Origin of the sequence: Bradyrhizobium sp. SYSU BS000235 (assembly GCF_049747295.1) — a bacterium.
Taxonomy (GTDB): domain Bacteria; phylum Pseudomonadota; class Alphaproteobacteria; order Rhizobiales; family Xanthobacteraceae; genus Afipia.
The window spans coordinates 3,407,004-3,464,405 of the sequence record NZ_JBMHJM010000001.1; the positions used below are offsets into that span (position 1 = coordinate 3,407,004).

Annotated in this window: 50 protein-coding genes, 1 tRNA gene and 4 pseudogenes (1 of these 55 cut by a window edge); 32 read left to right on the forward strand and 23 right to left on the reverse strand. The window is 55.9% G+C overall.

Features of this window, described 5'->3' with window-relative positions:
- The first annotated feature begins 64 nt into the window (after window positions 1–64).
- Window positions 65–1,012, forward strand: coding sequence for a ring-cleaving dioxygenase (locus ACP0KA_RS15845; protein WP_424629703.1), 948 nt, complete (start codon window positions 65–67; stop codon window positions 1,010–1,012).
- 147 nt (window positions 1,013–1,159) lie between these two features.
- Window positions 1,160–1,453: a hypothetical protein gene (locus tag ACP0KA_RS15850; protein ID WP_424629704.1), complete on the forward strand. Its 294-nt coding sequence runs from the start codon at window positions 1,160–1,162 to the stop codon at window positions 1,451–1,453.
- A 72-nt stretch (window positions 1,454–1,525) separates the two neighbouring features.
- On the opposite strand, the gene ACP0KA_RS15855 is transcribed toward ACP0KA_RS15850, so the two are convergent.
- On the reverse strand, window positions 1,526–3,310 hold the full coding sequence (locus tag ACP0KA_RS15855; protein WP_424629705.1) for an acyl-CoA dehydrogenase: 1,785 nt from the start codon (window positions 3,308–3,310) through the stop codon (window positions 1,526–1,528).
- Window positions 3,311–3,580: 270 nt separating this feature from the next.
- Here ACP0KA_RS15855 and ACP0KA_RS15860 point away from each other — a divergent pair.
- Window positions 3,581–3,655, forward strand: a tRNA-Gln gene (locus ACP0KA_RS15860).
- Between the two features lie 480 nt (window positions 3,656–4,135).
- Here ACP0KA_RS15860 and ACP0KA_RS15865 read toward each other — a convergent pair.
- Window positions 4,136–4,594 (reverse strand): carboxymuconolactone decarboxylase family protein, encoded by a 459-nt coding sequence (locus ACP0KA_RS15865; RefSeq protein WP_424629706.1) that lies wholly within the window; start codon window positions 4,592–4,594, stop codon window positions 4,136–4,138.
- Window positions 4,595–4,813: 219 nt separating this feature from the next.
- Here ACP0KA_RS15865 and ACP0KA_RS15870 point away from each other — a divergent pair, with 219 nt between their 5' ends.
- Window positions 4,814–5,701 (forward strand): sigma-70 family RNA polymerase sigma factor, encoded by an 888-nt coding sequence (locus tag ACP0KA_RS15870; protein WP_424631621.1) that lies wholly within the window; start codon window positions 4,814–4,816, stop codon window positions 5,699–5,701.
- Window positions 5,702–5,883: 182 nt separating this feature from the next.
- Here ACP0KA_RS15870 and ACP0KA_RS15875 read toward each other — a convergent pair whose 3' ends face one another.
- Complete coding sequence (locus tag ACP0KA_RS15875) at window positions 5,884–6,039, reverse strand: hypothetical protein (protein WP_424629707.1); 156 nt, start codon at window positions 6,037–6,039, stop codon at window positions 5,884–5,886.
- 586 nt (window positions 6,040–6,625) lie between these two features.
- On the opposite strand from ACP0KA_RS15875, the gene ACP0KA_RS15880 reads away from it, so the two are divergent.
- The gene (locus ACP0KA_RS15880) at window positions 6,626–9,529 is read left to right on the forward strand and encodes a DNA methyltransferase (RefSeq protein ID WP_424629708.1); all 2,904 of its coding nucleotides are present in this window, start codon (window positions 6,626–6,628) and stop codon (window positions 9,527–9,529) included.
- A gap of 684 nt (window positions 9,530–10,213) precedes the next feature.
- Here ACP0KA_RS15880 and ACP0KA_RS15885 read toward each other — a convergent pair.
- Window positions 10,214–11,488, reverse strand: a complete 1,275-nt coding sequence (locus ACP0KA_RS15885; protein ID WP_424629709.1) for a DUF2130 domain-containing protein — start codon at window positions 11,486–11,488, stop codon at window positions 10,214–10,216.
- 236 nt (window positions 11,489–11,724) lie between these two features.
- On the opposite strand from ACP0KA_RS15885, the gene ACP0KA_RS15890 reads away from it, so the two are divergent.
- From ACP0KA_RS15890 to ACP0KA_RS15900, 3 genes are all read left to right on the forward strand, one after another.
- Window positions 11,725–12,774: an SIR2 family protein gene (locus tag ACP0KA_RS15890; RefSeq protein WP_424629710.1), complete on the forward strand. Its 1,050-nt coding sequence runs from the start codon at window positions 11,725–11,727 to the stop codon at window positions 12,772–12,774.
- Window positions 12,771–14,513, forward strand: a complete 1,743-nt coding sequence (locus ACP0KA_RS15895; RefSeq protein WP_424629711.1) for an ATP-binding protein — start codon at window positions 12,771–12,773, stop codon at window positions 14,511–14,513. The genes ACP0KA_RS15890 and ACP0KA_RS15895 overlap by 4 nt, the downstream gene beginning before the upstream one ends.
- An 87-nt stretch (window positions 14,514–14,600) precedes the next feature.
- On the forward strand, window positions 14,601–15,965 hold the full coding sequence (locus tag ACP0KA_RS15900; protein ID WP_424629712.1) for a GmrSD restriction endonuclease domain-containing protein: 1,365 nt from the start codon (window positions 14,601–14,603) through the stop codon (window positions 15,963–15,965).
- A 246-nt stretch (window positions 15,966–16,211) separates the two neighbouring features.
- Here the strand turns inward: ACP0KA_RS15900 and ACP0KA_RS15905 are convergent, their stop codons facing one another.
- The 5 genes from ACP0KA_RS15905 to ACP0KA_RS15925 form a co-directional block, all read right to left on the reverse strand.
- Window positions 16,212–17,747 carry a recombinase family protein gene (locus tag ACP0KA_RS15905; RefSeq protein WP_424629713.1) on the reverse strand — a complete coding sequence of 512 codons (1,536 nt, stop codon included), beginning with the start codon at window positions 17,745–17,747 and terminating at the stop codon, window positions 16,212–16,214.
- Entirely contained in the window at window positions 17,737–18,225 is a 489-nt protein-coding gene (locus tag ACP0KA_RS15910) for a DUF2924 domain-containing protein (protein ID WP_424629714.1), read from the reverse strand. The genes ACP0KA_RS15905 and ACP0KA_RS15910 overlap by 11 nt, the downstream gene beginning before the upstream one ends.
- A 16-nt stretch (window positions 18,226–18,241) precedes the next feature.
- On the reverse strand, window positions 18,242–18,430 hold the full coding sequence (locus ACP0KA_RS15915; RefSeq protein WP_424629715.1) for a DUF3489 domain-containing protein: 189 nt from the start codon (window positions 18,428–18,430) through the stop codon (window positions 18,242–18,244).
- A gap of 236 nt (window positions 18,431–18,666) precedes the next feature.
- Window positions 18,667–18,888, reverse strand: coding sequence for a hypothetical protein (locus ACP0KA_RS15920; protein ID WP_424629716.1), 222 nt, complete (start codon window positions 18,886–18,888; stop codon window positions 18,667–18,669).
- Between the two features lie 139 nt (window positions 18,889–19,027).
- Entirely contained in the window at window positions 19,028–19,300 is a 273-nt protein-coding gene (locus ACP0KA_RS15925; RefSeq protein WP_424629717.1) for a helix-turn-helix domain-containing protein, read from the reverse strand.
- A 188-nt stretch (window positions 19,301–19,488) separates the two neighbouring features.
- Between ACP0KA_RS15925 and ACP0KA_RS15930 the strand changes: the two genes are divergently transcribed.
- Window positions 19,489–20,076, forward strand: a complete 588-nt coding sequence (locus tag ACP0KA_RS15930) for a hypothetical protein (protein WP_424629718.1) — start codon at window positions 19,489–19,491, stop codon at window positions 20,074–20,076.
- Here ACP0KA_RS15930 and terL read toward each other — a convergent pair.
- From terL to ACP0KA_RS15950, 4 genes are read right to left on the reverse strand one after another with little or no spacing between them, the layout of a single operon-like run.
- On the reverse strand, window positions 20,073–21,467 hold the full coding sequence (gene terL / locus ACP0KA_RS15935; protein WP_424629719.1) for a phage terminase large subunit: 1,395 nt from the start codon (window positions 21,465–21,467) through the stop codon (window positions 20,073–20,075). The genes ACP0KA_RS15930 and terL overlap by 4 nt on opposite strands.
- Before the next feature lie 2 nt (window positions 21,468–21,469).
- Window positions 21,470–21,898: a DUF5681 domain-containing protein gene (locus ACP0KA_RS15940; protein WP_424629720.1), complete on the reverse strand. Its 429-nt coding sequence runs from the start codon at window positions 21,896–21,898 to the stop codon at window positions 21,470–21,472.
- Window positions 21,898–23,220, reverse strand: a complete 1,323-nt coding sequence (locus tag ACP0KA_RS15945) for a site-specific DNA-methyltransferase (protein ID WP_424629721.1) — start codon at window positions 23,218–23,220, stop codon at window positions 21,898–21,900. The genes ACP0KA_RS15940 and ACP0KA_RS15945 overlap by 1 nt, the downstream gene beginning before the upstream one ends.
- Before the next feature lie 60 nt (window positions 23,221–23,280).
- On the reverse strand, window positions 23,281–24,006 hold the full coding sequence (locus tag ACP0KA_RS15950) for a hypothetical protein (protein ID WP_424629722.1): 726 nt from the start codon (window positions 24,004–24,006) through the stop codon (window positions 23,281–23,283).
- Window positions 24,007–24,763: 757 nt separating this feature from the next.
- On the opposite strand from ACP0KA_RS15950, the gene ACP0KA_RS15955 reads away from it, so the two are divergent.
- Window positions 24,764–25,087 (forward strand): XRE family transcriptional regulator, encoded by a 324-nt coding sequence (locus ACP0KA_RS15955; RefSeq protein WP_424629723.1) that lies wholly within the window; start codon window positions 24,764–24,766, stop codon window positions 25,085–25,087.
- Between the two features lie 358 nt (window positions 25,088–25,445).
- Window positions 25,446–26,306, forward strand: coding sequence for a universal stress protein (locus tag ACP0KA_RS15960; protein ID WP_424629724.1), 861 nt, complete (start codon window positions 25,446–25,448; stop codon window positions 26,304–26,306).
- Between the two features lie 14 nt (window positions 26,307–26,320).
- Here ACP0KA_RS15960 and mnhG read toward each other — a convergent pair whose 3' ends face one another.
- The 6 genes from mnhG to ACP0KA_RS15990 are packed head-to-tail and all read right to left on the reverse strand — an operon-like array spanning window position 26,321 to window position 32,303.
- Complete coding sequence (gene mnhG, locus ACP0KA_RS15965; protein ID WP_424629725.1) at window positions 26,321–26,665, reverse strand: monovalent cation/H(+) antiporter subunit G; 345 nt, start codon at window positions 26,663–26,665, stop codon at window positions 26,321–26,323.
- Window positions 26,662–26,943, reverse strand: a complete 282-nt coding sequence (locus ACP0KA_RS15970) for a K+/H+ antiporter subunit F (protein ID WP_424629726.1) — start codon at window positions 26,941–26,943, stop codon at window positions 26,662–26,664. Before ACP0KA_RS15970 ends, mnhG begins: the two co-directional genes overlap by 4 nt.
- The gene (locus ACP0KA_RS15975) at window positions 26,940–27,428 is read right to left on the reverse strand and encodes a Na+/H+ antiporter subunit E (RefSeq protein ID WP_424629727.1); all 489 of its coding nucleotides are present in this window, start codon (window positions 27,426–27,428) and stop codon (window positions 26,940–26,942) included. Before ACP0KA_RS15975 ends, ACP0KA_RS15970 begins: the two co-directional genes overlap by 4 nt.
- Window positions 27,425–29,047, reverse strand: coding sequence for a monovalent cation/H+ antiporter subunit D (locus ACP0KA_RS15980; protein ID WP_424629728.1), 1,623 nt, complete (start codon window positions 29,045–29,047; stop codon window positions 27,425–27,427). Before ACP0KA_RS15980 ends, ACP0KA_RS15975 begins: the two co-directional genes overlap by 4 nt.
- A complete protein-coding gene (locus ACP0KA_RS15985; RefSeq protein WP_424631622.1) occupies window positions 29,044–29,385 on the reverse strand; it encodes a Na+/H+ antiporter subunit C in 342 nt (113 codons plus the stop codon). Before ACP0KA_RS15985 ends, ACP0KA_RS15980 begins: the two co-directional genes overlap by 4 nt.
- The gene (locus ACP0KA_RS15990; protein ID WP_424629729.1) at window positions 29,385–32,303 is read right to left on the reverse strand and encodes a monovalent cation/H+ antiporter subunit A; all 2,919 of its coding nucleotides are present in this window, start codon (window positions 32,301–32,303) and stop codon (window positions 29,385–29,387) included. Before ACP0KA_RS15990 ends, ACP0KA_RS15985 begins: the two co-directional genes overlap by 1 nt.
- Window positions 32,304–32,981: 678 nt before the next feature.
- On the opposite strand from ACP0KA_RS15990, the gene ACP0KA_RS15995 reads away from it, so the two are divergent.
- From ACP0KA_RS15995 to ACP0KA_RS16005, 3 genes and pseudogenes are all read left to right on the forward strand, one after another.
- Window positions 32,982–33,449: a GreA/GreB family elongation factor gene (locus ACP0KA_RS15995; protein WP_424629730.1), complete on the forward strand. Its 468-nt coding sequence runs from the start codon at window positions 32,982–32,984 to the stop codon at window positions 33,447–33,449.
- An 11-nt stretch (window positions 33,450–33,460) separates the two neighbouring features.
- Window positions 33,461–33,874: a nucleoside diphosphate kinase regulator gene (gene rnk, locus ACP0KA_RS16000; RefSeq protein WP_424629731.1), complete on the forward strand. Its 414-nt coding sequence runs from the start codon at window positions 33,461–33,463 to the stop codon at window positions 33,872–33,874.
- A 1,152-nt stretch (window positions 33,875–35,026) separates the two neighbouring features.
- Window positions 35,027–36,705: pseudogene (locus ACP0KA_RS16005) on the forward strand (methyl-accepting chemotaxis protein).
- 189 nt (window positions 36,706–36,894) lie between these two features.
- Here the strand turns inward: ACP0KA_RS16005 and ACP0KA_RS16010 are convergent.
- Window positions 36,895–37,103: pseudogene (locus ACP0KA_RS16010) on the reverse strand (tyrosine-type recombinase/integrase); the annotation flags it as partial.
- Window positions 37,104–37,191: 88 nt separating this feature from the next.
- Here ACP0KA_RS16010 and ACP0KA_RS16015 point away from each other — a divergent pair.
- From ACP0KA_RS16015 to ACP0KA_RS16035, 5 genes are all read left to right on the forward strand, one after another.
- A complete protein-coding gene (locus ACP0KA_RS16015; RefSeq protein WP_424629732.1) occupies window positions 37,192–37,524 on the forward strand; it encodes an aminoglycoside adenylyltransferase domain-containing protein in 333 nt (110 codons plus the stop codon).
- A 478-nt stretch (window positions 37,525–38,002) separates the two neighbouring features.
- A complete protein-coding gene (locus tag ACP0KA_RS16020; RefSeq protein WP_424629733.1) occupies window positions 38,003–38,770 on the forward strand; it encodes an HpcH/HpaI aldolase family protein in 768 nt (255 codons plus the stop codon).
- Window positions 38,760–40,151: an FAD-binding oxidoreductase gene (locus ACP0KA_RS16025; protein WP_424629734.1), complete on the forward strand. Its 1,392-nt coding sequence runs from the start codon at window positions 38,760–38,762 to the stop codon at window positions 40,149–40,151. The genes ACP0KA_RS16020 and ACP0KA_RS16025 overlap by 11 nt, the downstream gene beginning before the upstream one ends.
- A 16-nt stretch (window positions 40,152–40,167) precedes the next feature.
- The gene (locus tag ACP0KA_RS16030; RefSeq protein ID WP_424629735.1) at window positions 40,168–41,547 is read left to right on the forward strand and encodes an MFS transporter; all 1,380 of its coding nucleotides are present in this window, start codon (window positions 40,168–40,170) and stop codon (window positions 41,545–41,547) included.
- 83 nt (window positions 41,548–41,630) lie between these two features.
- Window positions 41,631–43,073, forward strand: coding sequence for a coniferyl aldehyde dehydrogenase (locus tag ACP0KA_RS16035; protein ID WP_424629736.1), 1,443 nt, complete (start codon window positions 41,631–41,633; stop codon window positions 43,071–43,073).
- 150 nt (window positions 43,074–43,223) lie between these two features.
- Here ACP0KA_RS16035 and ACP0KA_RS16040 read toward each other — a convergent pair whose 3' ends face one another.
- The gene (locus ACP0KA_RS16040) at window positions 43,224–43,496 is read right to left on the reverse strand and encodes a hypothetical protein (RefSeq protein ID WP_424629737.1); all 273 of its coding nucleotides are present in this window, start codon (window positions 43,494–43,496) and stop codon (window positions 43,224–43,226) included.
- Between ACP0KA_RS16040 and ACP0KA_RS16045 the strand changes: the two are divergent.
- The 3 genes and pseudogenes from ACP0KA_RS16045 to ACP0KA_RS16055 all read left to right on the forward strand — a co-directional run.
- Window positions 43,485–43,718, forward strand: a pseudogene (locus ACP0KA_RS16045) (alpha-hydroxy-acid oxidizing protein); the annotation flags it as partial. The gene ACP0KA_RS16040 and the pseudogene ACP0KA_RS16045 overlap by 12 nt on opposite strands.
- A complete protein-coding gene (locus tag ACP0KA_RS16050) occupies window positions 43,642–44,334 on the forward strand; it encodes an alpha-hydroxy acid oxidase (protein WP_424631623.1) in 693 nt (230 codons plus the stop codon). The pseudogene ACP0KA_RS16045 and the gene ACP0KA_RS16050, both read left to right, overlap by 77 nt.
- A 293-nt stretch (window positions 44,335–44,627) precedes the next feature.
- Window positions 44,628–45,269 carry a Crp/Fnr family transcriptional regulator gene (locus ACP0KA_RS16055; protein ID WP_424631624.1) on the forward strand — a complete coding sequence of 214 codons (642 nt, stop codon included), beginning with the start codon at window positions 44,628–44,630 and terminating at the stop codon, window positions 45,267–45,269.
- A gap of 492 nt (window positions 45,270–45,761) precedes the next feature.
- On the opposite strand, the gene ACP0KA_RS16060 is transcribed toward ACP0KA_RS16055, so the two are convergent.
- Together ACP0KA_RS16060 and ACP0KA_RS16065 are read right to left on the reverse strand one after the other, a co-directional pair.
- On the reverse strand, window positions 45,762–46,112 hold the full coding sequence (locus ACP0KA_RS16060) for a phasin family protein (RefSeq protein ID WP_424629738.1): 351 nt from the start codon (window positions 46,110–46,112) through the stop codon (window positions 45,762–45,764).
- 379 nt (window positions 46,113–46,491) lie between these two features.
- Window positions 46,492–46,704 (reverse strand): hypothetical protein, encoded by a 213-nt coding sequence (locus ACP0KA_RS16065; protein WP_424629739.1) that lies wholly within the window; start codon window positions 46,702–46,704, stop codon window positions 46,492–46,494.
- A 246-nt stretch (window positions 46,705–46,950) separates the two neighbouring features.
- On the opposite strand from ACP0KA_RS16065, the pseudogene ACP0KA_RS16070 reads away from it, so the two are divergent.
- The 10 genes and pseudogenes from ACP0KA_RS16070 to ACP0KA_RS16115 all read left to right on the forward strand — a co-directional run.
- Window positions 46,951–47,193 (forward strand): annotated as a pseudogene (locus ACP0KA_RS16070) (integrase core domain-containing protein); the annotation flags it as partial.
- Between the two features lie 162 nt (window positions 47,194–47,355).
- On the forward strand, window positions 47,356–48,015 hold the full coding sequence (locus ACP0KA_RS16075) for a TetR/AcrR family transcriptional regulator (protein WP_424629740.1): 660 nt from the start codon (window positions 47,356–47,358) through the stop codon (window positions 48,013–48,015).
- A gap of 76 nt (window positions 48,016–48,091) precedes the next feature.
- Window positions 48,092–49,306, forward strand: coding sequence for an ABC transporter substrate-binding protein (locus ACP0KA_RS16080; RefSeq protein ID WP_424629741.1), 1,215 nt, complete (start codon window positions 48,092–48,094; stop codon window positions 49,304–49,306).
- Window positions 49,307–49,454: 148 nt separating this feature from the next.
- The gene (locus ACP0KA_RS16085; RefSeq protein ID WP_424629742.1) at window positions 49,455–50,471 is read left to right on the forward strand and encodes an NADP-dependent oxidoreductase; all 1,017 of its coding nucleotides are present in this window, start codon (window positions 49,455–49,457) and stop codon (window positions 50,469–50,471) included.
- A gap of 652 nt (window positions 50,472–51,123) precedes the next feature.
- A complete protein-coding gene (locus tag ACP0KA_RS16090; RefSeq protein ID WP_424629743.1) occupies window positions 51,124–51,924 on the forward strand; it encodes an enoyl-CoA hydratase-related protein in 801 nt (266 codons plus the stop codon).
- Between the two features lie 15 nt (window positions 51,925–51,939).
- Window positions 51,940–52,839, forward strand: coding sequence for an MBL fold metallo-hydrolase (locus ACP0KA_RS16095; protein WP_424629744.1), 900 nt, complete (start codon window positions 51,940–51,942; stop codon window positions 52,837–52,839).
- Window positions 52,840–52,853: 14 nt separating this feature from the next.
- Window positions 52,854–54,359, forward strand: coding sequence for a class I adenylate-forming enzyme family protein (locus ACP0KA_RS16100; protein ID WP_424629745.1), 1,506 nt, complete (start codon window positions 52,854–52,856; stop codon window positions 54,357–54,359).
- A complete protein-coding gene (locus tag ACP0KA_RS16105) occupies window positions 54,353–55,489 on the forward strand; it encodes an acyl-CoA dehydrogenase family protein (protein WP_424629746.1) in 1,137 nt (378 codons plus the stop codon). Before ACP0KA_RS16100 ends, ACP0KA_RS16105 begins: the two co-directional genes overlap by 7 nt.
- Before the next feature lie 13 nt (window positions 55,490–55,502).
- Entirely contained in the window at window positions 55,503–56,291 is a 789-nt protein-coding gene (locus ACP0KA_RS16110) for an SDR family NAD(P)-dependent oxidoreductase (protein WP_424631625.1), read from the forward strand.
- 87 nt (window positions 56,292–56,378) lie between these two features.
- Window positions 56,379–57,402, forward strand: partial view of a CaiB/BaiF CoA transferase family protein gene (locus ACP0KA_RS16115; protein ID WP_424631626.1) — the 5' portion only. The gene runs 83 nt beyond the window's last position; 1,024 of the gene's 1,107 nt are visible here — the first part of the coding sequence; it begins with the start codon at window positions 56,379–56,381; the stop codon falls past the right edge of the window.

A 57,402-nucleotide genomic window follows, 5' to 3' on the forward strand; every position in this document is an offset into this window, starting at 1 on the left:
CATCTGCTAGAATGACCACGTTGGCCAATTGATTTCCGGTTTCCGTCCACAAAGGGAGAGTCCGATGCAACTCACCGGCATTCACCATCTCACCGCGATCTCCGCCCACGCCAAGGGCAATCTCGCATTTTATACCGGCGTTCTTGGTATGCGGCTGGTGAAGAAAACCGTCAATCAGGACGATGTGAGCGCATATCACCTATTCTACGCGGATGGAAAAGCCTCGCCCGGTACCGACTTGACCTTCTTCGACTGGCCGACGGCGCGGGAGCATCGTGGCACGCACAGCGTGGCGCGCACCGGGCTGCGGGTCAACGGCGAAAAGGCACTCGGTTTCTGGCAGGATCGTTTGCTTAAGCTCGGCGTGCACACCGGCAAGGTGACGGAGGTGGATGGCCGCCTGACACTGCCGTTCGAGGACCCGGAAGGGCAGCGTCTGGTGCTGGTGGATGACGGCGGCACAGGCGAGGCAAACCCTTGGGAAAAAAGCCCGGTGCAGGCCGAGCACCAGATTCGCGGACTTGGCCCCATCGTGCTGAACGTGCCCGAGCTGTCGCGAACCGAGCGCGCCTTGGTTGACGTGATGAACATGAAGCGGGTTCGCGATTATGCATCGCCCGACGGAGAACACCGCATCCACGTCTATGCGATGGGGGCAGGCGGGCCGGCGGCGGAAATCCATGTGATCGAGCAGAAAGACCTGCCGCCCGCGCGGCAAGGCGCCGGCGGGGTGCATCACGTCGCGTTCCGCACGCCGGATGAGGCGAGCTATCATGCGTGGACGAAACGACTGTCGGAATTCGGCATCAACCACAGCGGGGAGATCGACCGCTTCTATTTCCGTAGTTTGTATTTCCGCGAGCCGAACGGAATCCTGTTCGAGATCGCAACCGATGGTCCCGGCTTTGCGACCGACGAGGCGATGGAAACCCTCGGCGAAAAGCTGGCGCTGCCGCCATTCCTCGAACCGCGCCGCAAGGAAATCGAGGCGGGACTAAAGCCGTTGAAATAGGCAAGCCCATGAAGCGGGCTGTTCTGTTTGAGCGTCTCTCACCTCTGCGTGACCGTGCAAGGTCGAATCTTGCGATCCGAACTTAATGACGTATGTGGAGTGGCATCCGACCTTCCGCCGGACCGCTACGTCGGAAAGGAGACGATCATGACGAGGTTTGCGCTTGCGGCCTCTGCGGCGATCTCACTGTTTGCCGCGTCAGGAATTGCCCATGCTGGGGAGGTGATTTCGGATCAGCGTTACTGGCCGAATGAGGTGACCTCAGACCAACGCTACTGGCCGAGTGAAACCTACGGCTATGGATATTACGCCGGCAGGACACGCCCGCCCTTCAACGCTATGGCCAGCATGAACACCGCCCCGAACACAGGAAGTTCGTTCATCTATCGGGGCGGCCCAAAGACGGGTACGCGCGATTACAATTACACACGCGAATGGTGAACTCGTAGATTCATCGAAAAGCCCGACACACGGCAGTTGGTGCTATCGGGCTTTCAGACTTTGGCTCCGCGCTTAGGCGCTTAGCACAACATCCGCGCCGTTGACGGCATCGGCGCTGTCAATCACGGCGCGTTCCAGCGCACCGGATTGAACGGTGACGTTCTCGGCGAAGAAACGGGCGAGGGTGACGTAGCGGCCCGCGTCGCCTTGAACCGCATCGTCGCTACGCGCGGCCAATGCCTCACTCGCCAGCATGCAGCCGCCGAGCGTGCTCGAGAACAACCGCAGATACGGCGTCGCACCGGCCAACGCGTCGTTCGGTGCGGTCGCAATCTTCTCCAGCAACCACTTGCTGGTGCGCTCGACGGAGGCCACTGCATCGCGCAGTTTCGCCCCGGTGGTGCCGAAAGCCGGATCGTTCGAGGCTTCGACCTTCGTGACAATCTCGGACAGCTCGCCGAGCAAATCCCACACCGCTTCACCGCCGGACATCGCCAGCTTGCGCATGACAAGGTCGTTGGCCTGCACGCCGTTGGTGCCTTCATAGATGGTGAGGATGCGGGAATCGCGGACATATTGTGCCGCGCCGGTTTCCTCCATGAAGCCCATGCCGCCGTGCACCTGCACGCCGATGGCCGCGACTTCATTGCCGATGTCAGTCGAGAAAGCCTTCGCCATCGGGGTCAGCAATGCACCACGCGCGGCAGCCTTGGCGCGCACTTTTGCATCGGTGGCGCGATGGGAGATATCGATGGCGACCGCAGTGGCGTAACAAATCGTGCGGGCGGCAGCCGTCAGACCGCGCATCAGCATCAGGTTACGCTTCACGTCCGGGTACATAATGATCGGGTCGGAGCCGTCACTCTTGCTGCCGCGCGCTTTGCCTTGCTTGCGTTCCTGCGCATAGGCGAGCGCACGTTGATAAGCGCGGTCGGAGATGCCGACGCCTTGAAGGCCGACGCCGAGCCGCGCCTGATTCATCATCGTGAACATCGCGGCCATGCCGCCGTTCTCCGAGCCGACGAGATAAGCCACCGCGCCGCCTTTGTCGCCCATGGTCATGGTGCAGGTTGGCGAGGCATGGATGCCGAGCTTGTGCTCGATGCCGCTGGCGTAGATGTCATTGCGCGCACCCAGCGAGCCGTCGGCGTTGACGAGATACTTCGGCACCAGGAACAGCGTGATGCCTTTGGAGCCAGCCGGAGAGCCGGGCAGGCGCGCCAGCACGAAATGAACGATGTTGTCGCTCATGTCGTGGTCGCCGTAGGTAATGAAGATCTTGGTGCCGAACAGGCGATAGGTGCCGTCAGGTTGCTTCTCGGCGCGCGTGCGCAGCGCGCCGACATCGGTGCCGGCCTGCGGTTCGGTGAGTTGCATGGTGCCGGGCCAGACGCCGGAGATCAGTTTTTCGAGATAGATCTGTTTCAGTTCCTCGCTGCCGTGGGCCTCGAGGGCGTCGATGGCGCTCAAAGTCAGCAGGGGGCACAGCCCGAATGACATGTTGGCTGCGCTCCAGATTTCATTGACGGCGGAATGCACCGCGAGCGGCAGCCCCTGACCGCCCCACTGTTCCGGACCGGATACCGCGTTCCAGCCGCCGTCGCACCAGCGCTTGTAGGCGTCCGGCCAGCCGGAGGCGGTGATGACGCCCTTGTCGGTAAGCTTGATGCCCTCGCGGTCGCCGACCTGGTTCAGCGGTTCCAAAATCTCGGTGGCGAACTTGCCGGCTTCCTCGATCACCGAGGCGGAAAAATCGGCCTCATAGCCATTATAATGGCCGGCCTCGATGGCGGCCAAAAGCCCGGCGCCGTGGTTGAGGGAGAGCAGGATGTCGTTAATGGGAGCGCGATAGGTCATAACCTTGAACTTTCCTCTGCGGGCAGGGCCGGGCACGCCTTTGAAAAAATGGCGGATTCTCAAAGCCTGCGGGCTGTGTTTACGCTAAGGTTAGCGGCGAAACCGATTTCGCGAAATGGCTGATTTGCCTGTTGAAACTCCCGAATCCGGTCTATAGACCTGCGTAGCCACAGGGTATGGGCGCGGCTATGGTCCCGCCACTTCCCGGACAGAGCGGATTTCGGCAGGGGCGGCGACGCCTCCGGTATTTGCTGAAGCGCTCGGCGCTGTTGGGGCGTCGCCAAGTGGTAAGGCAGTGGATTTTGATTCCACCATGCGGAGGTTCGAACCCTCCCGCCCCAGCCAGACAGTCCGGATTTCAGAGAATTTAGCTCTTACGCGCGAAAAATGCCGCTAATGGCCGGCTTTTTCAGCGAGGCTCTTCTCTATGGAGACCGATTTTGCGGCAACGCGACGGTAATCGACCAGTATTCTCCGACCGTGTGATAAGATATTCCCGTTTTCAGAGGATCCAGGCTTGAGACGGGTTCGATCGCGCACTGCCCGGGGGGGGGGACGGATCTGGCAATTTCTCTGTGCTGTTTCGACCAGATTGAAACTAAGCGGTGTTTTCCTCGCACATTGACCAAGCGCATAGGCCGTTCCGAAAGCTACCGCTGCAACATTGACGGCAACAATGCGCCAATACGAGAGGTGCCTTCACGCGTCGATGAAGGGCCTGTTTCGAGCCCATCGCGGTCGGAGAACTGCAAGGAAGCGAGCCTGTAAGCAGCCGATAGACAAGCACTGGCGCCGTCGTGGCTAAGCAACGGCGCCTGCGCATCTTCAGGGCTGCGCATTCACTGGCAGCCGAAATGGAGCGCCTAGCCGGTTGAAGGCGTTCATAGCCGCGATTGTGATTGTAAGATCTACCAGATCTTTAGGCTCGAAAACTGCTGAAACAGCAGCATAGGCTTGGTCAGAAGCATGAGTCTCGCTGACAAGCGTCACCTCCTCGGCCCAGGCCAGCGCCGCGCGGTACTGTTCGGAGAAAAGGTGCGGCACCTCTTCCCATACTGGGACCAGAGTGACCTTGTCCGCCGCCATGGTCTTCAGTAGATCGCGGGTGTGCATGTCGATACAATGTGCGCAGCCGTTGATCTGCGATACGCGCAGGAACACTAGATGGATAAGTTCCTCAGGCAGATTCGTGTTGTGTGTGACGTAGTGATGGACGCCGAACAGGGCCTTGGCTCCAGCGGGTGCTACCTCGTACCAGTTGAGGCGCGTGGTCTCATTATTCATGATGGTCTCCTTGAATTTGCGCCAACAGCCGGCGCTGCTCGGTTGACGACGCAGCAATAGGAGGCGTGACATCTCGACCTGTTTTTTTTGGCAGGTGCCATGTCACACTCGCGCGAACTCGCGCGTCCATAAGGCAGGCGGTCAAATGCGAGGAAAGTTGGCATGAGGCAGTACGGCAGGAACAAGACGGACCGGGCTCATAACATCCGTGAGGGGGCGATGGCCGCTGAAGCGAGCGCTGGTGTGTCGCTTGGCGGCCAAAGGATTGTAGAATTCACACTGGAGCGCAAACGCTTGCTGCGCCTGAGCTACCGGATGCTAGGGTCGATCACCGAGGCGGAAGATGTCGTGCAGGATGCGTGGTTGCGTTGGGCACGCGTTGAAGACGAGGTTCGCACTTCGACCGCCTATCTCACCCGCATCGTCACCCGATTATGCCTTGATCGGATGAAGTCGGCGCGAGCGCGCCGCGAGATCTATGTCGGCCCATGGCTGCCAGAGCCGTTGGTTGAGCCTGTTGACACGCACGAAACCATTACTGACGATGTCACTGTGACGCTGATGTTAGCGTTGGAGCGACTTTCGCCGCTAGAACGGGCGGCCTTCCTGCTCCACGATGTGTTCGACGTAGCGCTGACCGAGGTCGCGGTCGTGCTTGATCGTGAACCTGCCGCCGTTCGACAACTTGCTTCTCGCGCACGCAAGAATGTTCAGGACGCTCGACCACGATACAGCGTCCGGGCGGCAGAGGCTGATAGAATTGCTCGCGCTTTTTTTGCTGCGTCTCGTGACGGCGATATCACCGCGCTTTCGGCGTTGCTCGCGCGCGATGTAGAGATACATAGTGACGGCGGCGGCAAGGTGCTGGCGTTCCGAAAAGTTATTCGCGGCCTGGAGCGCGCACTGCGACTCTTCGTTTCCGCTCAGCGGAAGGCCGCGACTCCGCCCATCTTGCTGCGAACCGCGACTATTGACGGCTTATCGGGGTATGTAAGCCTTGATCCAAATGGCGTGTTCCAAACAACAGCTCTCGGTATTCGCGACGGTAAGATCTTCGCGATCTATATTGTCAAAAACCCGGATAAGCTGAGGCATGTTGACGTTTAGGAACGCCGCTGGGGTCATTCGAGCGCTCGACGGCACAGCGTTCTTCTAGGCGGTTGATGCCGCGATCGAAGCCTAAGCGCCAGCTTCATCCATTTGCGGCTGGAAACGAATGGTCGCGCTTCCACCCACGTGAGACTGAGTAGATCACTCCTGGAATGGCCGCTTTGGGCCGACTGCAGACTTTAGCCGTTTGTCCGCCGCGAATAAATCCACGGCATCAGCACGTCGATCTGGCTCTGCCTGTGGCCGTGGACGATGGCGGTGAGTGTGGCGGACAGGTAGCCGCTGAACACCTGGACGCGATTTCGCGCGAAGTTTCCGCGCGGTTTGGCGCGCATGCAATGAAGCTGCCTTACGAAGACAGGCTTTCTCCAGAGAGTTTACGGAAGCTACTCGGTATGGCAGAAGGCGATAAATCCAGCGGCTAGCAAGGCGCGCATTCTTTCCATGCCAGCCAGACACTCAAATGAAAGGCTTTGATCGGCGCCACACACGGTTTCTTACGCGCACCCGAGAATAATGGAAAGCTTATCAGCAATATCAGCTAAATAACCATTTACCAAAGGGCTTACAGGCTTCCGCAGCATCTTTGATTTCTTTTCCGTATCAACGATCGACGATGTGCGGATTTCCTTACCCAAACGCACTAGCAATACACGCTCCTCTACCACGAAATCTCGCGCAAATATGGATACACAAGCGTGCATCCATTGGATACACTGCGCCTATGACAACAAAAGATGTCGGACTTAGGATTCGGGTCGACCGAGAGCTGCGCGAGCAGTTTCTTGTTGCGTGTCGAGACCAGGACAAGCCTGCTGCGCAGGTGCTCCGCGCATTCATGCGGGACTATGTTGACCGCCAGACACCCGGGGAGCCCCGCCAACAAAAATCCAGGAAGCCAGCTGTCAAGGGTAGGGGTCGTTGAGCACAGTTACAGACAAGTTTGAAGCATTTCTGGAGTACGCGTGTCTTCTCAAGGGAGATGAAAAGGGCGAAGCGCAAGTTTTCTGTGACCGTCTGTTCCAGGCCTTCGGCCATAAGGGCTACAAGGAGGCAGGAGCGGAACTGGAATTTCGCATCAAGAAGCAGTCCACGAAAGGAACCAGCTTCGCCGACTTGATTTGGAAGCCGCGAGTTCTCATTGAGATGAAGAAACGTGGCGAGAACCTGTACCATCACTACCAGCAAGCGTTTGACTATTGGGTTCACGCGATCCCCAACAGGCCCCGATACGTGGTTCTCTGTAACTTTGACGAGTTCCGCATTTACGATTTCGACAAGCAGATTGATGAGCCCGTTGATACTGTCGCACTCGAAGATCTGCCGCGCAGGTACCCGGCTCTCAACTTCCTGTTTCCCGACGACCCGGACCCAGTGTTCGGGAATGATCGTGAGGAAGTGTCACGGGAGGCCGCCGACAAGGTGGCGATGCTCTTCAATTCGCTTATAGCACGCGGTGTCGACCGAAGCCAGGCGCAGCGGTTTGTCCTGCAGATTGTCGTAGCAATGTTCGCCGAAGACATCGGGCTACTGCCCGCCAGCATTGTTTTCAACCTTGCCGACGATTGTTTACGCAAGAAGCAGAGCTCATTCGATCAGTTTGGGGCACTCTTCCGACAGATGGACAGTCAAGTGCCCGCCAAAGGAGGGCGGTTCCAGAACGTCCCATACTTCAATGGCGGCATTTTCCACACTGTGAATGCAATCGATCTTCAACCCGCAGAACTTGAATTGTTGGCAGGAGAAGAAGGCGCCGCCACTAAGAATTGGTCGAAGGTCAATCCCGCAATCTTCGGGACCATTTTTCAACAGAGCATGGACGCTGAGGAGCGTCACGCGTACGGCGCTCACTTCACTTCGGAAGTCGACATTCTTCGGATCGTAACTCCGACGATATCCCGGCCTTGGCGCGAACAGATCGCCAAGGCCAATACGATGAAAGAGTTGTTGGCTCTTCGAAGCGAGCTCATGACCTACAAGGTTCTTGATCCAGCATGCGGCAGCGGTAATTTCCTATATGTGTCTTACCGCGAGCTTGTGCGCGTCGAGATCGCACTCATGGCGAAGCTAAAGGCTTCTGTAAGCGATAAGAACTTTCAAGAGCAGGCGAAGACGATCTCGCTGGTAAGCCCTCGTCAATTCTACGGTATTGACCGTGACTCATTCGGAGTCGAACTGGCGAAGGTAACCTTGATGCTCGCCAAGAAGCTGGCGCTCGATGAGGCGATCGAGGTCCTAGAGCGTGAACAAATAGAACTACCGCTGAACCAGGACGACGCGCTGCCGCTCGATAATCTCGATGCTAATTTTATGTGCGAGGACGCCCTCTTCGCGAAGTGGCCGCAAACCGATGTCATTGTAGGCAACCCGCCGTACCTCGACGCCCGCAAAATCACCATGGAACATGGCCGTGAGTACGTAGACTCCATTCGCGCGGCACACGCCGAGATACCTGGCCGCGCCGATTATTGCGTGTATTGGTTTAGGAAGGCGCATGACCACCTGCCCCCCAACACCGAGGAGCGACCGTTCGTAGGAAGGGCTGGTATGGTCGGTACCAACACAATCAGGCAGAACTACTCTCGCCAAGGAGGCCTAGACTACATAGTAGGTTCAGGAGGAACGATCATTGACGCCGTAGCTTCCCAAGTTTGGTCGGGAGAAGCAGTCGTGAATGTTTCAATCGTGAATTGGGTAAAGGGGCCTTACGAAGGCAGGAAGGTGCTTCACGAGCAGCTGGGCGATCGCCGCGACTCAGACTGGCGGCGCGAAGAGGTTGACACGATCACAAGCGCGCTCACCTCGGGAGCCGACGCGTCGGTAGCCCGCGAGCTCAATGCTATAACCGAGAAAAAACTGTGTTTTGAGGGTCAACAGCCAGGTCACAAAGGGTTCCGCGTCGATCTTTCTGAAGGTCGAGAACTTCTGCAAAGCGATCCGAATGCAGAGGCAATTCTCTTCCCATATCTGAACGGCAACGCACTTCTGTCTGGCAAGTTCGAAGAACAGCCCGAGTTTATTATCGACTTTGGCGACACTTCGATCTTCGAGGCGTCCAAGCATCCGAAAGCGTTGCAGATCGTGAAGGATCGGGTCTTACCCGACTGGCAAAAGAATGCCGAAGAAGAGAAGAAGGAAACTGGAAAAGAGGGGGGCGAGCATCAGAACCGCTTAAAGACATGGTGGCAGCTCAAGCGTCGCCGAGCGGATATGTTGAGCGCCATCGCTCCCCTTTCGCGCTACGCGGTTTGTGTCCGCCACACTAAGCGTCCGTTGTTCACGTTCGTTGACAAACGATATCGCCCGGACTCGGCTCTTACAGTCTTTGCATTTGAAGACGATTACTCGTTTGGAATTTTGCAGTCTAACGTCCATTGGAGCTGGTTTTTGGCCCGCTGCTCTACAATCAAGCGAGATTTTCGTTATACTAATGACACCGTGTTCACATCCTTCCCGTGGCCACAAACACTTAAGCCGAGCCAAGTTCTGGCGGTGGCCAGGGCCGCGCGTGATTTGAGGTTGTTGCGAGCAAAGCTTGCCGAAGATCACGGCATGTCATTCCGTGAGCTGTACCGTATGCTTGATCTTCCGGGTAAATCACCCTTGAAGGACGCTCACGACGAGCTCGATAAGGCTGTCCGCGATGCATACGGTATGAAAAAATCAGACGATGCCCTCTCGTTCCTTCTTAGCTTAAACAAGCTGCTGGCTGATAGAGAAGCGAACGGTGAGACGGTATTAGGCCCGGGAGTTCCGCCAAATCTTGTCGAGAAATCGGCACTGCTGACAACTGACAGCTTAGCTGCGCCCAAGATCGTCACCTAGCTTTGATGCCCGTGCAACCCGAGCGGCGCCCTTGATCGCCGCAAATATTGCAAGTGCTGCTGCAGGATCAGTTCTGGGCGCGCCGCATGGCCGAGCCCCCAGGCGTAAGCGTACCGAACCGCCGTCGGTCGGCGCGGCAGCAAGGACGTTTACGATTAGCGTACCGATCATCCTTTGATAACGGACGGAAGGCTATTATGCTGGTCTAAGATCTGTGCGGTTGGGTCGCAGAGGCCTTATTTTTCAGCTAGATTCAGCACACCGAAGCGTCAAACTGCACTGCGATTTCGTTTCGTAGTTCTTCGAAAATCGAATTCGGTCAGATTACGAGGTTTCGCCCTCTAGTAATTGAAATTGCCTTGGCACAGGAAGATGGTCCTCAACGGGGTGTTCATGCCTTCGTAAAATTGAGGTCTATTACGGGCTAGGATATTTCGCCTTCGTTGCACCGGCCGACGTTGGCCGGCACAGAGTCGGCGGTGAACAAAGATGGACTACAAAGGAAAATATCGAATGCGGGGTCAGTTAGCCGACTGATAAGCAAAGATCAAAAACGGAGTCAGTTGCCTAACTGGCAAAGAAAGATGCAAAAAGGAGTCAGTTCGCGAACTGATAAGCAAAATGCAAAAGCTTATCAGTTGGTGTGCTTCAAAGCGGCGCGTGTTCAGCTTCGGACATTGAAGGTCAGGAACCCTCAAGCAGTGGCACATCAAGGCTAGGTATCTCAGGCAGCGATTTGCCTGCAATGCCCTGGAGGTCACCATACATGCCTACGGTCGTTTCAATCACACCTTGAATCTGTCCCTCGCGTTTGGCCCAAACTCGATTCATGAACTTGCGCTCTTTATCGAGATCTTCCTTTAGTTCTTCGAATTTCTCGACGATACCTTCCAGTCGCTGCCGAAAGCGGGGTCCTGTCAGATAGTGATAGATTTGCTCCATCTTGGACTGCTGACCCACCTGGGCATTGCGAGAGCCGGCAAGTTCGATCAGCGAATGGCGTAACGCAACCGCAACCGGTATCGCGCATCGAGGATGGGCAACCCACACACCGTCTATCAAGTCAAAGTTTTCGACGTTTTTGGGCAAGGTTTGCGAGATGATAAGCGCGACGTCGGCTTTCGCGTGGCGTTGGTCATCTCTTAGCTTTGCCAGCCAGGCATCGGCCCAGTTCTTGGTTTGCTTTAGTTCCCACAAGATTACGCCAGCAGGTGCTCCAAGCTGCGCGTTAACTCGCTGTACGATATCACCGCCAAATTCACCTTTGCCGACCGGCTCAACTAGATCGAGTGGGAAGCGGTTTCGTAGAAGCGCTTCAAGCTCAAGCTCTAGCGCTTCACCTTGTGTTTGCTGAGAGCCTTGGTCAGCCTTTCTCTTCAATTCTTCTATGGTTCGCGACATTGACTCAATTTGCGCGTCTTTTTGTGAGACCTGCATTTTGAGAGTGTCTTCAGCGTCTTGTCGCGCCTTGGCAATAATTTGAGCCTGACTCGCTTGAACTCGTTTTTCGATCGTAACTTCAAGCTCTCTTTTCTGATCGTCCAATTCACGCTGTTTGCGCAACGCCTCGGCTTGAGAAGCCTGGGCTTCGGCAAGCTTGGTGGAGTTCTGCTTCAGAGCTGCACGCAACTCGGCCAGTTCGGCGCCTGATGCCGCCAAGTCCGCCGCCACGGCTTCGCGTGCTGCCTTCGCTTCAGTCGCGACAATTTGGGTGCGCTCTGTCTGAAGGCGCTGCTTGATTTGATCCTCGATGGCGTCGCGAGCGCGATTAAGCTCTTCCTTTTCCTTGCGTAGTTCTTCCTGTTTTTTGAAGAACTCAGCGTCTTTTGCGGTTAGCTGGTCTCGAAATGCTTTGCGCTCTGCCTCCAGCAACGGTGCGGCCAACGACTCCGTAAGAGGGATCTGATGGCTGCACTTCGGACAGATGACGTATGGATCATGTGCGTGACGGTTGGTCATCAACTTGGCCTGTTCTCTATTTGTTTCACTGTGGGCTACGGTTCTTCGGCGGTCAACCGCGCACGATATTGTCCACAATTGAAGATTGTAGCGCGCCACATCCCGGATGACGCCGTGGGCAAACCCTAGTTCAGTGGAGGAAAAGCGGTTGAAATGATAAGAATTCTCTCTCCCGCCCTTGCGCCTTCTGTGCGCGCTATGGTTGTTTTCGATACTTTTTTATAAGGGCGGCTGGTATGGATACGAAAAGTGCGGCAGAGATCGCACGGGAATTTGCACAAGCAGCTTTAAGCGCTGCGCCGGTAATTATTTTGGGTAGCGGCGCCTCGGCTGCGCATGGCGTGCCTGGAATGGCTGCCTTGGCATCGCACCTTTCTGGAATGGTGCCGCCTGTAGTTTGGTCGGCTGGCGAAAGAACCGAATGGGGTATGTTTCTCGCACGGCTTACAGCGGGAGACGATCTTGAGAGCGCGCTCCAAGCGATCCGCCCGACTGAGCGACAAACCCAGTACATCGCTACTGAGACCCGCGCCTTCCTGCTACCGCATGACCTTCGAGCTTTTCAAGAGCTGTTAACAGATCGACGCAATCTCCCGCTCTCACGGTTATATCGGCATCTTTTCGACAGCACACACAACACCATAAATGTCGTTACTCCAAACTATGATCGGCTTGCAGAATACGCAGCTGATGCCGTGGACATTAGCACGTTTACCGGTTTCAACTATGGCTATCTGCAGTCGCGCGCACGAGATGCAAACACGCGCATCTTCGTCAACCAGCAAGTCACACGTACTGTTGCAATATGGAAAGTACATGGGTCGCTTGATTGGTTTCAAGATGCTGCTGGGCAAATCGTCGGTGTTCGCGGTGTTTTCGATGTACCGGGCGGTTATACGCCTTTGATGATTACGCCGGGCATCGATAAGTATCGGTTGACGCACGGTGAGCCCTTTCGAACGATCCTAAGCTGTAGCGATAGGGCGCTAGAGAATGCTAGTGCTTATTTTTGCGTCGGATACGGTTTTAACGATGAACATCTCCAAACTAAGTTGATCGAGCGTTGCGATCGCAATTCCATTCCTCTTGTCGTCATCACCAAAGAACTAACGGCGACCGCCAGAGCATTTCTCAGCGGTGGACGCTGTCGCCGTTATCTCGCGATCGAGGACGGACCAAAAGGGTCGAAAGCCTTTATGCACGACGCGCCCCGTGGATTCGACCTTGACCAACCTATTTGGCGCCTTGACCACTTTCTGGACGAAATAACGGGAGTACCTGCGTGACCGCTCTGATTTTCAAGGACGAAGAGGCTTTGGGGCGGGTTCAATCGGTAGACACCGCCACAGTTATCGTACGCGTTGATGACGTGAAGGCGCTGCGAGCACTTCAGGTAAACCGTCTCGTCGCACTTCAGAGCAGTCTCGCGGGACACAAATTGATAGGGGTGATCCACAAGATCACCCGCAACGCGCTTGAAGAGTCTAAAGTCGCTGACGTCGAATTTGGCGAATTCTCAAATTCTGAAGTAAATCTCGTGCGGATCATGCTGATCGGTACATTGCTCGACCGCGACGGGACACGTGCAAATGTCTTTCGCCGAACTCTCGAAACAGTGCCAGAGATCGATGCCTGCTGCTTTGCGCTTGAAGGCGACCGACTTACGCGATTCATGGGCGTGATTTCCGATGTAATAGGCGGAGCGCAGCGTCTATCACTCGGCGTCTATACACTGGACCCGAATGCCCATGCGTTTGTGAATGGCAATCGATTATTTCAACGTCATGCGCTTGTAGTTGGTAGTACAGGCTCTGGGAAATCATGGACAACTGCTCGCCTGCTAGAGCAAATTTCTGAGCTCGATAGTGCCAATGCGATTGTATTCGACATGCATGGGGAATACGCGTCGATGGCGGGCGACGGCTTCGTCCATCTTCGTGTTGCTGGTCCCGGCGACATCGAAGTAGGTAGAGGTCTAAAAGACGGCGTGTTACACCTGCCATACTGGCTCATGAGCTACGAAGCGCTCAACTCTATGTTCGTCGATCGCTCTGATCAAAATGCCCCCAATCAGGCGATGATCATGTCGCGAGCCATCGTCGACGCTAAGACCAGCTTTTTGAAAAGCGGCGGTCACAAGGAAGTGCTGGCTAATTTCACGATTGATAGTCCGGTTCCTTTCGCGATTGAAACTGTACTCGAAGAGCTGAATCGGCTGAACAGTGAGATGGTGCCGGGAGCCAAGTCGGGTACTGAGAAGCAGGGCGATTTCCACGGTAAGCTGAGTCGGTTAGTCCAGCGCCTCGAAGGCAAACGTACTGACCGGAGGCTTGGGTTTTTGTTTCCTGGATCTGGCGTAGCGGACAGCTATGGTTGGCTTGATGAGGTGGTCAACCTCTTGCTGGCCGGACGCTCGGCCAAAGGGGGGCGCGGTGGCGTCAAAATTATTGATTTTTCCGAAGTTCCTTCAGACATCCTGCCGCTGATCGTCGGCATGGTGGCGCGATTGGCCTTTCATGTGCAGCAATGGAGTACGCAGGGTCTTCGTCATCCGGTAGCTCTCTTCTGCGATGAGGCTCATCTTTACGTGCCGCAAGATCCGACCTCCAGCGCGGCGGAGAATGCAATCGCGACGTTTGAGCGCATTGCAAAGGAGGGACGGAAATATGGAGTTGGGCTGGTTGTGATTAGCCAGCGTCCTGCCGAAGTGAACCGGACTGTCGTCAGCCAGTGCAACAATCTCATCGCAATGCGGCTAACCAACGGTGATGACCAAACCGTCGTACGAAGGCTTCTGCCCGATAGCCTCGGAAGTTTCGGTGACCTTCTGCCAGTTCTCGACACAGGTGAGGCTCTGGTTGTCGGTGACGCGATCCTGTTGCCCACGCGCATTCGCATTGCGAAGCCTCTTAATAAGCCACTAAGCGGCACAATCGAGTTCTGGGATCGCTGGGCAGACGCAACGGCAGCATCTTCGCTCGACAAGGCGGTCGAAAGCTGGAGACGGCAGACTCTCATCAAATAGCGAGCGCGCTGCGAACAGGTCAAAGAAAACACAAATAACTAAGGTGCCGGCATAGCCTGGCTTAAGAGCAGAATCGGGGAGAGGGACGTGCTTGAAGAAGTGCAGATTGAGTTCGAGGCACCACTCGAAAAAGATGAAGATACGCTCGACATCAGTGACGAGCAGCGAGCTGTCCATACCGACAAGCTCGACTCTCCCGTGGAATCTCTCCATCGAAAATTCAAACAAGGTAAGCTGACCGTGCAGCCCGACTTTCAGCGTGATTTTGTTTGGGATCCAGTCCGGGCTAGCCGACTCATAGAGTCCGCGCTCCTCAGTATACCAATCCCCACAATCTATACATCCATTGAGCCCGACGGCAAAGAATACGTTATCGACGGCCAGCAGCGGCTAACCTCATTCTTTTCATTCATCGATGGAAAATTTCCTGATGGTAATGAATTTAAGCTTCGCGGCTTGAAGGTTTTCCAGGAGCTGAACGACAAATATTACGAGGATTTGCTGGAGAGTCAGCAATCTACCATCAATGACTTCACGCTTCGCGTTATCACGTTTAAGCGTGGCTCCGACGAAAATCTCAAATTTGAAATCTTTGAACGTCTGAATACTGGATCGGTGCCTCTCAACGATCAGGAACTTCGTAACTGTATCTATCGCGGATCCTACAATGTGCTTGTTCGTGAATTGGCGGAATATAGCGAGTTTCGCCAGATTATGGGCTTAGCAAAGCCCGACAAACGTCGCAAAGATGAAGAGTTGGTGCTGCGCTTCTGTGCCTTCTACAACGCTACGTATCTGAATTACAAACCGCCGATGAAGGCCTTCTTGAACAATGAGGCCTCAAAACGTCGTAACCTGTCGATTGAAGCGGCTGACGAGATTCGAGATGCCTTTAAGAAGGCATGTCAGGTCACGCGATCGATGTTCGGCGAGCACGCCTTTAAACGCTTCTATCGCGGTACAGAAAAGCATCCGGATGGTTATTGGGAGCCAAAGAAGTTCAACGCGTCATTGTTTGACGTTGTCATGTACACCTTCGCACGTGAAGACAAAAACATCTTGCAGCAAAATCTCGACTCTATTCGTGAGGCGCTGATATGTTTGATGACCGAGAACGGGGAATTTATCAATTCGATCGAGCTGTCCACCAGTTCGTACAAGGCTGTCACTAAACGGTTTGACCTGTGGCGGAATGCACTTGAGAAAGTCATCGGTGTTGGTCGCAGGGAGCCGAGGTGCTTCAGCCGTAAGCTAAAGGACGAGCTTTTCAAAAAAGATCCAACCTGTTCGCTATGCAATCAACGCATCGCGGATGTTGACGATTCTGCAGTTGACCATATTGAGCAGTATTGGACAGGTGGCAAAACAATAGATGAGAACGCGCGCCTAACGCACCGATACTGCAATTGTGCACGGTCAAGAAACGATAAGCCGACCGTCGCGGCCGGCTGATAGGGTTTTACGGAAATAAAGACAGTTGGCTGACCGATGAAGAAATTGTAATCAGCCCGCTAACTGACAAGCAAAGACTGCAAATGGAGTCAGTCAGCAGACTGATAAGCAATGATTGCAAATGGAGTCAGTCAGCCAACCGATAAGCAAAGGTCACAAAGCTTACCAGTCGGCCTGAAATGTCGGCTTCTCGCCCAGAGCGGGCTCTCACATTCCATAAAGTCGGAGTTACGAACCCGACGTCGATCAAAATCCGAGGGCGCGACGCTGGTCGGACCAGGCGAGGGGCAGAGTCTTTCGAATCCGGGCAAGTGTTAGCGTCTGCGGTTGACCGCCGGTCAGAATAGCTTCCGTGATGACTGGCGCCAGAAAGGCATAGCGCAGTTCCTGCCGAACTACCTTCGGATGCAGTTTGGCTGAAGCCGCCAGCGTCTCAACCGTCTCAAACTTGTTATTCTGTAGGTCGCGCAGCCAGGCATGGGCGCGAACAACGGCTTGCACCAGCTTTGGATCAGGTTGGCGTTGGCCGGTTGGTTCAACGACCCGCGCTGGGTTGCGTTCGCGCGGTTGCCACAGGATAGAGAGTTCGTTCGCGCGAATTTGTGCCGATGCCGGCGTGGTGATTTTGACGGCCCGGCTGCTGAGTTCGGCGCGCGCGACGTAGGTGGCAATGAGTTCAGCGTCGGTGATCGCGTTGTCGATAGTCAGCCGCTCGCGTAACGCATTGATAATGGTCAATTCGATCTCAGTTGCCGAGACCCGCGAGATGGACCCAGCCTCAGGTTTGCGTCCTCGCAATAGAGCTGAACTGACATAGAAGCGATAGCGCACGCCCTTTTTGCTCGAAAAGCTCGGGCTCATCAGGTTGCCGCGGTCGTCGAACAGTTTCCCTGTCAGCAACGCGCCGCTTTCGCTCCGCTTTGCTTTGCGGTCAATAGCATTCGCGGCGAGTTGTCGTTGGACCTGCTCGAATAATGTGCGGTCAATAATCGGCTCGTGTTCGCCCGGATACCACTTATCTTTATGGCCGATCTCGCCAATGTAGATGCGGTTCTTCAAGAGATAGGCGAGAGGGCCGTAGGTGAAGGCAACACCGCCGCCGTCGGGCTGTTTGATCGTTGAGCGTTTCTTGCTTACGATTTTTTGGCGATCGAGGTCGTCCACCAGGCGCTGGAAGCTACCTAGCTCCAGGTAACGTTTGAAGATGAGATTGACCGTCTCACGTTCCTTTGGATTGGGAATGAGCTTCTTGTCCTTGACGTCATAGCCGAGGGGGACGCTGCCTCCGGTCCATTTGCCCTTGGCGCGCGAGGCGGCAATCTTGTCACGGACCCGCTCGGAGGATAGCTCACGTTCGAATTGGGCGAAGGACAGCAGCACGTTCAATGTGAGGCGGCCCATTGAGGTCGTGGTGTTGAACTGCTGGGTGACGGCCACGAAGGAAATCGATCTGGCGTCAAACACCTCCACCAGTTTGGCGAAGTCCGCTAGCGAGCGGGTTAGCCGGTCAATCTTGTAAACCACCACGACGTCGATCTTGCCAGCCTCGACATCGTTAAGAAGTCGCTTGAGGGCAGGGCGGTCAAGGTTGCCGCCGGAGAAAGCTGGGTCATCATAGGGTTGAGGCAGCACCTTCCAGCCGAGCGATGCCTGGCTCTTGATGTATGCCTCGCAGGCCTCGCGCTGAGCATCAAGCGAGTTGAATTCGAGTTCAAGACCGTGCTCGGTCGACTTGCGGGTGTAGATGGCGCAGCGCAGGATTGTCGGAGGGTTACCGGCCATCAGCGGCCCCCTTGCCAGCGTTCGACCGGAGGCCGAAAAACCGAGGACCGTTCCAGTTCGTGCCAGCGATCAGGGAAGCGATCTCTGATAGGCTTGCATAGATCTGCCCATCGAAAGCAAAGCCGTCCTGTTGAACCACGACGCGATAACTCTTGCCCTTCCAGGTCCGCACCAGCTCCGAACCCGGTTTGATCCGGCGAGGCAGCACGAGCTGCCCGCTCGGTTTGGCTGCCATGGACTTCACGAGTTGATCGAGCAGGCGTTGGGTCGAGCGGGACAGTCTCCCGCAAGCCTTTTCCTGAATCTGTTGGGCGATGCTCCGGCGGAGCAGATCAGGGCCGAAGGCCTTTGGCGGATCGCTTCGGAGAAGCTCTCGGTAACGTAGGCGGAGTTCAACGATCGGGAGTGTCGCGAGCCGCTTCAGCTCGGATTCGACCGTAGGCGTGGCTGGTTTAATGGGTGAGGGGACGTGGGTCATTTCGCGGGCGTCGATTTTACAACCCGATAGGGCCGTCCATCTTCTCTGAGGTCAGGTTCAGTTTGAGTTTCTTGCGCACTGTCCCGGCGAAAAATCCTCGCACGGAATGTTGCTGCCAGCCGGTCGTCTTCATGATGGCGGCGATCGTGGCGCCGGAGGGCGTACGTAGCATCTCGAGGACCTTGTCCTGTTTGGACTTGGCCACGTCTGACGCTTTTGGTTGGGCAAATTCTGTGCGTGACGTGGCTGAGTGAGTCCGCCGACCGCGCTGGGTGGCGCGCTTCACAGGATCTGCTGATTTGCGAGAGGTTCTAGGTTTGTGCTTTCGGGGTTTAGAGGTCATCTGATGCTCCTTATGGAAAAGACAGCATCATGAGCTGCCACTGCCACGAGCCCGCCTTCTACCGACGGGCATAAGAACCATCAGGTTGGCGGGATCCCTCAGGCGCGCGAGAGGCGATCGAGCAGCGAGGCCGCGTTGTGCAGGCGGCCCGCTTCGTAGATCGGTTGTTCGATATCCAATGAGACCGTCACACCTTCGGACGTGCTACCGGTTCGGGCACAAGCCTCTGCGGCTTTTGCGATCCGCGAACCATCGCCAAGGCGAGCCGCCATCTCGGTTGGAATCAGAAATACTGCCTGTTCCGTAATTTTGCGATCCATCATTGCCTCCGTTGTTGCGACAGTGATGCTCCACACACCCGCGAAGTCGAGCGGAAATCACAGCAATCTTGTGGCTCTTATTGGCCAGTCACGATCATGGAATGATCCCCCCAAAGGGCCCTGTCCGGCCTTCACGGGCCTATTTGGACACGGGCTTAACCGATGTCGGCGCAGCTTTGCCGGCGACATAGTCGCGGAATAGCTTCACGGGGTCGGCACCAAGCGCTCGGGTGATCGCGATAAATTCGATCACGTCGATGCGTCGTTCGCCGCCCTCATACTTGGCGACAAAGGATTGGGGCACGTTAAGCGCCTCGGCAAGGGCGCGTTGGCGAATTCCGGCCTTCTCCCGGGCGGCCACCAGAAGGCCGATGAGACGGGCGTATTCCGCGGATGTGAGAGTCTTTTGCATGCGCCGCCAAGGCCGTGAATCGGCGGCGGGCAATTTGATCCTGAAAAGGGATTATCCCAAAATAGGATCGTATTAACTCTGTTCTGCTTCCATTGCGGCGAAGGCGACTTTCGCACTGGATATAGCTGCGGAACGAAGCGACCAGCGGTCAGCGCCTCGCATATGTGGGCGCTGAATAGAGGACCGATATGTCAACAGTTAAAAATGTGACGCAGCCTAGCCGACGAAAGAAAAGGGAGCACGAAGCGGCAGTGCAAATCCGCGACGTTCTTGCGTCGAGCTTTCCCCATTACGTGGTCGAGACGGGCAAAAGCCTGCTGTATAAGATCGAGGTGGATCCTTCCGGTCAACTCAGCCACGAAGGCACGGCAAGCCCGATGCGGGGTAAATACGCATTTCAGACGGACATTCTGATCTCGAAAGGCGTAACTCCGCTCGTCGTTATCGAATTGAAAGCCGATTCTTTCTCGTCACATGACGTGATCAATTACAGCAGCAAAGCCGCGCGTCATAAACAGATATATCCCTATCTCCGCTATGGGTTTGTCGTTGCGGGACTGCACGGCCTCGGGCGCCGGCTCATGACCCATAACGAAGCCTTTGATTTCGCATTGGTCCTTCCTGATGCTGCGGCGATTGAGAACGATCTCGTTGCGCTGGCTCGCCGACAAATCAAGGCCGCGGAGACGCTTTGCGAATTGATGCGGTCTAATCGGACGAAGATTGTCCGCTACGAGCAAACCGTCCACATCGATCAACTGTCGGCAGTACTTTAACTCACCCAGGACAGTGTCGTATCATAGCCTCCCTTGTATGAGAGTGCTTGGCTGAGGCTGTCGACTTGATCGTCATGTTTGCCTTGTGGGAAGGTTAGGAGCTCGGTTTCGAGCTCAGCCAGAAATGGCGCCTTCCGGGGAAAGAGTACAAGACCGCCTTCAAATTTGGCCTGATGCACAAACAGGCGGCCATTCTTGTCGCGCTCGATTGGAACAGGTTTGACTGTATAGATGCCTTCTTGTCGAAGCTCCTGAGCCAGAGCAATACCGGTCGATGCGTCCTCGACCAGGATTTTGAGTGGATCATATCGCTGTGCAAGCGCGATGGCGGTGGCACGAAGCTGAGGGTATTCGTATCGCCCCCTTGTGACGTTCATCAAATAGAAGTGCTTGTCCACGAGAAGCCAGGTCGTGCAGACAGACCAATCGTTTTGGCTACCTATTTTTGCGGCCGTATCCCACGATTGGATCACCTTAGTGCGATAGGTGCGCTCGGGCAGTTGATCGTAGTAGCGTAGCCAATCTCGGCGGATCATCGCGCCGCCATCGGGTACTGGGGATTGCTGATATTGGGCGCTGAAAATGGCCGAACCCATTTCCGTGCGAAGCTTCTCCAATGTCGAGATACTCTCATACTGGGGGTGCAGGGCGTCACCGGCCCGGCGCGTGTGATATTCACCGCCTCCGACCTCGATCTTCTCATCCCTCTCGGCAATCGCAGGCAAGCTCAAGACGGTCCAGTCGCTGGAATTATCGACCAGAAAGCCGGTTAGATCATGAAGATGCACTCTCTGCATGACCAGAATGATCGCACCCTTGGCTTTGTTATCCAGCCGCGAGAGCAAAGTGTTCGTGAACCATTGGTTCAGTGAGTTGCGCAAAGTATCGGATTGAGCATCGACAGGCTTTTGCGGGTCATCGAGGATAATCATATCGCCGCCTAGCCCGGTCAGAGTTGCAGACACGGACGTTGATCGGCGAAAGCCCCGCATCGTAGTGAAGACGTCGGAGCTTGCTACCCGCGCGACCCGCATGCTCGGAAATGTCCTTTGGTACCATTCGGACTGCACGATCGCGCGAAAGTCTGCGGCATGCTTGGCGGATAGGTCCGTGCTGTAACTGACGCCGAAGATCTTCAAGCGGGGATCGTGCCCAAGTAGGAATGCTGGGAGAATCACCGACACCGTCAACGACTTCAGATAGCGTGGGGGCATATTGATTATTAAGCGATTGATCTCACCATTTCGAACGAGTTGCAACTGATGCGCAATCGCCTTGATGTGCCAGTTAGGAAGATACTTTGCGCCCGGATTGAGCATCCGGAAGCAGCGATGGACAAAGCTCTCAAAGTCGTTGCGCAGAAGGGCCTTGAGCAACTTCCGGTCTTTCACAGCTAGGTTCCTTTCTTGTCGAGCTTGGACTGGAGGTCCCGGAGGTAAGCGTCGAGCACTGCCTTGTCGTCTGCATCGATCTCGGATTCCACGCTTTCCGTCGATGCCATTGCTGCTAAACGGTTCAATATGAATGCCGCAGTTTTGGTGTTGCCCTTTAAGGCTTCCTCGGCAAGCTTGTGGAAAATGGCTTCCAAGATGGTGATCTTGCGAACTTTGCTGCCCTGACGCATTTCGATTCTCCGATTGAGCAGTTCGGTCAAAATTGCTGCCTCGCTCTTGGCGCCCTTCGGACGGCCTTTGGGATTGCCACTCTGCCCAGGTTTGAATTGGTGGGCGCGCGGCGGTTTCCCGTAGCCGACGTCCTCCTCGCCAGGTGAGAGCCGCACGCGCTTCCTAATGATGCGTTGCATTTTTTGACTGGAGGCCATCACACCCTCACGCGCGCGCGAGCACACGATCTTTCAGCAGCTACCTCGTGAAACGTCTGTCCGGTGCTTTCCAATATCGCATCTCGTTTGGTGAAATCCTGCCAGCGCTTGATGGCGACATCGACATACAGAGGGTCGATTTCGATTCCATACCCGCGCCGGCCGACTTTTTCAGCGGCAAGAATGGTTGTGCCGGAGCCGATGAAAGGATCGAGCACGATATCGCCTCGGCGCGAACAATCCCGCATCGCGTCGGCCACCAAAGCAACAGGCTTCACCGTTGGATGAACCGCGAGGTCTGCAAGACGACCTTTACGAAACGTATTCACCCCGGGGTATTGCCAGACATTCGATCTTGATCGGCCGTGTTTGCCGAGTTCGATATTATTTCGATGCGGCGCATCCCCATTCTTGAAAACTAGGATGAGCTCGTGTTGAGAGCGATAGAAGCTGCCTTGACCAGCATTTGTCTTGACCCAGGCAATAACATTCTTGAGTTCAGTGAAAGCCCGTTCGCCAGCAGCAAGACACTCGGTCAGATGTCTCCAGTCCATGCAGCAGAACACTATCGAACCCTCTTCTAAGTACCGAGCTGCTAAAGTCATCCACTCGGTGAGGAAGTCAGTGAATTGGATAGGGGTCATCTCACCCGAGGCTGCGGCAAATTCTCGGTGTTTGATCTTGCCTCGCCCCTGCACTGAACTGATCCGGACATTGTATGGCGGGTCGGCGAACGCCATGATGGCGGAGTTACCGCTCATAAGCCCTTTAATGTGGTCTGGATCTCTGGAATCGCCGCACAAGAGGCGGTGATTCCCGAGAACCCATTGATCTTTGATGCGGCTCACGGCTCGCGGTTGAATTTGCGGGACGATGTCGACAGGCTGACTTTCGAGGTCAACCAAATCGCCCAAAAGGTTGTCGACCTCGGCTGGTTCAAAACCCGTAATTTCAAGACTTAGATCAAATTCCGGAAGCGAAACCGCGAGTTCGCCCAGTTCTGCAGCGAGAATTTTGTGATCCCAGCCGGCATTCGCTGCGATCTTGTTGTCTGCAAGCGCCAGCGCGCGTTTTTCAGTTTCGCTAAGTTCTCTTAGAATGCTGACCGGTATTTTGGCTAAGCCCAATGCCTGCGCTGCGCGCCATCTTCCGACGCCACAGTAGATGATGCCACGCTCATCAACGAGGATAGGGTACCTGAATCCGAAACGCCGAATACTATTGGCGATTTGCTCAAGTTGCTTCTTTGAGTGCGTTCGGGCATTGCGCTTGTAAGGTCGAAGCTGGTCGACCTGCATTTCTTCGATTGAACTCAAGTACACTTCAGGGCTCCATTCTGTTCGAATGAAGCCGTTATATTGATCATTAACGCGCGATTCGCATCAACGTCGATCCAAGTCAGAATGTGGCAAATCCACGGCAAATGGGGCGGCAGAACGAGGCCGGCGCTCGGGCGAACGGAGGCCCGCTTTTGCCAGCGCATCAGAAATTTTCTGCTCGGAAGGCGTTTTCTCTCCAGGATAGCGGTTGCTATATTCTGCTTTGATTTGTTTCAGGAGGGGAATTGGAAGCGGCGGTCGACCGTTCGTGGGGAGGAGCGTTGAGAAATCCAAGAAACGAAGGTCGGGGACTGATGCCTGGTGCGCCTCCGGAACGCCGGATCTGAGTGATCGGTAACAGCGATCTTCAGCATCCATCATTGAAATCGTCAGTTGGATGATCCTCAGATCGAGGTCACTGAGTTCGTAAGGCAATGGTTCAGGAATAACTTCAACAGCCCTGACCCACCGGCCATCGCGCAGAAAGGTGGTGCCTCTGCCATCGACTTTAGCGCCATCCAGAAGTTCTATCTGAAACGTCTGCTTCTCTAGGGATTGCTGTTCAAATGCTTGGAAGTAGTTCGCGGATCGTAGGCGAACGACGAATGGCTTGCTACCAGATTGCCCTTCAAAAATAACGCACACCAATCCGGCGGTACGTCCGGACGGCAATCGAATAAATTCAATTTGGATTGTGGCGCTGTCACTCTCTAACAGATCGATTGCTTCTGCAATCGTTGTTCGTACAACAGGCTGACCATCATCTCGCAAAGTTTTGTAGTGCATCATAACATTATCATTAGGCCGCTCGAAACTCGAGCCGATCATGGCATGGACGCTAATGCGGTCAACTCGCACGTGCGATGATCACGTGCTTTTTCACGGTATAAGTGGGAGGTTCGGGTCTCTGGCTAGGTAGCCGTTATGGAATGTCCGCTCCTGAGTTTGGCGGACATGGTCTGCCGCCTAAACCAATAGTGGCGCTGCCACAGACGTCCATTGAATTAGCCAGGGTCCTCGTTCAATCACAAGGAACGAATGACCGCTTCTGGCCCATAGCTGGCATGTGGCCGGTGCCGCCAGCGTCCGCTTTTGGAAGTTAGCAGACGTTTATAAGTCCCCGTCGATATCCGGATCTCGGGGGCCAAACGGGCGCATCGGGATGGCCGATTGTTTGCTCGCTATTGCGCTCGATTTCGACGGCGCGAATTCTGTGAACCGCCGCTTTTGCCGATTCCGCATTCAAGCTAGGGGCGGGCATCAGCGGCGACGTTCAGTTCTCCGCTCCGCTGCCGGGCGTTGCGGATTGGAAGAAGGCTCGTCTGCAATTACCACTTCTGTCTTCCTTGAGCACAAGCGGATTCAGATTTAATCAGTACGACGCGGAATGAAGCCGTTTACGAAGGTAACAAATGGATGTTGAGTGGATTGTGCAGGACCCCTAGCCCGCGCAAGGGTCGCCACGAACGCGCGATTGCGGGAACAACCCGGCTTGTTCGGAGAAGGAAAATATCGCAACATTCGCGTCCAGCGGAGAAGTGCTCCAATGAGTTCCTCGGGTAAGATGACAGGGCGGCTGATCGCGGCGGCGCGCGGCTTGATCGGAGTGAGCCGCGAGGATTTCGGCGGCGCCGTGGGCATTTCGGCTGAGAGCTTAGCCCAGATGGAGGCGAACGGCAGTGCCTGGATCCATTCCGAAGCAGATGCCGAAGCGCTGAGGCGCGCCTTTGAGACGTTTGGTGTCGTCGTCATCGACGAGGACGGCAATATGGGAGCTGGTGGTCGATTAAAATTCACCCGCCAGGATGTGAAGCAAATCAATCGATTAGAAAACGAAGGCGGCATAGTCCGTTCTGATGATGCTCCGTAATGAGTTCCGCGGTCCGATAGGCAGGTAGAGATCCAATCCGCCGGAGTCGAGACTGTTTACTGCGGCAGCGCGCTAGGCGCATAGTGCTTTCCTGTCCCCTCAACGTCCATCGGTTGATCGACATCGGCATTCTATCTACGAGGAAATGACGTTTTTATTCGCGAATATGATTTTTGGGGTTTCGCAACCATTAAAGCTGATAGGTTTTTGGCGCTTTCTTTCATTATCCGCGGCCGCGCAAAACAGCGACAACGCGCCGCTTCTCTCGGTTCCGTTTGCGACTGGCATTCCGAATTGAAAGAGCAAGTGATACCCTGAGCACTCAGAAACGCTCGGCGACCCTTGCCTGGAGTTTAGGATGTATATCCTGGCAGCTACGGATTTTTCCACACGGTCTCAACGCGCAGTACGTCGAGCTGGCCAGTTGGCGCGGTCTGCCGCGGCAGAGCTCGCACTAGTCCACGTGGTGGATGATGATCAACCGTTGCGGCTTGTCGAGATGGAGATGCGAGAGAGCGAGCGTATGCTTGCAGAACTGATCAGCGCAGTAAGAGAATTGCAGGACCTGCGCTGCCATCCGATGGTCGTCAAAGGGGACCCGTTTGATGCCATCCTTCGGACAGCCGCAGATCACACAGCCGATCTCATCGTCATGGGAGCACATCGCAAACAGCTTCTGCGCGATATCTTTGTAGGCACAACGATCGAGCGCGTAATTCGTACCGGATGCCATCCCGTCCTTATGGTGAACAACGAAGTGAACTCAGCGTATGAATCCGTTCTCGCTCCTGTCGATTTCTCGGACGCGTCGGCGAACGCGATCAAGGCTGCCCGAAACCTTGGTCTGATGAATGAAATACGGCTTGAGATCCTTCATGGGTTTTTGCCCTTCGGAAAGGGCAAGATAGCAATGGCGGGTCTCGGTCAAACAGACATTGACAACTACGTCTCAAGTGAGCGCCAAGAGGTGACTGAAGAGTTGACAACATTTCTGCGTCAGAATGACCTTGCCAGCCTGAGAGCTGCCTTGCGCGTTGTGGAAGGAGCCTCGTTCGAAGCAATCTCGGCGAGGGTCGACAGGATGCGGCCGGATCTTCTGGTTATTGGCACGCACGGGCGTTCTGGATTGCTGAAGGTGCTGCTCGGAAGCGTTACCGAAGAGGCCCTTCGTTCTCTGGACGTTGACATTTTGGCCGTGCCAGCGAGCAAACGGCACTAAGGGCCGTCTCCTCCTTAATCGCGATCGACAGCGTCGGTCAGATTTTCGGCTGTGTCCCGAAACCGAGCGGCCCCGACCAAAATGGTTAGGGCGACGGGCGTCGTCACGATACCCAACCCGATGATCAAGAGTTCATGCAGCACTGGGCGGGTTTGGAGAACCGAGAAGTAAACCATTGAAGCAAGCGCGATGAAGCCGGTTCCCAGCGTAGTCCCGAGAGTTGGCGCATGGACGCGCTCATAGAACGTTCGGAGTCGTAGGAGGCCGAGCGAGCCAATGAGGGTAACAATGGCTCCCGCCAGAATGAGAACTGCTGTTAGCGCCGCGGCCCAGCCTGGAACATCCTCAGTGCCATTCATTCGATAACCTCGCCACGGAGCAGGAATTTTGCCAGTGCTACCGTGCCAACAAAACCCAATAGGCTCATTGCAATAGCCGCCTCAAAATAGAGCGTGCTGCCGGATCGAATGCCATAGGTGAGAAGCAACAGCATTGCATTCACATACAACGTATCGAATCCAAGCACGCGATCCTGAGCTCTCGGACCGCGAAAAATGCGGAAAATTGCACAACCCATCGCCATCACCAGAATTATCTGCGCCATTATGACTGAGTATTTTAGAACCAGCAGGCTCATGGAAAAATCTCCAGCAAGCGACGTTCGTAGCGGCCTTTTATCGTGCGGATCCAGTCGTCTTCATCGATCAAGTCGAGAACATGGATCATCAACAAGCCCTTCGGTTGATTGAAGTTCACCCACAGTGTTCCTGGCGTGGCAGTGATGATGCACGCTAATGCCGCCAACCCGTAGGGATTGCGGAGGTCGAGGGGAATGCGGACGAACCCGGAAGTTCGATGTTGCCGATCCTGGCCAAGAATGATGCGACCGACCGCGATATTAGAGTGGAGGATGTCTATCAGCACCAAGAAGGACAATTGAAGGAGGGCAGCCGGCCGTCGAACAGGGGCTCTTGGCAACTGCAGCGCCATGAGAATCCATCCGCCCACAAGCGCGAGCACGGAACCGAGAAGGATGTGTCCTAATGAAGTTGTTTGGTTAAGCAGCAACCACAGGACAAGAAGCCCGAGACTGAGAAACGGAAAAGGTAACAGCCGAGTCATATGTCGCCTGCCTTTCTGATACGTGTTCTACTCGTCGCGAGGACATCACCGATATAGGTCGAGGGCGCGTGCAGTGATTGAGCCGTCGCTTGTATGAATCGCATGACAGGTCCAGCTTGTAAGGTCTGCAGAACACAAATGGACAAGAGAAAAAAAACCGGTGCCATCTCGATCATTCGGACGCGCGGCACGGCGCGGTCCGGCGACGCCCAGAAGATGCGGATTCCCGCTCGCGTCATCGCGATCAAGCTGGCAAAACCCGACAAAATTAATAGTACGAGCATCGCCCACCCATCACTAGGAATTGGACCGCCATGATGTATTCCTGATGGATTAAGGGCGGCGGTGAGGAGGGCGAATTTCGCTATGAAACCAGACAGCGGTGGCAGGCCGGCGATAACCAGAGCGCACCCGATAAACGCGATGCCAAGCAGACCCATTGTCGCTACAATTGTTATGCCAACTTCCTCTTGCTCATGCTCCTCGTCATCTTCGCCATAAGCTTCGCGCGTGACGGCGATCATGTCCGCCCCTGGTTCGCGCCCACGCTCGACTAATTCGACAAGAAGAAAGAACGCGCTGATGCCGAGCGTCGAGCTAACCAAGTAAAAGAGCGCTCCACTGGTAACACCGACCTGAGTCATCCCGGCAGCCGCCAATAAGGTGCCTGAGGACACAAGCACCGAAAATGCGGCCAGACGGGCCATGTCCTGAGAGGCCAAGGTCCCTATTGCGCCGAATGAGATCGTCGCCAACCCGCCCAAGAACAACCAGTTGCTGCCGAAGCCTGCCGATGCGCCAGCGTCAGCGCCAAAAAGCAATAACGATAGTCGCAGCACGATATAGACGCCGACTTTCGTCATGATCGAAAAAATTGAGGCCACGGGCGGACTCGCCGCCGCGTATGCCGAGGGCAGCCAGAAACATAAGGGCCACATGCCTGCTTTGACCAGGAATGCAATGGCGAGGATGCCAGCACCTGCCTCGAACAATCCGCGGTTCTCCGGAGCGATGACCGGTATTCGCGTAGCGAGATCAGCCATATTGAGCGTGCCGGTCACACCGTAGATGAGACTGACGCCGATCAAAAACAGCAGGGATGCGACCAGGTTCACTACGATGTAGTGCAACCCGACCTTCACCCGGGCCAAGCCCGAGCCGTGCAGCAGAAGCCCGTATGATGCCGCCAGCAATAACTCAAAGAAGACGAACAGGTTGAAGAGATCACCAGTTAGAAAGGCGCCATTGAGCCCCATCAGCAGAAACTGAAACAGCGGATGGAAATGGGCGCCTGCACGATGCCAACGAGCCAGCGAGAATACCACCGCGGCTAAGGCCAAGAGGCTCGTTAGAAGCAGCATAAGGGCGGAGAGACGATCTAGAACAAGCACAATCGCGAATGGAGATGGCCAGTCGCCTACACGATAAATTTGGCTACCATTAGCCGCGTCCGATTCCCCGACCAAGGCAACCGCCGTGAAAAGGAGTGCGACAGTCACGGCCACATTGATGATAGCGATAGTGTCGCGGTGACGTTCTCCGCTGAGAAGGAGCATGCCGCCGCAAGCGAGGAGGGGCATAGCGATCGGCATAATCATAAGGTTTGTGGCGCTGCTCATGCGTCGGGCTCTTGACCGTCCACGTGGTCGGTACCGGCGAGGCCCCGCGACGCCAGCAGGACAACCAAGAAAAGCGCGGTCGTCGCGAAGCTAATAACAATCGCCGTCAGGACGAGCGCTTGTGGGAGCGGGTCGGCATATCGCGATGCATCTCCGGTTTCCGGCGCCACGAGCACTGGTGCTCCAACCCGCAGCCGTCCCATCGCCACGATAAAAAGATTGATCGCGTAGGATAGGAGGGACAGGCCGACGATGACCTGGAACGTGCGCGGTCGCAGGATCAGCCACACACCAGAGCCCGCAAGTGCACCTATAGCAACGGCGAGGATCACCTCCATCATTTCACCTCGTCCTTCGGGCGCGGGGCAGACAAACCGTGTTCTCTCGGGAGGAGCGTGTTGGACCGCCGGAGAGATTGATGTGCGATTGCGATCAGCATCAGCACTGTCGCCCCCGTAACGAGCGAGAATACGCCGATGTCAAAGGCGAGCGCGCTGGCAACCGGTACGCGCCCGATCAAAGGTATTTCCGCGTAAGCAAAGTAGGAGGTGAGGAACGGGTGACCGAGAATGCAGGCGACAATGCCGGCGCCACCCCCCAACAGAAGACCAACGCCCATCCAACGAACAGGCAGAATCCGCAGACGCGTCTCCACCCAAAGGGTGCCGCGCGCCATGTACTGCAGAATGAAAGCCGCCGCCATGGTAACTCCAGCGACGAAGCCCCCACCCGGAAGGTCATGCCCCCGCAAAAGCAGAAAGATGGCGGCCACGCCGATAACCGGAAACAGCAGTCCCATTATCAGCGCTGCGGTTGCCATTGTCTCTTTTTCAATGTCGCCCTTCCGGCGGTCCGGATGCACGTGATCGTAGACGTCTTGGGCTTGCTGCTGCTCGGGGAGGGGAATGCTTTCGGACGCCGGACGGAAGCGGCGTAGCAACGCGTAAACGGTCAGCGCGACGACAGCGAGCACGGTGATCTCGCCTAATGTGTCGAAACCACGGAAATCCACGAGGATGACGTTCACCACATTGGTTCCACCGCCCTTTGTATAACCATTTTCTACGAAATAACCTGAAATGCTGTGGGGTGCCGGGCTCTTCATTGCCGCCAATGCGAGCGTCGCCAATCCTAAGCCTGTGAGAAGTGCCATGGTGAAGTCGCGACCTCGGTGCCACCGAAAGCCCGCCGCCTTGCGTGGTCCTATTCCGGCGAACCGTTTTGGAAGCCATCTCAAACCGAGCAGGAGAAGTACCGTGGTTACGGTCTCAACCACTATCTGCGTCAGTGCGAGATCAGGAGCAGATAGCCAAACAAAACTGACGCAAGTAACCAGGCCCGCGCCGCTGAGCAGTATCAGCGCAGCCAAGCGGTGAAATTTAGCCTGAAAGGCCGCACCCAACGCGCACGCAATTCCGACTGTCCAGAGCAGTCCAAAAGCGACGTCGAGTTGGCCACGGGGCAAGATGTCGATCATCAATCCACGTGCGTAAAGCGGCATAAGTGCAGCCACGAAGGCAATTCCCGCCAAAAGCCTCAACTGTGGCTGTAGTCGCCTTGTCCCGAGATTGACCTCAAGCCATCGTGCAAGTCGCCAGGACAACGTAACAAGCACCCAGTCAAAGATCCGCTTGCCATTGACCCGGCGCAGCAGTGGTGGCCCCTCATGGGTTAGTAGATGTGGGCGAAGCATTAGATAAACGGCGAGCCCGCCGACCATGGCTACCAAGCTCATCAGAAGCTCAGGCGTAAAGCCATGCCAGACAGCCAGGCTGTATTCGGGCAATGAAGGGCCGAGAACGGCCCGAGCGGCCGTCTCGAGGATCGGCGCTACTGTAAACGAGGGGGCAATGCCAACGATGACGCAGGCCAGGACAAGAAGTTCGGCTGGAAGTCGCATGAGTAGGGGAGGCTCGTGCGGAATCCGCGGTAATTCGGTAGGCGGCGGACCAAAGAATACATCTCGAATAAATCGCAGCGAATAAGCAACGGTGAAGGTGCTCGCGAGGGTGACGATGTATGGGAGTGCACGATCGACGAATGAATTGTCGTGGATTTCGATCGTTTCGGCAAAAAACATCTCCTTCGAAAGGAAACCATTCAGCAAGGGTACGCCCGCCATCGCTGCCGCTGCCACCATAGCCAGCGTCGCGGTGATCGGCATGAAAGCGTATAGCCCGCTAAGACGGCGAATATCCCGAGTGCCTGTTTCATGATCGATGATTCCCGCAGCCATGAACAGTGACGCCTTGAAAGTGGCGTGGTTGACGATATGGAAGATCGCCGCGATCTGTCCGAATGGCGTGTCGAGGCCCGTCAAAAGTGTGATCAGTCCGAGGTGACTGATGGTCGAATAGGCCAATAGCCCTTTCAGATCCTGCTGGAATACAGCGAGAAACGCGCCCAGAAAAAAAGTGACCAGGCCAACCGATCCGACTAGCCATAACCATTCATTGGTCCCACCCATCGTCGGCCACAGCCGAACCAGAAGGAACACTCCGGCTTTCACCATTGTTGCGGAGTGGAGGTAAGCTGAGACAGGGGTCGGGGCGGCCATCGCGTGCGGCAGCCAGAAATGGAAAGGAAACTGGGCGCTCTTCGTGAACGCGCCAAGAAGCATCAGAATGAGTATGGGAAGGTAGAGCTGATGTGAGCGGATTACACTGCCTGATGCAAGCACTCGATCCAGGTCGTAACTGCCAACAATGTGTCCAATTAGCAGTACGCTGGCAAAGAGACAGAGGCCGCCAGCCGACGTAACAGTCAGTGCTATCCGTGCCCCATCGCGAGCGGCTGCATTCTGATGCCAGTAGCTGATCAATAGAAACGAAAACAGGCTCGTGAGCTCCCAGAAGAAGATCATCTGCAGCAAATTGCCGGATAACACGATGCCCAGCATCGCGCCCATAAACGCGAGCAGAAACGAAAAGAAGCGAGGAACAGGATCATTTGGAGGCATGTAGTAGCGAGCATACAGCACGACCAAGAAGCCGATTCCTGTGATCAGGACGGCGAACGTCCATGCGAAGCCGTCTGCTCTCAGTACAAATTCCAGACCAAGGTCTTTGACCCAAGATGCCCTCATCTGGATCACGCCACCAGCCTCGATGCTGGGATACGCAGCAACCATGAGGCTCAACGCAACAAGAGCGATTGTGCCCGCAAGCCATGCCTCCATGTTACGGGCATTGACCGGCAGGATGGCGGCGATGCAGCTTCCAGCAAAAGGAAGAACCAGGGTGGCAAGGAGGAGCATCTGCGTTCGTTTACTCCTTACTGAGACGGCTGGTACGTTCGTCCCATAATCATCGCACAGCTGAATGATACGGACACCTGGATTCGCACCGCTCTAACGCAACCTCTTTGCGAGAAATATTGAGAATCACGGAGCCGCTCAGCAAAGCCATTATCGAACTGGCCAAGCCCAGTAGGGAAACGTACCGATCGCTGCTGATAGTGCGGCTGCGAGAGAGCCGAGCAAGGTATAAAGTGCCAGCTTGCCAATCATACGCCAACCGCTTTTCGCGACCGGTGAGTGTTCCCGTTGGCTGAAACTTCGGGTATCTCGTACCATCAGAACCCGCCTTAGCTCCAAGTTCACAGCGTCCGGACAGGAGACTAGAATTCAGATCCGGCAGAAACACGGCGCGACTGAATTACCAACTCGGCTCTCGCCTATAGCGCTGTAGACAATGGAAATAGTGTGCGCTTTCGTCGCAATGTTGACGACGCCCTACGATACTATCTTCTAGATTATGATGACCTTCTTCGACATCGATCCGCGCATAGCACGGTTATGTCTGCACGCCGGGCGCCTGCAAGATCGTATTTTGCCGGGCGGTTGATCGGCGCCGTCCGGGATTCTCTTCTGAACAATAATTGGTGTGGCTTCCCTGAAGAGCCTTTTCACCTTCGACAGAGGGAACGCGCTATCGTGTCTCTTCCCAAGATCTTTCTATCTGCATCGGATTATCCCCGCCTCAAGCAACTTGCGCGTCTTGCGTCACAACGCGGGGAACTTGGTGGGATATTTCTAATGGCGGAGATCAACCGAGCTGTGGTTGTTCCTAGGGATGCGGAAAGTATTCAATGGACTGCTACTATTGGGTCGTGGATCACGTATTCGGCGGATTTTGAGGGCCTCCGTAAGACGGTGCAGTTGGTCTGGCCGGAACACCGCAGATCACATCGTTTCCAGATATCGATTTTGTCTCCCTTAGGAGCCGCATTGATCGGTCTTCATGTCGGCGACAAAATGCCTTACCTCGATGACGGCCGCTTGCAAATTGTTCGGATTGAAAGAGTGACGCGGCCGGAGTGGAAGATCATACCGCTGCCTAGTGTTCCTGTGTTTGCTGGTCATCACCCGATCGATGACGATCCGGGACCAACCGCTGCCTGATGAGGATTGCTATGAGCAACATGAGTTACAATACCGAATTCGAACTGCCGCCGATCGAAATTGCAGGCGAAGAGATTAGCCGTCTGCAATCGCTTGTGAACTCCAGCATGGATCATTTGCCGCACGTTTCCGAGTACCTCGCGCGCGAATTGGAACGGGCGCGCGTGATTCAAGACGGGGAAATGCCGAGCGTGGTGCGAATGGGATCGCAGGTCAGTTATCGTGATGAAAAGACGGGCGAGATCCGTGAGGTCGTGCTGGTTTATCCCCACGAAGCTGACATATCGCAACGGCGGATTTCAGTCCTCACTCCTGTCGGGGCAGCGTTGATTGGTCTTCGGGTTGGACGTGTAATCGAATTCCAGACACCGGATCAAGAAACTCGAAAACTGACAGTTCTACAGGTGTCCGAATTTGCACCATGAGTTGTTTGTGAAGCTCAAGGCAAAGGGGAGGCACGGAACAACGATCTGATCTGCGGAGGGTCTCTCAACGCCAGAACCCAGAGGGGATTTGGGTTCGACCGAGCGCCGTTGGACAGCGCCTCACCGTCTAAAAGATTGTGAGGCCTCGTTCCTGCGACAAATCGTTCAAGCAAAAGAATCTTAGCCCTCCACGTTCAAAGCTGGCCGGGCAAGTTTCGCTACCAACAGGTGACGAGCGGCAGCGGATCGAGAAAGCAAAGGAGCCCGACCGGATGGGGCGAAAGGAGGTGTCCGATCGGACTCCAATCGTTGCACCGACTGCGGCAGACGCAACGATCTCTTCAGCCGCGAACCAGGGAGCTGTTAGGCGCGTTCCAATGGGAGAAGAAGTTAATCTTGGAGCCGCCGGTTATCCGCACCAGAGCGCTCACAAAGAAAACCAGCCCGATCTCTTCCGGACGACGGGCTGGGTCTGAGTTTGGCTAGCCATGAGGACTAGCGGCACGCGATTTTTGCAAAGGTAACGGCTGGATCACGCATCAGCGCGACAGCATCGAAGGGCAGTATCCATGCGGCGATTGTGCCGCCATCAGCCCAGACCAGCTAGCGTGATCTTGGATCAACGCTAACCGGCCCGGAGGTTCACCGACGGCGAGCTAACCCGCTCAAAAGCGGAAGCTAGGGTCAGCGAAAGTCATCGCGATTCTTTTCAATCTGTTCCGACAGACCACCACACAAAAGGTCACTGAATATTTCGCACTATTTTCGCGGTCGCACTGCTGTGCGCGCCGTCGCTTTCCTATGACGAAACCTGAATCGCGTCTCACTATGCAGTGGGCACGGCTCAGATCGCGGCGGACTGCCAATGGTGAGCAGAAGAATGCGGGCGCCATGACGGCGGCGCATCGAACGTGCCGTTGGCTCGCGCGTCAGAGTGACGCATCTCGGCTCCGACCAGCATCATAGTTCGGATCAATGATTAAGGTCACCGCCGCTTGATTCATTGAACTATTGCTCAGCCCGTGCACTGACTTCGCATCGATGCAGTGACACATCGCAGGATGGGCGCCTTCTTAAGGTTAAGAAGTTCAGAATGCTTTTGCGATTACGTTCGATAGCGCTGCATAGGGCAGCGTTTGAGAGGTGTCTTGGATGAACAACCTTCGTATGTCCATCAAACTTACGGTTGCATTTTCCGCAATCTGCCTGGTGATTGCTGTAAGCAGCTTCACCATCTATCGGTCTCTGGGCGTGATCGCAGCAGCCGAAAAGTCGACCGTCCACACCTACGTCGTGATTGAGCAACTCAGTAAGCTGGTCAGCGGAATGGTGAATTCGGAAACCGGCCTTCGCGGCTATTTGATCGGTGGCGATACGGCATTCCTCGCGCCCCTCGAAAGTGGACAGAAGGATTATCAGGCCGCGGTGACAGAGGTTGGCCGGCTCACGTCGGACAATCCGCGACAGCAGGCTCGCCTTGAAAAGGTGAAATCCCTTGGGAAGGACTGGTTCACAAACGTTGCCCAGGAAGAAATAGCTTTCATGAAGGATCCCTCCACCCAGGCGAAAGCGCGCGAGATGGAGTCCTCCGGCGCTGGTAAGAAGTTCATGGACGGCCTGCGAGCGCTCGTTGCAGAGATGGACAGCGAGGAACGATCGCTTCTGACCACGCGGGCCGCGGAGTCTCAGGCCGCCACCGACGCCGCAAACATGACTACGATAGTAAGCGCGGGTGCCACCTTGGTGCTCTCAATCCTCTGCGCGGTTGGTTTGACGTTGGTCATCACGCGACCGATTCAGCGGATGACCAATGTGATGAATCGTCTCGCTACGGTGACAAGACGGTGCAGATCGAGGGCGCAAAGCGTCGCGATGAGATTGGCAAGATGGCGCAAGCGGTTCAGGTATTCAAGGACAATGCCATCGAGGTAGATCGCCTGGCAGCCGAGCAGAGAGACGCGGAACAGTGCGCTGTTGAGCTGCGCAGGGCCGATATGCAGAAGCTTGCCAACGATTTCGAAAGCGCTGTCGGCGATATCATTCACACCGTATCTTCTGCTTCGACCGAGCTGGAAGCTTCAGCCGGTACGATGAGTGCGACTGCAGCTAAGACTCAGGAACTTTCAACAGCAGTAGCTGCTGCTTCCGAACAAGCTTCAGCCAACGTTCAGTCAGTCTGGATAGCGAGCGAGGAAATGTCCTCCTCAATTAGCGAGATCAGCCGTCAGGTGCAGGAGTCGGCTCGAATATCGACCGAGGCCGTCCATCAGGCGCAAAAGACCAGCGAGCGCGTAAATGAGCTTTCGGAAGCCGCAGACCGCATCGGCGATGTTGTCAACCTGATCAACACAATCGCTGGCCAGTCTAATTTGCTTGCTCTGAATGCAACAATTGAAGCGGCCCGCGCCGGAGAGGCCGGACGAGGATTCGCCGTAGTCGCGACTGAGGTGAAGGCGCTGGCTGAACAGACCTCTAAGGCAACCGGTGAAATCGGCGAGCAGATCAAGAGTATTCAGACCGCCACGCAGGACTCGGTCGATGCGATCAAACAGATTAGTCTGACGATTAATAGAATCTCCGAGATCGCGTCGACGATTGCCGCTGCGGTCGAGGAACAGGGCGCGGCGACCCAAGAGATTTCTCGCAATGTTCAGCAGGCGGCGCAGGGTACCACACAGGTGGCTTTGAATATTGTCGATGTCCAACATGGTTCGAGCGAGACCGGATCGGCTTCATCGCAGGTGCTATCGTCCGCTCAGGCACTTTCCTCTGAAAGCAACCGCCTCAAGCTAGAGGTTGGGAAATTTCTGAACACGGTACGTGCTGCATAGAAAGTTAAGTTTGCTTACAGTCGGCCGCGCTCCTTAACCGGGGCGCGGCTTGTCAATGCAGCAAAACGTACCGCCCGGCGACCGGCCACCCATTGCCGCAGTCCGAGAGACGCGCCGACGTCGAAATGGGCTTTCACTAGGTCATCCAACCTTCTACAGCATTGCCTTTTTTGAAGGTCTCAGAGGAGGCTATCGTCCTACCTCGATGCCGAGATAGCGTACCGTGCTTTCGATCTTGGTATGGCCGAGCAAGAGCTGCACTGCTCGTAAATTCCCGGTGCGCCGGTAGATCAGCGTCGCCTTGATCCGGCGCAGGGAGGGGGGCCATACACCCTTGGGTCAAGCCCGATGCTTGCCACCCAGACGGCGAGCAGGCGAGCATATTGGAGTCTCATTGGCCGATCGTACCCACGGCGCCCAGTGGACAAATGCTCACTTGGCCGCGGTAATCACGCGTGCGCTTACAGGGGCTGGCTTGATGAAGTGATGCCAGCAGCGTCACTGCGCGATGCACTGCCTGCGCTCCTCGGCGGTTTGCATGGTGATGAACGAAATGTCCTGCTCACCCTTGCGCGGATGTGGCATACGCCAATCACGGGGAAGTTCATTGCCAAGGACGCGGCCGCTACACGGGCGATCCCTCATTTGCCAGCGCCAATGAAGGAAGTGTTAGCCTATGCGCGCGAGAACTATCTTGGCAGAGCCAAGGATAAGCGGGAGAACAGGCTGCTTGATGGGCGGCAGACGGCAAGTCACCTACACCAACAGGTAATTGCACTTCTTATAAGGTACGAGGAGCCTCATTTGAGCTCAACGTAGACCAATTCCGTTCTGAAATGAACGTGATGTTTGTTGTTCATCGACGTCAGGAGACGATCAAATTCGAAAGGACCATGAAAAGGCTTGGGGCCGTTGCACTGAGGGGAAGTTGCCACGGTATTCCAGAACGCGAGTTTCCCTTGGTGGATCGCAGGCGGCTACGCGATCGAGCATTTCGTCGCGAAACAACTTCGATTGTTCTCATGCTTCACAAGGATCACTCGACGCTGAGGTACCATCTTTCGATTGGGTCGCTACGCGTCTTACGGCATGACCAAGCTTTTCTTCGGACGGAAACGAGAGCTGGACGATCGATGATGTTGAGCGGCTCTGTCACGACTTAAGAGGGATGCGTCGGCTCCCCATGTCGATTTCGAGCGGAACTGTCGCGTATTTGACAGTTTGCATCGCGCGCCTCCGTCTGTAATGGCCGAGCGCCTTCAATCTTCCGCACCATGCCGATTGGGAATAGACGACGATGCCGCTCAAAGACACGGTCCCCTTTTTGAAGGAAGTCGGAAACACCGTCGGCTGTTTCGTCTGTATTCCGCACCCCTGCGCGGTAGAGGCATGCGCGCTGCAGGATCTCGACTTTGTGTGTATCGACACCGAGCACAGTATGGTCGATCGGAGCATGGTCGAGCAAATGGTACGGGCAGCTGACGTTGCCGGAGCCCGCTGCATGGTGCGGGTCCCCGGTGTTCTGCCCGAATGGATCGCCACGGTGCTGGATGCGGGCGCCGGTGCGGTGCTGGTCCCGCGCGTTTCCACGGCCGAGGATGCACGAGCGGTTGTCGCCGCGTCGCGGTTTCCGCCGCAGGGCGAGCGTGGTGCGGGCCCTGGCCGCGCGGCAGGTTTCGGGCTGCGAATCAATGATTACGTTTCTAGCGCAAATGAGCGCGTCCTGGTCGCGGTGCAGATCGAGACCGCGGCGGGCCTCGCAAATGTCGACGCCATCGCGGCGGTCGACGGTGTCGATATGCTGTTTGTCGGGCCGTACGATCTCGAGCTGGCGATTCGTGCGGGCGAACTCGGAACGCTCGATCAGGCAATCGACGATATTGCACACGCAGCAAAGCGCCACGGCAAAAGACTCGGCATCTTCACGCGCAGCATCGACGAGGTCGCACAACTCAGCAGCCGAACGTACAGTTGTTTTATCATTGGCGGCGACATCATGTTCGTCGGGATGGGCATTCGTGCCATCACCTCCGGGCTCCGGAGCGGAACCGTCCATGACCGCTAACCGTCAAGACGTGGAAGCGTTGGTCGCTATTGTCGGTGCGTCGAACGTCCTGACCGGGGCCGATCTTGCCGCTCGCAGAGACGATTACCACGCGACAGGGCCGATGCAGGGACAGTGTCTCATTCGTCCCCGATCCACGCAGGAAGTATCCGCGATACTGGCCTATTGCAATGCCCATGGCATCAAGATCGTGCCGCAAGGCGGCTGTACCGGCCTCGTGCATGGCGCTCGCACCGACGTAACAGACGTTGCGTTATCGCTCGAACGGATGCGACAGATCGAAGAGATCGACGTCATCGGCGGCACGGTACTGGTGCAGGCCGGCACCACTCTGCAGGCGGTGCAGGAGGCAGCCGCAGCCGAGGGCCTCTATTATCCGGTCGGTCTCGGTGCGCGAGGTACGGCAACCATCGGCGGCACGATCTCCACAAATGCCGGCGGCAACAGCGTGTTTCGCTACGGGATGACACGCGATCAGGTTCTCGGCCTCGAGGTTGTGCTCGCCGATGGCACCGTGCTGTCGTCGCTGAATCGCCTGGTGAAGAACAATGCCGGCTATGATCTGAAACACATGTTCATCGGCGCCGAAGGTACCCTCGGCGTCATCACACGAGCAGTGCTGCGTCTGCGCTCCGATCCCGGCGAGCGTGTCACCGTCTTCCTCGGCCTCGACGCGTTCGACGATGTGATCGCGCTTCTGCAAAATCTGTCGTCCGCGTTCGGTCCTTCACTCACCAGCTTCGAGGTGATGTGGTCGGAATTCATCGAAATTGTTCTCTCCGTGCGGAAGCATCCATGGCCGCTTTCAGGCCGTTATGGGTTCTACGTCATCGTCGAAACTTCCGGACGAAGCCGGGCGGATGTTGAGGATTGCATGGTAAAGGTGATGGAACAAGGACTCATCGCCGATGCCGTTGTTGCGCAAGATGGATCGCAGGCGAGCGCGATCTGGGCAATCCGCGACGACGTCGAAAGTCTCGGCAAGGTCGGCGACGCTCGCTTCCTTTACGATATCAGTCTGCCGCAGGTTACGATGGCGCGCTATGTCGAGGACGTGCGGCAGCTTTTGCGGCGGCGTCGGGCGGATGCCCGCCTGGTCGTGTTCGGCCATATTGCCGATAACAATCTTCATGTCCTGGTTTATGCGGAACATGATGATCAGGCGGCTGTCGATGGCATCGTCTATGGCCTGCTCAAGTCGCTGAACGGATCGGTTTCCGCCGAGCACGGAATAGGTCTCGAGAAACGCCGGCACCTGCCGATCTCACGTAGCGAAGCGGAGATCGAGATGATGCGTCGCCTGAAAGAGATGCTCGATCCAAACTACACACTGAATAACGGAAAAGTTCTCGAAGGTTCCCGCGCTTCTCAGGGGCATTAACGTAGGGAGGGGGAGTATGAAGGTTTCCGATTTTCTCGATACCAGAGAGATAAACACGAGACAGATTTTGATCGTCGCCTTGGCTGTCACGATCCTCGTTCTCGATTCCGCCGATCTTTCGCTGCTATCCTATGTCTCGCCGGTGATGATCGAGGAATGGAAGGTCACGAAGGGAATGTTCGGCATCGCTTTGTCGGCGGCATTCTTCAGCATGGGGATCGGCTCCCTTCTCGGCGGATGGATTGGTGATCGCGTCGGGCGCAAGAAGGCGCTGATGTTCATGGTGCTCATCTTTGGCTCTGGATCGGTGCTGACGGCCTTCGTGACCGATATCACATCGCTGACAATCATCCGCCTGATCAGTGGTTTCGGCTTCGGTGCCGCGACGCCGAACGCGCTCGCGCTCGCAACCGAATGGGTTCCGACGCGGGCACGCAGCCGCGTGGCCTCCATCATCTATATTGGCGTTAGCGGGGGTGCGGCGCTCGCCGGTGTGCTCGCGACATTCTTGCTCGCGGTGGTCGGCTGGCAGGGTCTCTTCATCATCTGCGGCATCATCACGATGGTCACCGGCCTTCTGATATGGGTCGCCGCGCCGGAGTCGCCGCAATATCTGCAGGTCAAGGGTCGGCTCGATGACGCAACGGCCGCGCTCAAGCAGATTTTCGGCAAGAAGGACGAAGCGTTATTCACCAGCAAGCTGACGCGTCTCGAAATTGACGAGAAATCGGTTTCGACCAAAGAAGGTATCCTGAGCCCGGCCTATCGTCGCTTCACGATCGGCACTTGTTTTTCATTCGTGGCCCAAGCGTCGTTCTTCTATTCGCTCGCGACTTGGCTTCCGATCATCCTGCTCAGCTTCGGCTTCACGCTGAAGGCATCGATAGTGAGCCTGCTCATCCTCAGCTTCATCGCCATCAGCGGTGGCCTGATCGTCGAGCCGATCATCAGGCGCTTCGGCACTAAGTCGGTGATGCTATGGCTCATCGGTTTCAACGCGGTGATGACCGTCATCATGATCGGCTTCTCGATCGTCAATCGCGATACGATGGGCGCTATCTCCGGCCTGCTCGTGCTAGTCATTCTCTACGCCACGTCATTTGCTCAGGCGGCCTTGTCGTCGAGCGAGTATATTCTGATGTCGCACGGTTATCCCGTATCATCGCGCGCTGCGGGCTTTGGCGCCAATCTGATGTGCGCTCGGTTCGCGGGCATGGCAGGTATCTCGCTCGGCGGTTTCCTACTCGGGCTGCGCGAGCATGATACGACGCCTTACTTTTCGATGAATCTCGTGTTGCTCGCTTTGCTTGCGATCTCGATATTCGTCATCGATCGCCATGTGCGCCCGCGCAAGCATCTCGAGCGCATGGCGGCCGCCGGCGCGCCCGCGGAGTGATCCACGTCAACCGTGCGGCTGCTGCTAAAGACGCAGGCGGCCAATCGCTTTCCCAGCAACAGCAATGAGCCGAGGCGGCCGTCATGCTCAAAATATCAAATCCAGATTTGAATGCTGCAACGTCCAACATGTGCGCGATCCTGGAGCGGCAGAAGCGCGCCCATCTTGCGCATGGGCCGTTGTCCCTTGACGAACGGACGGAATGGATCGGTCGCCTGATCGCGCTGTTGGTGAATAACAGCGATGCGATCGCAGACACCATTTCAATGGATTTCGGCAATCGCACGCGGGAATTGTCGCTGTTGGGCGACGTGGCCGGAAGCATCGGGAGTCTGAAATATGCCCGCGCGCATCTCGAAGAGTGGATGCAGCCCGCGATTCATGATGGCGGCTTCCCGGACGCAAAAGCCAGCGTGGAATATACGCCTGTCGGCGTGGTCGGTGTTCTCAGCCCTTGGAATTTTCCGGTCAATCTGACCTTCGCGCCGCTGGCCAGCATCATTGCGGCGGGGAACCGAGCGATGATCAAGCCGTCGGAGCTAACGCCGCGGACATCGTTGTTGATCGCGCGTCTTATCGGTGAAGCGTTCGATGAGAGTGAAATCGCAGTGGTTCTGGGCGACACGGAGGTCGCGGTCGAATTCTCCAAGCTGCGTTTCGATCACATGCTTTATACGGGCAGTACATCCGTGGGGCGGCAGGTCATGCGCGCCGCCGCGGATGAATTGGTGCCGGTGACGCTCGAACTAGGCGGCAAGTGCCCGGTCATCGTTTCGGCCACTGCGCCCATCGCAGATGCCGCCGCGCGAATAATGACCATTAAGACGTTGAATGCAGGCCAGATCTGTCTTGCGCCCGATTACGCAATGCTGCCCGAAGAGCACGTCGAACCGTTCGTCACGGCCGCCAGGCTCGCGACCAGCGCAATGTTTCCAACATTGTTGGACAATCCCGACTATACGTCCATCATCAACGAACGGCACGAGCTGCGCTTGCGCGGTTTGTTGGAGGATGCAAAAGCGCGAGGCGCACGTGTTGTCGAGATCAATCCGGCCAGGGAAACCTTCGGTGCCCATCGGCTGGGGTATCGCATGGCGCCGGCTCTTGTCGTCGATCCGCCCGCAGATTGTAAATTGCTCGCGGACGAGATTTTCGGGCCGATCCTTCCGATCCTCACCTACAAGACCGTCGGTGACGCAATTGCCTATGTGAACGGCCGCGAGCGGCCGCTTGCCCTGTATTATTTCGGAACCGATGCCGCTGAGGAACGCCATGTGCTCGATCGCACCCAGTCCGGCGGGGTGACGGTGAACGACATCATGGCCCATGCGTTATGCGAGTCCCTGCCGTTCGGCGGCGTCGGGGCATCCGGCATCGGCGCATATCACGGAAAATCGGGTTTCATCAATTTCAGCCATGCCCGCGCGATCTTTCATCAGAGCAAGGCGCCGGAGGCGGAATATGCGCTGCGCGCACCGTTCGGCGAACCGACCAGGCAATATCTTGCATTAGCGATCAGCAAGTAACGTGTTTCGGAGGAGCAGGGATTGACGAAATGTTTGCGGCTTGAACGGCGTTGGCCGAAACTCAGCGATCTCAAGCCATTTCTGACGCTGAAAGCGCGAGAGGGCGATCGTGTCGCGCGGCGCCTCAGCACGGCTCATACTATCGCCGATCTACGCGCAATCGCGAATCGCCGCACGCCCGCGGGGCCGTTTCACTATGTTGATGGTGGTTGAGACGCCGAGATCAGTATGCACCGGGCCCGAGAAGCGTTCGACGACCTGCAGTTCAATCCCTAGATTCTCAGGGATTGATCTGTCGATCAATGTGCCGGGCCAGCGCAGTGCGCTGCCGTTCGGCCTGGCGCCCACTGGCGGCACGCGCATGATGCATGCGCGGGTGAACGGGCGGTCGGCCGCGCCGCCGCTCGCGCCGATATTCCTCATGCGCTCTCCACGGCCGGAACCACGACACTTTCGGACCTTGCTGCTGCTGTGCCGAATTCGCGCCGCTGGTTTCAGCTCTATCTGCTAGAGGACCGCGATCTTTGCGCACGTATCTCGATGAAGCACGTAGCCAGGTTACGACACGCTGATGCTTACCGTGGATGTCGCGGCGCCCGGCAACCGGCTGCGCGATCTGCGCACCGATATGACCTATCCGCCTAGATTGATCCTGAAGTCATTTCTTGATGCATCCTATCGCGTCGAGTGGTGGTTCAATCGACTCACCACGGAGCCCTATCGCTTTACGTTCCAGGACGATACATTCTCGCGCGGCGCGTTATCCGACCCTTCGGCGCCATTTGATGCGCTGCGTTGGCTGAAAGAAATCTGGAAAGGCCCTATCGTGGTAAAAGGCACCCAGGCGCTGGATGAGGCCAAACGCGCGTCCGACTTCGGCGCGGACGGTATCGTGTTGTCATCACGGCGGAAGCAGCTCGATCGGACGCGGCCGCCGCTGCATTTGCTGCCCGATGCGGTCGCGGCTGTCGGGGCGCGCACCGATATCACGATCGACACCGGAATTCGCGCGGGTCCCGATATCGTTGTGTGCATCGCCCTTGGAGCAAAATTCACATGGGTCGGGCGCGCCTATCTCTATGGTCTGATGGCCGGCGGAGAAGCGGGCGTCGATCGCGACATTGCCATCCTGCGCTCCGAGGTCAAACGGATGATGCTATTGCTTGGCGTCGCTCGGACCGCGGACCTCAACCCCGGCCATGTGCAATTGCTGGCGCGGGCGTTCCCGCTGGCCCGATTGTCTCCGATCCCCACGCGATAGAACAGGCCGAAATCCCCGCAACTACTGCAGTGGGATGAAGGTTGCATCTTTCCAGCAACGCCAGTCGGATATAGCCTCTCGTTCAATGCACAGGCATGTGGTCACTTGACGGCTGTTGCGTGGCCCGATTCTTGTTTCGGCATTTACTTTTGCCACCGCACCGGAATGAAGGGTTGGCGACAAAGCGGATCGGAAACGGAGCCGGATCCGGCTGCTCCGCCGAAAAAAATTGAGGGACAAATCCGATGGGCGCCTGCTTGATTGAATCGGTGATGAGCCCGTGGCTGGCGGCCATGCCCGAGCAGCGGCGCGAGCGGCTGTTTTCGGTCGGGCGCATCCGCCGCTACAACGGGGGACAGCGGATCTATTCGATCGGAGACATAGCCGACGGATTCTACATGATAATGTCGGGCGGCGTGAACTTGATCAGTTATCCCGCGCCCGGACGCCAGATTCTCGGGCAAGCTATGAAGTCTGGTTCATGGTTCGGAGAGGTCTCGTTCATGGATAACAAGCCGCGCTACTACGACGCCGTGGCTGTGGGCAGCACCAAGTTGATGATGATTTCATCGAGCAGCTGGAAAAGGATTGCACAACAGGATTCACTGTTCATCGGAGATCTTGCATTGTTGTGTTGTGAACGCGTACGCATGGCATCCGAAAACATGGGTATTTTCTCAATTTCGGACAGTCGTTCGCGACTTATCAGGTTGCTCCTTAATTTGAGCGAGGATCGGGAGCGCGCCGCGCGCGGCATCCACATGTCGCAAGCCGAAATCGCAGACATGATGGGCATCACGCGGCAAACGGTGAACAGAATCCTACGCGGCCTCGAAGCTGAAGGCTTCCTCTCGTTGCTTTATTCATCCATTACCGTGACTGATCGTCGAGGTCTCGAGGCGTTGCTGCTAGTTCACAAACCCGAGCGCGTGTGAGCGCCGCCGTACGATCGCTGGATCGCGTTGTGATTTCCAAGCCCGGTCCTCCCGACAGGGGGCTATCACCCCAGATGCTCGAGCGCGGGATCGGTCGGCGATGGCCTTCTCTGCGTATGGCTACGGGGAATGGGAAGGCTTGATGTCTCCGCTGACGCACTCCTCGCGGGTTCATCTGGAAAGCGGGCTGGTTTGCGATCGTCACGCGTGTCTGCACGAGGTGGAGACACATGATGCGAAGACAAATACATTGCGCCGCCGAGAGCGGGCAATTGTTGGGGCGCATCAAGGGCGGGCCAATGCGGCTGCGGTGGATGATGCAAACGCCAGCGCCGCGTCTGATTGAGCGTTGAGGGGCCTGAGGGATAGTCATGCCGTCTATGCCGGCAGGAGCCCCGTCGCCCATCGAGGAGGAGATCAATGGCGTCGATTCCGTCGGTGTCCATGAATCATCCTCCTGCGTGAGTGTCCGCTGCGTGTGGTTCAGCGCGCCTAGTGCAAAGTGGCTTGCATAGCGCCATTCCCTTGCGCACCCCGGGACGCGTCGGCCACCGCTCCCCGTGTGACCCGCAACATGCGCCGCGGTTCCTCGACATACTGGGTAAATGCGTTCTGCCAGAACTCGCTGTACGCCCGCTGCAAATCCGGCAACGACCGGCAGCCTTGAAGGGTCTTAATCAGATGCATGTGCTCTCGCGTCCGCTTGCCAAAAAACTCGAACCATTCGTGGACGAAATTCTGGAGAAACATGCTCTCCGGCGCATTCAATTTCGTGCTTTCCGTAAGTCCGTTCTCGTTCGACTCGCCGACATTTCTGCGGGCACCGGGAACACCCTGGCTCATCGCTTCGCCAGCTGCCCGGAGCGCACCGTGAAGTATCTTTTCTGCAGATGCGCCGGGAGTACCCCCGCTCACCGATTCGGCAGGTGGCTCGAGTGCACCGTGACTGACAGATGCGTAGAGAGTGCCCTTCCTCGTCTTCCGAGCGCCCTTATTGCTCTTCCTCTTTGATTTGGCTGTCATCTCAGCCTCCGGGCGGAGGTTTCCATCGCGTCGGCGTTGCCGGCAACAAACAGGTCTTTGATTGCTTGCATTTGTCTTTTCTCCTGGGAGGTACCGAACTCTCGCTTGCGGGGTGGGGCGTCCCGCTTCTGCAGAGTACTCTTTCCGCGACAAGAGGAGGCTTTTCGATCTGTTCCTCTGCAAGCGTTTCGTCCAGCAACTAATTATAGGAGTGCCGACCTTCACGACCGGCCACGCGATTGCATCCTTGCGTCGGCGGCAGGAAGGTCCCGACCATCTCAATCTTTCCTTCCATCCGTCGGCCGAACTTGCGCAATCGAAAAACTTGGCGCATGCCGGGCATTGCATAAAGTACGTGCGCTAGCTCGCCCTTGGGCCAGCCTGTCGGGACGCCATCGTTCAGCTTGTCCATCTAGCCAGCCTTTCGCGAGCGGGTAGGCGAGCGCGCGGCCTTTGCTGCCGTCTTCCGCTCGGCTTGAACTCGCCACAGTATTCCGGATGGCTTTTGATCAGAGGGAAGATTGCCGACTGAGTGGTTCCCTCTGCCAATGCCTGAGCGGCAATAGCGATGGCGAACGTCCAATCTTCGGCTGCGCTGCGCGGCCAAGGTTGCCGCACAACTCTTCAGCGTCGACCAATCGCCGATGATCTCACAGAGGGGGCTCAGGAGCACATTCGATCCGACAGCGGCGCGGGAGATGACGGCCAAGATCGTGCGCAACGGGTTCGCGAATCTGGGTGCGAAGGCACTCTACATTGCACCCGGCAGTCCATGGGAAAACGGCTACTGCAAGTCCTTCAACGGCAAACCGCGCGACGAGCGCCTGAAGGATGAAATCTTTTACAGCCTGACGAGGCCACTGCTGCTATCAAGCAATGGCGCAAGCACTTCAAAACGATTTGACCGCACTCGTCCTTGGGCTACCGGCCGCCCGCACCACAGGCCACGGCGCCGGAAGGCCCCATCTGGATCGGAGCGCAGCAATTCAGTAGTCTCTGTCCCGCTGGTCCCAAATTTCTGTCAGGTCAGATTTGGCTTAATGCCTAAGAAAGAGAAGTAGATATGTCACGCTCTCCGGCACCCACGCCGACACCTTTAAAGCGACTTACCAAGCCTATGACTCGAGCCGAGAAGAGCATCGATACTCGCAGGAAGCTTATTTCTGCGACGGCCGAATTAGTTGGGAGAATTGGGTATGCCGAAGCGAATATCGCGCGTATCGCGGATGCGGCGAACGTAGCCCAAGGCACGATCTACAATTACTTCAGCAATAGGCAGGAGATTTTCGATATTTTGCTCCCCGCTTACGCTGCCGAGCTTCTCGATTTCATGCGTGCAGAAGTGGACCCGCAGAGCGCAGGCGTGGATCGGGATGTGGAACGTCTACGCGTATTTCTGGAGTTTGTTCGCGAAAAACCTTGGTTTGTGCGTCTGGTCGTCGAGTCACAGGCCCTCGCACCCGTTGCCTACAAAACTTATGCCAAGCTCATGACAGATGGATACGTTCGCGCACTCAAGCGTAGCGTGGCAAGGGGTGAAATTGTTGGCTATGAACCGGGAGAAATTAAAGCGATTGCGACTGCGCTTCTTGCCGTGAGAACGTATTACGCAGAGGAATACGTCGTTCAAGCGGATCGAACGAAGCCTGTTCCTAAGAAGGTCTTTGACGCTTATCGAAAACTAGTGAAACGAGCTTTGTTCAGTCCGATAAATGAGAAATGAGGCAATCCTCATTTTTCTTGACGCGAGCTGAGGGCTGAGGCAGTCTGCTCCCAATAAAAAACATGGGAGGGATGTCATGCGATCGCTGTTTTTTGGGATAATCTGCCTTTTCTACGTGCCGTCTTCAGCCTTTGCCCAAATATCTGATGATGTCGTGCGGATCGGAGTGATTAACGATCAGAGCGGGCAATTTGCTTATGGCACCGGGCAAGCCTCTGTCCTGGCTGCAAAAATGGCGGTGGAGGATTTTGGAGGGAAGGTTCTCGGAAAGCCGATCGAGATCTTGTCGGCGGATCACCAGCACAAGCCTGATATCGGCTCCTCCATTGCTCGCAGATGGGCCGATACCGAGAAAGTCGATGCCTTCGCAGATGGCGCGAGCTCAAGCGTGGCACTCGCGGTCCAGCAAATCGCGCGTGAAAAGAACAAAACGTTTCTAATCGCAAGCGCCGCCACATCTGAGCTCACAGGCAAATCCTGCAACGAGACCTCGACGCAGTGGACATACGATACATACGCGCTGTCGAATGTCCTTGCCCGCGAAATTGTTCGCGGCGGTGGGAAAGAATGGTTCTTCGTCACGGCCGACTTTGCGTTCGGTCATGCCATGCAACGTGACGCAACCAAATTCATAACGGATGCTGGAGGTACGGTGCTGGGCGGCGTTAAAGCACCTCTTAACTCGCCTGACTTCTCGTCATTTCTTCTGCAAGCTTCGTCTAAACCCTTTACCGTCCTTGCGCTCGCCACTGCAGGTGGTGACACAATCAATCTTATCAAGCAGGTTAAAGAATTTAGAATTTTGAAGCCGGGCCAGAGTCTGGCGAGCATGCTGTTCTATATCAACGACATTGATAGCCTCGGGTTAGAGGCAGCCCAAGGTCTTCGACTTGTCACGTCTTTTTACTGGGATTTGAACGACGAAACGCGAGCTTGGACAAAGCGCTTTATGGCTTATTCAGGTGGAAAGCTTCCTAATATGATGCAGGCTGGTCTCTACACGGCAGTTACGCACTATCTGAAGTCTATCCAGGCAGCGGGCACCGATGAGGCGAAGGCAGTAGCCCGCAAGATGCGCGAGACGCGCGTAAATGATTTTTACAATAAGAACGTAGAGATTCGTGCGGATGGCAGTGTTTTGCACAAAATGCTTTTGATGCAGGTCAAGGCTCCCTCCGAGTCGAAGTACCCAAATGATTTCTACAAGTTAATCGGTGAACTGCCCGGATCTGAAGCTTACCGCGCAATGTCCGATGGAGGGTGTGCTCTGGTTAATCAGAGCGCAAGATGAGTTCAGTACACCAAGCTCGACCATCATTCGACGACTGAAAGTCTTTTGAAGCGCTCGTGCTTGCAAAGCGTCTCGACACTCAGGGAGCAAAGCCGCAACCTTGCGGCGATGCACTCGAATGCGCAAACGCCTTCGAAGGAATGACTCAATGAGCACAGCCGTCAATCGGCAGATAATGCTGGTCGAGAAGCCTGCAGGTAAGCTAATTCCGCAGAACTTTAGGATGGCGGAAGCTGCAATCCCTGAACCAAAGGTCGGGGAGGTGCTCGTCCGCGTTCTTTACATTTCTCTCGATGCGGCCAACCGGGCGTGGATGCAGGGCGTTACCTATCGCGGGGCTGTCGAGGCAAATGCTGTGATGGCCGGCGGCGCGATTGCAGAGGTTGTGGAATCGAAGGTGCCGGGCTTCTTTGCAGGCGATCTGGTGTTGGGTGACGCCGGCTGGCAGGACTATGCTGTCTTGAGCGCGGATGACCTTATAAAAGTGCCGCGCGCCGAACCCATAACGCATTCTTTGAGTGTCTATGGCATTGCGGGCCTCACCGCTTATTTTGGGTTGTTGTACGTCGGTAAACCGAAGCCCGGGGATACAGTTGTAGTTTCGGCCGCCGCTGGTTCGGTTGGTGCCTTTGCAGGCCAGATTGCAAAATTGAAGGGCTGCCGTGTCATCGGGATCGCTGGCGGTAAGGAGAAATGTGACTGGCTACTTTCGGAACTGGGTTTTGACGTTGCAATCAATTACAAGGCGGAGTCTGTGCTCAAGGCGCTGAAGGCCGCGGCGCCAAACGGCATCAACGTCTATTTTGACAACGTCGGCGGAGATATTTTCGAAGCCTGCCTGCCGCAAATGGGCAAGTACGGCCGCATAGTCTGCTGCGGAGCTGTTTCGGCTTATGACGGCGCGGCTCCAGCGACTGGCCCCCGCGGTGTGCCGGGATTGATCGTGATCAAGCGTCTCACAGTGCAGGGCTTTATATTTACTGACTTCAGCGCGGAGCGCGAGACCGCGCTGGCGGAGCTTCGCTCGTGGGTAAACGCCGGCAAGCTTCAAGTGCGCGAAGAAATCATTGATGGCCTCGAAAACACGCCGGATGGGCTGATCGGACTGCTCGCGGGAGAGAACCGCGGCAAACGTCTGATAAGGGTTTCGGCGCCCAAACTTTGACGGGAGCCATAAAGTCTCGTTTAGAAGTCTCAACACAACGCTGCTTTGCATAAGAGATTATCAAGTCAACGCTCTAAAAGCAGCCGTCCGATACCGAGGCTTCTCTGTTCAGCGTATGCAAAATCTCACGCCGCAGAGCAGGCCACGTCTGTTTCGAAGGGCGTGGTCGCTGACTGATCAACAGTCCACAAGTTGCTTCGAACATAGGCGGAAGACATCGTCGAGAAGACAGCTGACGTAAAGGCGTTGATCTGAAAATCGGTCTTGCGGTTGGGCGCATCACGAATGCTGGATCGCAGTGACCTTTATCGGAAGCTCAGCTCAATGAAACTGTCCGTATCCCGCCTTGGCTTCCTAATCCCACCTGCATGCAGCGCACAAGGAACAGCAAGCGGCATACCAATACGACAACTTTGTGCAGCGACTGAGATATTCGATCGGCAGAATGCCTGGTGGCAACAAACACGGAGACTCTGGCGAGCTCGAGCCAATGCACCTGCGACATCAGTTCCTCCATCCGCCATATCCAATCTCAAAATAGATGAGAAATGAGCCAATTCTCATTTTTATCTTGTGCTTTCTTGGCAAAGGGGATAGATCTGCAAGAATGATGCTTTCGCGTTCCAGCGATCAAGTTCAAGAACGTACAAACATGATGGATTCGGAAGAGGGATTGATCTCGGTACGGTATGACGGCCAAGTCGCTCGGCTCGTGATTGATCGCCCTGGGAAACGAAACGCAATCTCGCTCTCGATGTGGCTTTCTGTTCCGGTCATCTTGCGTGAAATTCGTGCGCAGCGATCAATTCAACTGCTTGTCGTTGAAGGGCGGGGTAACGAGGCCTTTTCTGCGGGAGCAGATATCGAAGAACTTCTGTCAGCTTCAGAATGTAGGCAGGCTGCTGAGAACTACGTGGATGCGATCCGATCCGCCGAGGCGGCGCTCGGTGATTTCGACCTCCCGACACTGGCGTGTATTCGAGGGTTTTGTGTGGGTGGCGGCCTCGAACTCGCGATGGCTTGCGACCTTCGCGTGGCGACAAGCCACAGCCGCTTTGCGGCGCCCCCAGCGCGGCTCGGGGTCACGTACAGCACCAGCTCAACGAGACGGTTAGCATCGCTGGTGGGTGAAAGTCGTGCCAAGGAGCTCCTGTTTAGTGCTCGAGAGATTGACGCTTTTGAAGCGTGCCGGATCGGACTAATCAATCAAGCATACATGACTGCAGATTTCGAAGAACGCTCCGCGGCTTACATCGAGCGGATTTTGCGAAATTCGCAGCGGTCAATTCACAATGCTAAGCTGATATTCGATGCAATCCGCCAGGGCGCTCAATTCGATCCGCCGGAGGTTCGAGAGCTTCGAGTCCGCGATTTCAGCGAGGCCGATTTCATCGAGGGTGTTGACGCCTTTCATGCCCGTCGACCGGCAAATTTCACATGGCGTCGAGGGTAATCGGGGAAATCACTTATGTCAGAGGAAAGCGATAAAACCAGGATGCTTGGAGATATTCGCATCGACCGAGTACTGGAAAGCGAGGAGCCGGAGTTTCCGATCTTCTCGTTCTTTCCAGACGCGATGGTTGAAGCGTTAGCGCCGCACCGAAGCTGGATGGAGCCGCGATTTCTTGAGCCTGGCACGGACAAGATCATTGCCGCTGTTCAGAGCTACGTCGTGAGAACTAAGCACCACACAATCTTGATTGACACTTGCGTAGGCAATCACAAGCAGCGGCGGTTCTGGCCTGCCTGGAACATGCGCGAGAGTGAACGCTACCTAAAGGGGCTTGCAGATATCGGAGTTTCTGTCGAGCAGATCGATTTTGTGATGTGCACTCATTTGCACACTGATCACGTTGGCTGGAATACGCGGCTGATGAACGGGCAGTGGGTGCCGACTTTTCCGAATGCCCGCTATATTTTTGCCAAAGACGAGTTCGCCTTCTGGGAGGAGCTGAACAAAAAGGGAGCAAAATATAGCGATGGTTGCATCAACGACAGTGTTTTGCCTGTCGTAGCTGCTGGACAGGCAGATCTTGTCTCAAGTGACTTTTCGTTAGACGACAATTTATGGATCGAGCCGACACCCGGCCATACCCCTGGCCACATCAGCATTCGTCTGTCTTCCTGCGGGTGTGATGGCGTCCTTACGGGCGACGTAATGCATAGTCCAATTCAATGCACGTTCCCTGATTGGGGCGTCGCCGGCGACGGGGATAAGGACCTCGCGCGACAGACTCGAAAGAAGTTCCTTGATCGCTATGCCGAAACCAGCACGCGAATTTTGACCTCGCATTTTCCCTCGCCTTCTGCGGGTTTCATCCGGCGTGCGGGAGAGGCATTCAAGTTTGTGTTCGATGGCGAGACCTGAGGGGTTTATCGATTATGAGTCTGACAGACTTACTGACCAAAACAGCGAAGCGCGAGGCTGATAAACCCTGCGTCATCTCCCGCGGTCAGCAATATAGCTACTCAACGATCGATCTATACGCGCGCCGTATCGCTGCATCATTGATCAGGCGAGGTGTCAGGCCTGGCGACAGGGTCGTGCTTTTAGCATCTAATCGAGCGGAATGGATAGCCGCATTCTTCGGGATCGTGGGAAGTGGAGCGGTACTGGTCCCGATCAACACAGCGCTGACGACCTCAGAAATTTCTTTCATCATCGCAGACAGCGAAGCAGCAGTCATCATCGTCGATGAAGCGCTCCTGGATAGAGTTGCCGGAGCGAGTCTTGAGTCCGTGCTTCTGCTTAAAGAGTTTGGAGATTCATATTCTGAAAGCCCGCTCGCAGACTGGATCGTTCGCGCTGACAGCGATGCCTCGACTATCTTCTATACGTCAGGAACCACGGGCCGTCCCAAGGGAGCAGTCCTCAGTCATGCGGCCAATCTAGCAACCGTTGTTCGGGTTCGAGACGTTTTCGCATTCAAAGAGAACGACAGGATCTTCATCGCTGGATCACTATCGTTTATTTACAATTCGGTCATCAACGCATGTAGCGCCATTTCAGTTGGCGCAACCATCATCCTGCACGAAAGGTTTCACCCTGGAGAAGCTCTCGACGCTATCGCAAAGGAAAGAGTAACTGTTCTAATGAGCGTGCCCACGGCCTACGTAATGATGACCGAGTGGGCAAGCCAGCATACAATCGATACGTCGTCCGTTCGGATAGCTGTCGCGTCCGGCTCGAGTCTTGCACCTACGGTCATAACACGGGCGCGGGAGCGGCTTGGGATTGAGTTGTTTGAAGCGTGGGGAATGACCGAAGGGACGCCGATCACGGGGTACGACGCCCGCGAGTTCAAGCACGGCGTTCCAGAGTCGGCTGGAAAGGCATTGCCAGGCTGTTCTGTTCGAATAGTAGGAGATGATGGCCTGGATGTAGCCCCCAACGACGTCGGGGAATTGGTGTTCAGAAGCCAAAGCAACATGACGGGCTATTTCAGGCGCGAGAAAGAAACTGCTGAAACGATCCGTGATGGATGGATCTACAGCGGAGACCTCGCTCGCCGCGATGTGAACGATTTCATCTTCATCGTTGGCCGCAAGAAAGACATGATAATTCGCGGTGGCGCAAACATTTATCCGGCGGAGTTGGAAGATGTTATTTTAGGACTTTCTGAAGTCGCGGAATGCGCAGTTGTCGGTATCCCCGACGAACGTTATGGCGAAACAGTGAAGGCAGTGATCGTTCTATCTCCCGATCATAAGCTTACTGAAGATAAGATAATTGCTTTCTGCGAAGCAAAGCTCGCGAAGTACAAAGTGCCGTCGGTGGTTGAATTTAGAGAAGCGCTTCCGAAAGGGCCTACCGGAAAAATTCTCAAGCGGCTTCTTGTCGAAAGTCCTGCACAGGTGCGGGCGGAAGGATACCAAGCATCATGTTGACGGTAGATCAAATAGCTATTCGCGATATGACCAGAAAGTTCGTGCGTTCCGAGATTGTGCCCAACATCATGCAGTGGGAAGAACAGGGGGCCGTGCCAAAGCATATCTGGCAAAAAATTGGAAGTCTTGGACTGCACGGTGTTTGCGTCCCGACGATGTGGGGTGGATCGGACAGTGGCGTAGTCAGCTGGGCCCTTATGGTGGAAGAGCTATCGTATGGTGATTGCGCAATCGGTAACCAAATTGGCGGGATATCGTATCCGTTCGCGGCAAAGCTTCTGGAGTTCGGAACCGATAAGCAGAAAGAGCAGTACCTGCGACCAGTTGTAGAGGGAGCTCACTACGTTGCCCTTCTGTTGAGTGAAGCTCATGCAGGATCGGATCTCTCTAAGGTTCGGACAACTGCCGCCCGAAAGGATGGCCGTTGGATCATCAATGGAGAGAAAGTCTTTATCTCAGGAGGGAGCACGGCGGGAGTCGCGATCCTTCTCGCTTCGACCGATCAGAGTGCTGGAAAAAATGGACTGACGGCTTTTCTCATCGAACCAAACACACCCGGTTACAACGTGGTTCGAAAGGAGAAGAAGCTCGGCCATCGCGTTATGGACATTTGTCAGATCGCTCTCGATAACTTTGAGGTGGCAGACGATGCAGTGCTGGGATCAGTTGGAAGTGGCTACAAAACCATTCTCGAGGGTCTTGAGACCAATCGTATTGGAGTTGCAGCGCAAGCAGTTGGTGTAGCTCAAGCTGCGTATGATGCGGCCGCAGCCTATGCACTTGAACGGCACAGTTTTGGAAAGCCCATTGCGGACCATCAGGCGGTCGGATTTCGGCTCGCTGATATGGCGACACGAATTGAGGCTGCTCGCCAGCTTTATCTGCGAGCTGCTCGGCTTAAGGAGGAGGGTCAACAGCGCGTCGTGGAGGCATCCATGGCAAAACTATTCGCATCCGAGATGGCAGAGTGGGTGTGCAGTAGTGCAGTCCAGATTTTCGGAGGAGCTGGCTACCTTCAAGGCTCAATCGTTGAAAAATTGTATCGGGATCAGCGCGTGCTGCAGATTTACGAAGGCACGAGCGAGGTCTTGAAGATGATCATTCAACGGCACGTGGCGCGAGCTGCTTAGAGACGTCAAATTGATGCAACGCGGAGAGCCATACATGCGAGGTCTGAAAGGTCGTACTGCAATCGTAACTGGAGGCGGCAGCGGTATAGGCGAGGCGATCTGTCACCGGCTGGCGGAAGCAGGCGTTAATATTGCCATTTTTGACCGGGACCGAGACGGCGCAGATCGAGTAGCGGAAGGTCTTCTTGAGTATGGCGTGAGCACCCACGTGGAGCATCTCGATATATCAGACTTAGCCGCGGTTACACTCGCGGTTGCCCGAACAGAGAAGGTGCTTGGTTCTGTCGAGGTGCTGGTGAACAATGCTGGTTGGGACAAGATGACCAGCTTCCTCGCGACGGATGAAGATCTTCGAGACAAGGTCATCGCGACCAACCTTAAGGGACCGATCAACGTGATTCATGTCGTCGCAACGAATATGGAGCGACGAAAATTCGGACGAATCGTCTCGATTTCATCGGATGCGGGACGCGTCGGTTCGTCCGGCCAAGGTGTTTACTCTGCTTGTAAGGCCGGTGTCATTGCCCTGTCTAAGACCCTGGCTCGCGAGCTTGCGCGATCAGGCATTCTTCTGAATGTGGTATGTCCTGGACCGACAAAAACGCCGATGATGAGTGAAGGGATCGCGGGGGAAGGTGAAGCTCGCGACATACTCGATCGTATGGCTCGCGTCATCCCCTTGCGGCGCATGGGCGAGCCGCAGGACATGGCGGGGATCGTTGCGTTTCTTGCGAGCGACGAGGCTAGCTACATCACGGGACAAGTGATCAGTGTTTCCGGCGGCCTCACGATGCACGGTTGATGCGCGCCTGAGCCAGAGCGTTCAGTGCGGCTTGCTTCGCATAAGTAGAATTGTCAGGAGTCCGAAATAGTGTCTGTACAGTCGCAGATGACCAGATCAGCATCATGTTCTGCGAGCGGCCCTCTCAAAGGGCTGCGCATTGTGGAATTCGAGGCCATCGGCCCTGTGCCATTCGCGGGAATGCTGCTTTCGGACATGGGGGCAGACATCATTCGAGTGGATAGACCAGGTACCGCAGTCGGTGAAATGGATTTTCTTAACCGAGGGCGTCATCGCGTTGAAGCGGATCTTAAAGATCCTGCGAGTGTCAGTGAGGTGGTTCGTCTCTGCGAGTTGGCAGATGTGGTAATCGAAGGGTTTCGACCTGGTGTGATGGAGCGTCTGGGATTTGGCCCGGACATTCTTTGTGCCCGTAATCCTAAGTTGGTTTACGGGCGTATGACCGGATGGGGTCAGCACGGGCCATTGGCAACGGCAGCAGGTCACGACATCAATTACATCGCATTATCCGGAGCGCTTGCTGCGATCGGCGGTTCCAATGGGAGGCCCGTCGCCCCTCTCAACCTCGTTGGCGACTACGGGGGCGGTGCAATGTATCTCGTGATGGGCGTTCTCGCGGCACTGCTTGAGGTGCATAGTTCAGGTAAGGGGCAAGTGGTGGACGCAGCAATGTGCGACGGCTCAACCTCTCTGATGTCACTTTTCTATTCACTTCTCGCGCAGGGCAAGTGGACGGCGGAACGGGAAGTAAACATTATAGATGGAGCAGCGCCGTTCTACGGTTCATACGAATGCGCGGATGGAAAGTATGTAGCGGTGGGAGCACTTGAGTCGAAGTTTTATGCAGTCCTTTTGAAGGGCCTCCAGTTGGACGGGATCGACGTTGACTCCCAGAATGATCAATCGAAGTGGCCCGCGCTCAAAATCACTTTTGCGAAGACTTTCAAAACAAAGTCTCAAGGGGAGTGGATAAAAGTGTTTGAAGGGCTCGATGCTTGCTTCGCACCCATACTAAATATGCAGGACGCGCCATTCCATCCTCATTTCTCCGCTCGAGAAACATTTGTGAGCGTCGAAGGCGTTGTTCAACCAGGTCCGGCACCACGCTTCT

Coding starts and splice junctions, on each gene's coding strand:
- ACP0KA_RS15845 (WP_424629703.1), top strand. CDS start 65: ATGCAACTCACCGGCATTCACCATCTCACCGCGATCTCCGCCCACGCC.
- ACP0KA_RS15850 (WP_424629704.1), top strand. CDS start 1,160: ATGACGAGGTTTGCGCTTGCGGCCTCTGCGGCGATCTCACTGTTTGCC.
- ACP0KA_RS15855 (WP_424629705.1), bottom strand. CDS start 3,310: ATGACCTATCGCGCTCCCATTAACGACATCCTGCTCTCCCTCAACCAC.
- ACP0KA_RS15865 (WP_424629706.1), bottom strand. CDS start 4,594: ATGAATAATGAGACCACGCGCCTCAACTGGTACGAGGTAGCACCCGCT.
- ACP0KA_RS15870 (WP_424631621.1), top strand. CDS start 4,814: ATGGCCGCTGAAGCGAGCGCTGGTGTGTCGCTTGGCGGCCAAAGGATT.
- ACP0KA_RS15875 (WP_424629707.1), bottom strand. CDS start 6,039: ATGCGCGCCAAACCGCGCGGAAACTTCGCGCGAAATCGCGTCCAGGTG.
- ACP0KA_RS15885 (WP_424629709.1), bottom strand. CDS start 11,488: ATGACCAACCGTCACGCACATGATCCATACGTCATCTGTCCGAAGTGC.
- ACP0KA_RS15890 (WP_424629710.1), top strand. CDS start 11,725: ATGGATACGAAAAGTGCGGCAGAGATCGCACGGGAATTTGCACAAGCA.
- ACP0KA_RS15905 (WP_424629713.1), bottom strand. CDS start 17,747: ATGGCCGGTAACCCTCCGACAATCCTGCGCTGCGCCATCTACACCCGC.
- ACP0KA_RS15910 (WP_424629714.1), bottom strand. CDS start 18,225: ATGACCCACGTCCCCTCACCCATTAAACCAGCCACGCCTACGGTCGAA.
- ACP0KA_RS15920 (WP_424629716.1), bottom strand. CDS start 18,888: ATGGATCGCAAAATTACGGAACAGGCAGTATTTCTGATTCCAACCGAG.
- ACP0KA_RS15925 (WP_424629717.1), bottom strand. CDS start 19,300: ATGCAAAAGACTCTCACATCCGCGGAATACGCCCGTCTCATCGGCCTT.
- ACP0KA_RS15930 (WP_424629718.1), top strand. CDS start 19,489: ATGTCAACAGTTAAAAATGTGACGCAGCCTAGCCGACGAAAGAAAAGG.
- ACP0KA_RS15940 (WP_424629720.1), bottom strand. CDS start 21,898: ATGGCCTCCAGTCAAAAAATGCAACGCATCATTAGGAAGCGCGTGCGG.
- ACP0KA_RS15950 (WP_424629722.1), bottom strand. CDS start 24,006: ATGATGCACTACAAAACTTTGCGAGATGATGGTCAGCCTGTTGTACGA.
- ACP0KA_RS15955 (WP_424629723.1), top strand. CDS start 24,764: ATGAGTTCCTCGGGTAAGATGACAGGGCGGCTGATCGCGGCGGCGCGC.
- ACP0KA_RS15960 (WP_424629724.1), top strand. CDS start 25,446: ATGTATATCCTGGCAGCTACGGATTTTTCCACACGGTCTCAACGCGCA.
- mnhG (WP_424629725.1), bottom strand. CDS start 26,665: ATGAATGGCACTGAGGATGTTCCAGGCTGGGCCGCGGCGCTAACAGCA.
- ACP0KA_RS15970 (WP_424629726.1), bottom strand. CDS start 26,943: ATGAGCCTGCTGGTTCTAAAATACTCAGTCATAATGGCGCAGATAATT.
- ACP0KA_RS15975 (WP_424629727.1), bottom strand. CDS start 27,428: ATGACTCGGCTGTTACCTTTTCCGTTTCTCAGTCTCGGGCTTCTTGTC.
- ACP0KA_RS15980 (WP_424629728.1), bottom strand. CDS start 29,047: ATGAGCAGCGCCACAAACCTTATGATTATGCCGATCGCTATGCCCCTC.
- ACP0KA_RS15985 (WP_424631622.1), bottom strand. CDS start 29,385: ATGGAGGTGATCCTCGCCGTTGCTATAGGTGCACTTGCGGGCTCTGGT.
- ACP0KA_RS15990 (WP_424629729.1), bottom strand. CDS start 32,303: ATGCTCCTCCTTGCCACCCTGGTTCTTCCTTTTGCTGGAAGCTGCATC.
- rnk (WP_424629731.1), top strand. CDS start 33,461: ATGAGCAACATGAGTTACAATACCGAATTCGAACTGCCGCCGATCGAA.
- ACP0KA_RS16015 (WP_424629732.1), top strand. CDS start 37,192: ATGCCAGCAGCGTCACTGCGCGATGCACTGCCTGCGCTCCTCGGCGGT.
- ACP0KA_RS16020 (WP_424629733.1), top strand. CDS start 38,003: ATGCCGCTCAAAGACACGGTCCCCTTTTTGAAGGAAGTCGGAAACACC.
- ACP0KA_RS16025 (WP_424629734.1), top strand. CDS start 38,760: ATGACCGCTAACCGTCAAGACGTGGAAGCGTTGGTCGCTATTGTCGGT.
- ACP0KA_RS16030 (WP_424629735.1), top strand. CDS start 40,168: ATGAAGGTTTCCGATTTTCTCGATACCAGAGAGATAAACACGAGACAG.
- ACP0KA_RS16035 (WP_424629736.1), top strand. CDS start 41,631: ATGCTCAAAATATCAAATCCAGATTTGAATGCTGCAACGTCCAACATG.
- ACP0KA_RS16040 (WP_424629737.1), bottom strand. CDS start 43,496: ATGAGGAATATCGGCGCGAGCGGCGGCGCGGCCGACCGCCCGTTCACC.
- ACP0KA_RS16055 (WP_424631624.1), top strand. CDS start 44,628: ATGCCCGAGCAGCGGCGCGAGCGGCTGTTTTCGGTCGGGCGCATCCGC.
- ACP0KA_RS16060 (WP_424629738.1), bottom strand. CDS start 46,112: ATGAGCCAGGGTGTTCCCGGTGCCCGCAGAAATGTCGGCGAGTCGAAC.
- ACP0KA_RS16065 (WP_424629739.1), bottom strand. CDS start 46,704: ATGGACAAGCTGAACGATGGCGTCCCGACAGGCTGGCCCAAGGGCGAG.
- ACP0KA_RS16075 (WP_424629740.1), top strand. CDS start 47,356: ATGTCACGCTCTCCGGCACCCACGCCGACACCTTTAAAGCGACTTACC.
- ACP0KA_RS16080 (WP_424629741.1), top strand. CDS start 48,092: ATGCGATCGCTGTTTTTTGGGATAATCTGCCTTTTCTACGTGCCGTCT.
- ACP0KA_RS16085 (WP_424629742.1), top strand. CDS start 49,455: ATGAGCACAGCCGTCAATCGGCAGATAATGCTGGTCGAGAAGCCTGCA.
- ACP0KA_RS16090 (WP_424629743.1), top strand. CDS start 51,124: ATGATGGATTCGGAAGAGGGATTGATCTCGGTACGGTATGACGGCCAA.
- ACP0KA_RS16095 (WP_424629744.1), top strand. CDS start 51,940: ATGTCAGAGGAAAGCGATAAAACCAGGATGCTTGGAGATATTCGCATC.
- ACP0KA_RS16100 (WP_424629745.1), top strand. CDS start 52,854: ATGAGTCTGACAGACTTACTGACCAAAACAGCGAAGCGCGAGGCTGAT.
- ACP0KA_RS16105 (WP_424629746.1), top strand. CDS start 54,353: ATGTTGACGGTAGATCAAATAGCTATTCGCGATATGACCAGAAAGTTC.
- ACP0KA_RS16110 (WP_424631625.1), top strand. CDS start 55,503: ATGCAACGCGGAGAGCCATACATGCGAGGTCTGAAAGGTCGTACTGCA.